Source organism: Thauera humireducens (assembly GCF_001051995.2).
GTDB classification, from domain to species: Bacteria; Pseudomonadota; Gammaproteobacteria; order Burkholderiales; family Rhodocyclaceae; genus Thauera; species Thauera humireducens.
On sequence record NZ_CP014646.1, the window covers coordinates 3,511,048 to 3,566,001 of the forward strand.

Annotated in this window: 56 protein-coding genes (2 of these 56 cut by a window edge); 23 read left to right on the top strand and 33 right to left on the bottom strand. The window is 67.8% G+C overall.

Annotation, left to right across the window (positions count from 1 at the left end):
- Positions 1-163 carry the 5' end (the start) of a CbbQ/NirQ/NorQ/GpvN family protein gene (locus AC731_RS16295; RefSeq protein ID WP_048707679.1) on the bottom strand. 635 nt of this gene lie to the left of the window's left edge, so the window shows 163 of its 798 coding nt (coding positions 1-163); it begins with the start codon at positions 161-163; the stop codon falls past the left edge of the window.
- Positions 164-224: 61 nt separating this feature from the next.
- The gene (locus AC731_RS16300) at positions 225-1,262 is read right to left on the bottom strand and encodes an aliphatic amidase (RefSeq protein WP_048707682.1); all 1,038 of its coding nucleotides are present in this window, start codon (positions 1,260-1,262) and stop codon (positions 225-227) included.
- A gap of 205 nt (positions 1,263-1,467) precedes the next feature.
- On the opposite strand from AC731_RS16300, the gene AC731_RS16305 reads away from it, so the two are divergent.
- Positions 1,468-1,707: a hypothetical protein gene (locus AC731_RS16305; RefSeq protein WP_237266551.1), complete on the top strand. Its 240-nt coding sequence runs from the start codon at positions 1,468-1,470 to the stop codon at positions 1,705-1,707.
- Positions 1,704-2,720: a virulence RhuM family protein gene (locus AC731_RS16310; RefSeq protein ID WP_048707683.1), complete on the top strand. Its 1,017-nt coding sequence runs from the start codon at positions 1,704-1,706 to the stop codon at positions 2,718-2,720. The genes AC731_RS16305 and AC731_RS16310 overlap by 4 nt, the downstream gene beginning before the upstream one ends.
- A 110-nt stretch (positions 2,721-2,830) precedes the next feature.
- On the opposite strand, the gene AC731_RS16315 is transcribed toward AC731_RS16310, so the two are convergent.
- From AC731_RS16315 to urtA, 7 genes are all read right to left on the bottom strand, one after another.
- The gene (locus AC731_RS16315; RefSeq protein ID WP_048707685.1) at positions 2,831-3,175 is read right to left on the bottom strand and encodes an FmdB family zinc ribbon protein; all 345 of its coding nucleotides are present in this window, start codon (positions 3,173-3,175) and stop codon (positions 2,831-2,833) included.
- A 65-nt stretch (positions 3,176-3,240) separates the two neighbouring features.
- Positions 3,241-4,473 (bottom strand): formamidase, encoded by a 1,233-nt coding sequence (gene fmdA / locus AC731_RS16320; protein ID WP_004292547.1) that lies wholly within the window; start codon positions 4,471-4,473, stop codon positions 3,241-3,243.
- Between the two features lie 21 nt (positions 4,474-4,494).
- Positions 4,495-5,184 carry an urea ABC transporter ATP-binding subunit UrtE gene (urtE, locus tag AC731_RS16325; RefSeq protein ID WP_048707688.1) on the bottom strand — a complete coding sequence of 230 codons (690 nt, stop codon included), beginning with the start codon at positions 5,182-5,184 and terminating at the stop codon, positions 4,495-4,497.
- Positions 5,185-5,202: 18 nt separating this feature from the next.
- Positions 5,203-5,946, bottom strand: a complete 744-nt coding sequence (urtD, locus tag AC731_RS16330; RefSeq protein WP_048707690.1) for an urea ABC transporter ATP-binding protein UrtD — start codon at positions 5,944-5,946, stop codon at positions 5,203-5,205.
- Between the two features lie 21 nt (positions 5,947-5,967).
- The gene (gene urtC / locus AC731_RS16335; protein WP_048707692.1) at positions 5,968-7,188 is read right to left on the bottom strand and encodes an urea ABC transporter permease subunit UrtC; all 1,221 of its coding nucleotides are present in this window, start codon (positions 7,186-7,188) and stop codon (positions 5,968-5,970) included.
- 52 nt (positions 7,189-7,240) lie between these two features.
- Positions 7,241-8,155 (bottom strand): urea ABC transporter permease subunit UrtB, encoded by a 915-nt coding sequence (gene urtB / locus AC731_RS16340; RefSeq protein WP_004292555.1) that lies wholly within the window; start codon positions 8,153-8,155, stop codon positions 7,241-7,243.
- A gap of 82 nt (positions 8,156-8,237) precedes the next feature.
- On the bottom strand, positions 8,238-9,488 hold the full coding sequence (urtA, locus tag AC731_RS16345; protein ID WP_048707697.1) for an urea ABC transporter substrate-binding protein: 1,251 nt from the start codon (positions 9,486-9,488) through the stop codon (positions 8,238-8,240).
- A gap of 376 nt (positions 9,489-9,864) precedes the next feature.
- Here urtA and AC731_RS16350 point away from each other — a divergent pair, with 376 nt between their 5' ends.
- The gene (locus AC731_RS16350; RefSeq protein WP_237266552.1) at positions 9,865-13,317 is read left to right on the top strand and encodes an ATP-binding protein; all 3,453 of its coding nucleotides are present in this window, start codon (positions 9,865-9,867) and stop codon (positions 13,315-13,317) included.
- The gene (locus AC731_RS16355; protein WP_048707699.1) at positions 13,289-13,942 is read left to right on the top strand and encodes a response regulator transcription factor; all 654 of its coding nucleotides are present in this window, start codon (positions 13,289-13,291) and stop codon (positions 13,940-13,942) included. Before AC731_RS16350 ends, AC731_RS16355 begins: the two co-directional genes overlap by 29 nt.
- 32 nt (positions 13,943-13,974) lie before the next feature.
- On the opposite strand, the gene dksA is transcribed toward AC731_RS16355, so the two are convergent.
- Together dksA and AC731_RS16365 are read right to left on the bottom strand one after the other, a co-directional pair.
- Complete coding sequence (gene dksA / locus AC731_RS16360; protein ID WP_004292562.1) at positions 13,975-14,409, bottom strand: RNA polymerase-binding protein DksA; 435 nt, start codon at positions 14,407-14,409, stop codon at positions 13,975-13,977.
- Positions 14,410-14,519: 110 nt separating this feature from the next.
- Positions 14,520-16,364 (bottom strand): SLC13 family permease, encoded by a 1,845-nt coding sequence (locus AC731_RS16365; protein ID WP_048707702.1) that lies wholly within the window; start codon positions 16,362-16,364, stop codon positions 14,520-14,522.
- Between the two features lie 199 nt (positions 16,365-16,563).
- On the opposite strand from AC731_RS16365, the gene AC731_RS16370 reads away from it, so the two are divergent.
- From AC731_RS16370 to AC731_RS16410, 9 genes are all read left to right on the top strand, one after another.
- Positions 16,564-17,241: a class I SAM-dependent methyltransferase gene (locus tag AC731_RS16370; RefSeq protein WP_237266553.1), complete on the top strand. Its 678-nt coding sequence runs from the start codon at positions 16,564-16,566 to the stop codon at positions 17,239-17,241.
- Between the two features lie 164 nt (positions 17,242-17,405).
- Positions 17,406-18,275, top strand: a complete 870-nt coding sequence (locus AC731_RS16375) for an urease accessory protein UreD (protein WP_048707705.1) — start codon at positions 17,406-17,408, stop codon at positions 18,273-18,275.
- A 39-nt stretch (positions 18,276-18,314) separates the two neighbouring features.
- Positions 18,315-18,617, top strand: a complete 303-nt coding sequence (ureA, locus tag AC731_RS16380; protein WP_004264416.1) for an urease subunit gamma — start codon at positions 18,315-18,317, stop codon at positions 18,615-18,617.
- Positions 18,618-18,797: 180 nt separating this feature from the next.
- Positions 18,798-19,106: an urease subunit beta gene (locus tag AC731_RS16385; RefSeq protein WP_048707708.1), complete on the top strand. Its 309-nt coding sequence runs from the start codon at positions 18,798-18,800 to the stop codon at positions 19,104-19,106.
- Complete coding sequence (gene ureC / locus AC731_RS16390) at positions 19,103-20,809, top strand: urease subunit alpha (protein WP_048707710.1); 1,707 nt, start codon at positions 19,103-19,105, stop codon at positions 20,807-20,809. The genes AC731_RS16385 and ureC overlap by 4 nt, the downstream gene beginning before the upstream one ends.
- An 18-nt stretch (positions 20,810-20,827) precedes the next feature.
- Entirely contained in the window at positions 20,828-21,376 is a 549-nt protein-coding gene (gene ureE, locus AC731_RS16395; protein WP_048707713.1) for an urease accessory protein UreE, read from the top strand.
- A 2-nt stretch (positions 21,377-21,378) separates the two neighbouring features.
- A complete protein-coding gene (locus AC731_RS16400) occupies positions 21,379-22,098 on the top strand; it encodes an urease accessory protein UreF (protein ID WP_048707715.1) in 720 nt (239 codons plus the stop codon).
- Entirely contained in the window at positions 22,095-22,727 is a 633-nt protein-coding gene (gene ureG / locus AC731_RS16405; RefSeq protein WP_048707718.1) for an urease accessory protein UreG, read from the top strand. Before AC731_RS16400 ends, ureG begins: the two co-directional genes overlap by 4 nt.
- Before the next feature lie 38 nt (positions 22,728-22,765).
- Entirely contained in the window at positions 22,766-23,341 is a 576-nt protein-coding gene (locus AC731_RS16410; RefSeq protein WP_048707719.1) for a HupE/UreJ family protein, read from the top strand.
- 40 nt (positions 23,342-23,381) lie between these two features.
- On the opposite strand, the gene AC731_RS16415 is transcribed toward AC731_RS16410, so the two are convergent.
- Complete coding sequence (locus AC731_RS16415; protein WP_048707721.1) at positions 23,382-25,478, bottom strand: methyl-accepting chemotaxis protein; 2,097 nt, start codon at positions 25,476-25,478, stop codon at positions 23,382-23,384.
- Between the two features lie 70 nt (positions 25,479-25,548).
- The gene (locus AC731_RS16420) at positions 25,549-28,188 is read right to left on the bottom strand and encodes an EAL domain-containing protein (RefSeq protein WP_169800068.1); all 2,640 of its coding nucleotides are present in this window, start codon (positions 28,186-28,188) and stop codon (positions 25,549-25,551) included.
- A 297-nt stretch (positions 28,189-28,485) separates the two neighbouring features.
- Between AC731_RS16420 and AC731_RS16425 the strand changes: the two genes are divergently transcribed.
- The gene (locus AC731_RS16425) at positions 28,486-29,490 is read left to right on the top strand and encodes an adenosine deaminase (protein WP_048707727.1); all 1,005 of its coding nucleotides are present in this window, start codon (positions 28,486-28,488) and stop codon (positions 29,488-29,490) included.
- A 30-nt stretch (positions 29,491-29,520) separates the two neighbouring features.
- Here AC731_RS16425 and AC731_RS16430 read toward each other — a convergent pair whose 3' ends face one another.
- From AC731_RS16430 to trxC, 7 genes are all read right to left on the bottom strand, one after another.
- Positions 29,521-30,447: a helix-turn-helix domain-containing protein gene (locus tag AC731_RS16430; RefSeq protein ID WP_237266554.1), complete on the bottom strand. Its 927-nt coding sequence runs from the start codon at positions 30,445-30,447 to the stop codon at positions 29,521-29,523.
- A 9-nt stretch (positions 30,448-30,456) separates the two neighbouring features.
- Entirely contained in the window at positions 30,457-31,899 is a 1,443-nt protein-coding gene (locus AC731_RS16435; RefSeq protein WP_048707731.1) for an aldehyde dehydrogenase, read from the bottom strand.
- 159 nt (positions 31,900-32,058) lie between these two features.
- Positions 32,059-33,537: an aldehyde dehydrogenase family protein gene (locus AC731_RS16440; RefSeq protein WP_048707732.1), complete on the bottom strand. Its 1,479-nt coding sequence runs from the start codon at positions 33,535-33,537 to the stop codon at positions 32,059-32,061.
- Between the two features lie 17 nt (positions 33,538-33,554).
- Complete coding sequence (locus AC731_RS16445; RefSeq protein ID WP_048707735.1) at positions 33,555-35,102, bottom strand: FAD-binding oxidoreductase; 1,548 nt, start codon at positions 35,100-35,102, stop codon at positions 33,555-33,557.
- An 11-nt stretch (positions 35,103-35,113) separates the two neighbouring features.
- Positions 35,114-35,680, bottom strand: a complete 567-nt coding sequence (locus AC731_RS16450) for a hypothetical protein (protein ID WP_156480738.1) — start codon at positions 35,678-35,680, stop codon at positions 35,114-35,116.
- A 14-nt stretch (positions 35,681-35,694) separates the two neighbouring features.
- Positions 35,695-36,018, bottom strand: coding sequence for a c-type cytochrome (locus tag AC731_RS16455; protein WP_004264312.1), 324 nt, complete (start codon positions 36,016-36,018; stop codon positions 35,695-35,697).
- 335 nt (positions 36,019-36,353) lie between these two features.
- Complete coding sequence (gene trxC / locus AC731_RS16460) at positions 36,354-36,788, bottom strand: thioredoxin TrxC (protein ID WP_048707740.1); 435 nt, start codon at positions 36,786-36,788, stop codon at positions 36,354-36,356.
- Between the two features lie 122 nt (positions 36,789-36,910).
- On the opposite strand from trxC, the gene AC731_RS16465 reads away from it, so the two are divergent.
- Complete coding sequence (locus tag AC731_RS16465) at positions 36,911-37,498, top strand: NADPH-dependent FMN reductase (RefSeq protein WP_048707742.1); 588 nt, start codon at positions 36,911-36,913, stop codon at positions 37,496-37,498.
- Positions 37,499-37,504: 6 nt separating this feature from the next.
- On the opposite strand, the gene AC731_RS16470 is transcribed toward AC731_RS16465, so the two are convergent.
- The 3 genes from AC731_RS16470 to AC731_RS16480 all read right to left on the bottom strand — a co-directional run bounded on the left by AC731_RS16470 (position 37,505) and on the right by AC731_RS16480 (position 38,963).
- A complete protein-coding gene (locus AC731_RS16470; protein ID WP_048707745.1) occupies positions 37,505-37,897 on the bottom strand; it encodes a putative zinc-binding protein in 393 nt (130 codons plus the stop codon).
- Between the two features lie 134 nt (positions 37,898-38,031).
- Positions 38,032-38,379: a DUF1840 domain-containing protein gene (locus AC731_RS16475; protein ID WP_004264302.1), complete on the bottom strand. Its 348-nt coding sequence runs from the start codon at positions 38,377-38,379 to the stop codon at positions 38,032-38,034.
- Between the two features lie 26 nt (positions 38,380-38,405).
- Positions 38,406-38,963, bottom strand: coding sequence for a hypoxanthine-guanine phosphoribosyltransferase (locus tag AC731_RS16480; RefSeq protein WP_048707748.1), 558 nt, complete (start codon positions 38,961-38,963; stop codon positions 38,406-38,408).
- A gap of 149 nt (positions 38,964-39,112) precedes the next feature.
- Between AC731_RS16480 and upp the strand changes: the two genes are divergently transcribed.
- Together upp and AC731_RS16490 are read left to right on the top strand one after the other, a co-directional pair.
- Positions 39,113-39,745, top strand: coding sequence for a uracil phosphoribosyltransferase (gene upp, locus AC731_RS16485; protein ID WP_004264284.1), 633 nt, complete (start codon positions 39,113-39,115; stop codon positions 39,743-39,745).
- Positions 39,746-39,835: 90 nt separating this feature from the next.
- Entirely contained in the window at positions 39,836-41,083 is a 1,248-nt protein-coding gene (locus AC731_RS16490; RefSeq protein ID WP_048707751.1) for a uracil-xanthine permease family protein, read from the top strand.
- On the opposite strand, the gene AC731_RS16495 is transcribed toward AC731_RS16490, so the two are convergent.
- The 3 genes from AC731_RS16495 to AC731_RS16505 are packed head-to-tail and all read right to left on the bottom strand — an operon-like array spanning position 41,046 to position 42,141.
- The gene (locus AC731_RS16495) at positions 41,046-41,417 is read right to left on the bottom strand and encodes a YqjK family protein (RefSeq protein WP_048707754.1); all 372 of its coding nucleotides are present in this window, start codon (positions 41,415-41,417) and stop codon (positions 41,046-41,048) included. The two genes, AC731_RS16490 and AC731_RS16495, sit on opposite strands and share 38 nt — an antisense overlap.
- 20 nt (positions 41,418-41,437) lie before the next feature.
- A complete protein-coding gene (locus AC731_RS16500; protein WP_048707757.1) occupies positions 41,438-41,821 on the bottom strand; it encodes a phage holin family protein in 384 nt (127 codons plus the stop codon).
- Positions 41,822-41,829: 8 nt separating this feature from the next.
- Positions 41,830-42,141, bottom strand: coding sequence for an ElaB/YgaM/YqjD family protein (locus tag AC731_RS16505; RefSeq protein ID WP_004259715.1), 312 nt, complete (start codon positions 42,139-42,141; stop codon positions 41,830-41,832).
- Positions 42,142-42,366: 225 nt separating this feature from the next.
- On the opposite strand from AC731_RS16505, the gene rquA reads away from it, so the two are divergent.
- A complete protein-coding gene (gene rquA, locus AC731_RS16510; RefSeq protein WP_082794360.1) occupies positions 42,367-43,125 on the top strand; it encodes a rhodoquinone biosynthesis methyltransferase RquA in 759 nt (252 codons plus the stop codon).
- 10 nt (positions 43,126-43,135) lie between these two features.
- Here rquA and AC731_RS16515 read toward each other — a convergent pair whose 3' ends face one another.
- Positions 43,136-43,918 (bottom strand): exodeoxyribonuclease III, encoded by a 783-nt coding sequence (locus AC731_RS16515; RefSeq protein WP_048707759.1) that lies wholly within the window; start codon positions 43,916-43,918, stop codon positions 43,136-43,138.
- Between the two features lie 39 nt (positions 43,919-43,957).
- Here AC731_RS16515 and pyrE point away from each other — a divergent pair, with 39 nt between their 5' ends.
- The 3 genes from pyrE to AC731_RS16530 are packed head-to-tail and all read left to right on the top strand — an operon-like array spanning position 43,958 to position 46,058.
- Positions 43,958-44,602 (top strand): orotate phosphoribosyltransferase, encoded by a 645-nt coding sequence (pyrE, locus tag AC731_RS16520; RefSeq protein WP_048707762.1) that lies wholly within the window; start codon positions 43,958-43,960, stop codon positions 44,600-44,602.
- Complete coding sequence (locus AC731_RS16525) at positions 44,583-45,227, top strand: hypothetical protein (protein WP_053085844.1); 645 nt, start codon at positions 44,583-44,585, stop codon at positions 45,225-45,227. Before pyrE ends, AC731_RS16525 begins: the two co-directional genes overlap by 20 nt.
- 48 nt (positions 45,228-45,275) lie before the next feature.
- Positions 45,276-46,058, top strand: a complete 783-nt coding sequence (locus AC731_RS16530; protein ID WP_004259734.1) for an NAD-dependent deacylase — start codon at positions 45,276-45,278, stop codon at positions 46,056-46,058.
- A gap of 81 nt (positions 46,059-46,139) precedes the next feature.
- On the opposite strand, the gene AC731_RS16535 is transcribed toward AC731_RS16530, so the two are convergent.
- The 3 genes from AC731_RS16535 to AC731_RS16545 all read right to left on the bottom strand — a co-directional run bounded on the left by AC731_RS16535 (position 46,140) and on the right by AC731_RS16545 (position 51,001).
- Entirely contained in the window at positions 46,140-50,021 is a 3,882-nt protein-coding gene (locus AC731_RS16535; RefSeq protein ID WP_048707764.1) for a DUF3683 domain-containing protein, read from the bottom strand.
- Between the two features lie 166 nt (positions 50,022-50,187).
- Positions 50,188-50,538 carry a RidA family protein gene (locus AC731_RS16540; protein WP_048707766.1) on the bottom strand — a complete coding sequence of 117 codons (351 nt, stop codon included), beginning with the start codon at positions 50,536-50,538 and terminating at the stop codon, positions 50,188-50,190.
- A gap of 61 nt (positions 50,539-50,599) precedes the next feature.
- Positions 50,600-51,001, bottom strand: coding sequence for a YqaA family protein (locus AC731_RS16545; protein WP_048707768.1), 402 nt, complete (start codon positions 50,999-51,001; stop codon positions 50,600-50,602).
- Positions 51,002-51,118: 117 nt separating this feature from the next.
- Between AC731_RS16545 and AC731_RS16550 the strand changes: the two genes are divergently transcribed.
- A complete protein-coding gene (locus AC731_RS16550; protein ID WP_004259750.1) occupies positions 51,119-51,562 on the top strand; it encodes a PsiF family protein in 444 nt (147 codons plus the stop codon).
- Between the two features lie 54 nt (positions 51,563-51,616).
- Here AC731_RS16550 and AC731_RS16555 read toward each other — a convergent pair whose 3' ends face one another.
- The 3 genes from AC731_RS16555 to AC731_RS16565 form a co-directional block, all read right to left on the bottom strand.
- A complete protein-coding gene (locus AC731_RS16555) occupies positions 51,617-52,483 on the bottom strand; it encodes an FHA domain-containing protein (protein WP_048707770.1) in 867 nt (288 codons plus the stop codon).
- Between the two features lie 87 nt (positions 52,484-52,570).
- Positions 52,571-53,515, bottom strand: a complete 945-nt coding sequence (gene ttcA / locus AC731_RS16560) for a tRNA 2-thiocytidine(32) synthetase TtcA (protein ID WP_048707772.1) — start codon at positions 53,513-53,515, stop codon at positions 52,571-52,573.
- 61 nt (positions 53,516-53,576) lie between these two features.
- Positions 53,577-54,332: a pteridine reductase gene (locus AC731_RS16565; protein WP_004259763.1), complete on the bottom strand. Its 756-nt coding sequence runs from the start codon at positions 54,330-54,332 to the stop codon at positions 53,577-53,579.
- Positions 54,333-54,433: 101 nt separating this feature from the next.
- Here AC731_RS16565 and AC731_RS16570 point away from each other — a divergent pair, with 101 nt between their 5' ends.
- A protein-coding gene (locus AC731_RS16570; protein ID WP_004259768.1) for a class I SAM-dependent methyltransferase crosses the window boundary here: on the top strand, positions 54,434-54,954 show its beginning. 655 nt of this gene lie beyond the right edge of the window; 521 of the gene's 1,176 nt are visible here — the first part of the coding sequence; its start codon is at positions 54,434-54,436; its stop codon lies off the right edge, out of view.

Here is a 54,954-nt window from a genome sequence, read left to right on the forward strand (position 1 = left end):
GGCGCCAGGCCATGTATTCGACGAAGCGCGTCTTGCCGCAGCCGGTCGGGCCCTTGAGCACCAGCGGCAGGCGGTGGGCGTAGGCGTGCTCGTAGAGGGCGATCTCGTGGCCGGTGGGGTGGTAGTAGGGCTCGGCGGTGAGGCGGTAAGGGGTGAGGTCCATGGCGTTCGTCCGGATGGGCGCGCCCGACGCCCCGCGGGGCATCGGGCGGCCGAAGGGGCAATCAGCGATGGGCCGATGGCTGGTTGGGGATGCCCTCGATCGGGCATTCCGGCGTGCCCACGGTGGAACGGGTGATCGCTTCCACCTTCTTGCGCGTGCCTTCCGGGTCGTTGATCCACTCGCCGTAGAAGCTGTAGGGGCAGGCGGCGACGCCGGTGGGTTCCTCGCCGGAGTTGATCTTGCCGGTGTAGCCGCGGTGCAGCAGCTTGAAGAGGTGGTTCTGCGACTGCGCGTTCTTGCGGAAGTCGCGGATCAGGCTGGTGGAGAGTTCGGCGTACTGGATGCCCATCTCCTCCTCGCCGCATTCGCCCAGCGTGCGGCCGTCGAAGCCGACGATGGCCGAGTGGCCGAAGTAGGAATACACGCCGTCGAAGCCGGTGGCGTTGGCGACGGCCACGTAGCAGTTGTTCATCCACGCCATCGCCTTGGCCACCATCACCTGCTGGTCCTTGGCCGGGTACATGTAGCCCTGGCAGCGCACGATCAGCTCGGCGCCCTTCATCGCGCAGTCGCGCCAGATCTCGGGGTAGTTGCCGTCGTCGCAGATGATGAGGCTGATCTTCATGCCCTTCGGGCCGTCGGACACGTAGGTGCAGTCGCCCGGATACCAGCCCTCGATCGGCACCCAGGGCATGATCTTGCGATACTTCTGCACGATCTCGCCCTGGTCGTTCATCAGGATCAGCGTGTTGTAGGGCGCCTTGTTCGGGTGGTCTTCATGGCGCTCGCCGGTCAGCGAGAACACGCCCCACACCTTGGCCTTGCGGCAGGCGGCGGCGAAGATCTCGGTCTCCTCGCCCGGCACCGTGGCGGCGGTGTCGTACATCTCCTTGGGGTCGTACATGATCCCGTGGGTCGAATACTCGGGGAAGATCACCAGGTCCATGCCCGGCAGGCCCTGCTTCATGCCCACCACCATGTCGGCAATCTTGCGCGCGTTGTCCAGCACCTCGGCCTTGGTGTGCAGGCGCGGCATCTTGTAGTTGACCACCGCAACGCCCACGCAATCGGCGCTGCTCGAAATATCTCCGTGTCTCATGGATCGGGTCTCCCGGTGAGGCGGGTTGCAAAGGATGTGGCCTCATTGTCGGGACGGTGGTGCGCTGCACAAATACGTTGTTTGACGTATCGGGGCTGCTTGGATCATTCGATGGAGAATCTGAATTGCATAGATGACTCCACCGTCCCTGATATCGTCTACGCTCGCTGCCGCGCGCAAGGGCTCGAGCGCGAAGAGACGTTGCATGAACGAGGGACACATGACCGGACACGACAAGAAGCTCATCCGTAACAGCACCGCCGAGTTACTGATCTTCACCAGTCAGGCGGGCGACCAGAGCATCGAGGCGCGCTACGAGGACGAAACCGTCTGGCTGACGCAGAAGCTGATAGCCGAGCTGTTTGCTGTGGATGTGCGCACGGTCAGCGAGCACCTCAGGAACATCTTCGCCAGCGGCGAGTTGGACGAGGAGGCGTCAGCATGACGCAAGTGATTCTCTACACCAGCGAAGACGGCAAGAGCCAAATTCAGTTGCGCGCAGATGGGCAAACGGTCTGGCTCACGCAGTTGGAAATGGCGGAACTGTTTAGTGCCACCAAGCAGAACATTTCGCTGCACCTGAAGAACGTCTTTGCCGAGGGAGAGTTGGACCCGGCGGCAACTGTCAAGGAATCCTTGACAGTTCAAACCGAGGGCAGACGTCGGGTTAACCGGTCACTTACGCTGTACAACCTCGACGCCATCCTGGCCGTGGGCTACCGCGTACGCTCGCCGCGCGGGGTGCAGTTTCGTCGCTGGGCGAGTACGGTGCTGAAGGAGTACCTGCTCAAGGGCTTCGTCATGGACGACGAGCGGCTGAAGAATCCGGATGGCCGCCCGGACTATTTCGACGAGATGCTGGCGCGCATCCGCGATATCCGCGCCTCGGAAAAACGGTTCTATCAGAAGGTGCGTGATCTCTTCGCCCTCTCCAGCGATTACGAGAAGACCGACACGGCCACCCAGCAATTTTTCGCCACCGTGCAGAACATGCTGCTGTACGCGGTGACGCAGCAGACCGCTGCTGAACTCATTCTGGCGCGGGCCAACCCCGCCGACCCCCATTTTGGCCTGCTGACTTGGAAGGGCAGGCAGGTGCGCAAGCAGGACATCGTCGTCGCCAAGAATTACCTGACCGAGGACGAGATCGACACGCTCAACCGGCTGGTGGTGATCTTTCTCGAAACCGCCGAACTGCGCGCCAAGCGGCAGACGCTCACCCCCATGGCCTTCTGGCAGGAGAACGTGGGGCAGATCATTACCGCGAATGGCTTTCCCTTGCTGAGTGGCGCGGGTTCGGTCAGTCATGCCCGCATGGAGCAGAAGGTGGGTACGCTGTTTGTCGATTACGACCAACGCCGCAAGAGCCTGGAGGCGCAGGCAGCCGATGCGCAGGACGAGGCGGAATTGAGAGCACTGGAAAGCAGGATCAAGCGCCGCACAGGAAAAGCTTCATGACCGATCTCAGAAGAGGAAAACTGCGCTCGACAAGCACAACGCCCTCCTGAAAGCGTTGGGGCTGCCGAACCTGCCGTGCAGGGTACGGCCGGGCGCGTCACCTTCCCCCCTCAATGACTAATCATCCACGGCCTTTTCGTCGGGAACGCCTTCGACCCATCGGCCGCCCTGACCGTCGACTTCGACGGTTTCCCGCTGCAACACCCACACCCCGGCCCGTGCTTGTGCCGCGCCGCATATTCCGCGCTGGTCATTGGCGCATTGGCCGCGCGTTCGTTGGTAGCGTGGGCGCTGCGGGTGGCGCCGTCCATCGTGGCGAGCGTGGGCGCGCTGAGCATGACGCGGTAGACCTCCGTGCCGCAGTGGGGGCAGGCGCAGGGTTCGTTGCGGGCGCTCATGGGGCGCAGGGCGGAGAAGTCGCCGCAGTCTTCGCAGAAGTATTCGTAGGTCGGCATGGTGGGCTCCCGGTGGCGGTGCCCGCCGCGCGGGCGGCGGCGGGCGGGGCTGCAGTGAAACGGGATCAGGTCTTGTCGTAGGCGATGGGCATGTCGACGCCGCCGCTGATGAACTTCGTCGGCCCTTCGGCGGTGGGGTTGATGTCGAAGTCGAAGATCTCGGTGGGCAGCCACAGCGTGGCGCAGGCGTTGGGGATGTCGACTACGCCGCTGATGTGGCCCTGCACCGGTGCCGTGCCGAGGATGGAGTAGGCCTGGGCGCCGGAGTAGCCGAACTTCTTCAGGTATTCGATGGCGTTGAGGCAGGCCTGGCGGTAGGCGACGTGCACGTCCAGGTAGTGCTGCTTGCCCTGTTCGTCGACCGAGATGCCTTCGAAGATCACGTAGTCCTTGTAGTTGGGCGTGATCGGGCTGGGCTTGAAGATCGGGTTCTTGATGCCGTACTTGGCCATGCCGCCCTTGATGAGGCTGACCTTCATGTGCACCCAGCCGGCCATCTCGATGGCGCCGCAGAAGGTGATTTCGCCGTCGCCCTGCGAGAAGTGCAGGTCGCCCACCGACAGGCCGGCGCCCTTCACATACACAGGGAAGAACACGCGCGAGCCGCGCGACAGATCCTTGATGTCGCAGTTGCCGCCGTGTTCGCGCGGCGGCACGGTGCGGGCGCCTTCGGCGGCGGCCTTGTCGCGGGCCTCGCCCTTCAGCTTGCCCATGTGCGCGGTCTTGGGTGCGGGCGGGTTGGCCAGCGGCGGCACGCGGTCGGGCTGGGTGGCGATGAAGTCGACCTCGCGCTCGTTCCACATGTCGAGCATCTTCTGGTCGGGCAGGCAACCGATGAGGCCCGGGTGGATGAGGCCGGCGAAGCGCACGCCGGGGATGTGGCGGCTCTTGGTGAACATGCCCTCGAAGTCCCAGATGGACTTCTGTGCGTGCGGGAAGTGCTCGGTGAGGAAGCCGCCGCCGTTGTTCTTGGAGAAGAAGCCGTTGAAGCCCCACAGGCTTTCGTCCTTGGCGCCGATGTCGAGCAGGTCGACCACCAGCAGGTCGCCGGGCTCGGCGCCTTCGACGCCCACCGGGCCGGACAGGAAGTGCACGGTGGACAGATCCACGTCGCGCACGTCCGAGGCGTCGTCGTCGTTCTTGATGGCGCCGCCGGTCCAGTCGTAGGTCTCGAGGACGAAGTCGTCGCCGGGCTTCACCCAGCACGCCATCGGGATGTCCGGGTGCCAGCGGTTGTGCACCATCTCGTTTTCATACGGGGACTGCTTCAGATCGACCTTGATCAGCGTTTCAGGCATGGCACACCTCTTTTTGGTGGGTTACACGGAGAGGAACTGCTTGATGTGGGCTTCGTCGGTGTCGGCGCGCGCGCTTTCATGGACGAGGCGTCCGCCTTCGATGACGAACAGGCGGTCGGCCACGTCCATCGCGAAGGAAAGGACCTGTTCGGACACGACGATGGTGATCTGGCGGATCTTGCGGATCTCGTTGAGCGCCTTCGCGATGTCCTTGATGATCGAGGGCTGGATGCCCTCGGTGGGTTCGTCGAGCAGCAGCACCTTGGGGTCGGTGACGAGCGCGCGGGCAATCGCGAGCTGCTGCTGCTGGCCGCCGGAGAGGTTGCCGCCCTTGCGCCGGCGCATGTCCCACAGCACCGGGAACAGGGCATAGATCTCGTCGGGCACCTTCTTGACCTTGGCGTTCTCGAGGCCGGTGTGGATGTTTTCCTCGACGGTGAGGGTGGGGAAGATCATCCGCCCCTGCGGCACGTAGGCGATGCCCTTGGCCACGCGGCGGAAGCTCTCGTCCTTGCCGACTTCCAGGCCGTCGACCTCGACGCTGCCGGACTTGAGCGGCAGCACACCCATGAGCGACTTGAACAGCGTGGTCTTGCCCATGCCGTTGCGGCCCATGATGGCGACGGCTTCATTGCGTTCGGCCGCGAACGAGATGCCGTGCAGCGCCTCGCTCTGGCCGTAGTTCACGACGAGGTTGGATACCTTGAGCATGGTGTTCTCCGAGGAGGCTTAGTGGCCTAGATAGACGTCGATGACCTTGGGGTCGGACTGGACCTTGTCCATCGAGCCTTCGGCGAGGATCTTTCCCTGGTGCATCACCGTGACCTTGTGGGCGATGCGGGCGACGAAATCCATGTCGTGCTCGATGACGATCACCGACCGGTTCTGGCAGATGCGGTTGAGCAGGTCGGCGGTCAGTTCGCGCTCGCGCGCGCTCATGCCGGCGATGGGCTCGTCCAGCATCAGCAGCTCGGGGTCCTGCATCAGCAGCATGCCGATCTCCAGCCACTGCTTCTGGCCGTGCGACAGCAGGCCGGCCTCGAGGTCGAGGCGGTCGGCGAGACCGATCATCCCGGCGACCTCGTCGACCTTGGCCTTGACCGCGTCGTCGCACTTGAAGCCGAGCGCGCCGAACACGCCGCGGCCACGCGGGAAGGACACCTCCAGGTTCTTGAACACGCTGAGGTTTTCGTAGATGGACGGGGTCTGGAACTTCCGCCCGATGCCGGCGCGCACGATCATGTGCTCGGGCAGCCGGGTCATCTCCTGGTTCTTGAACTTGATGCTGCCGGCCGAGGCCTTGGTCTTGCCGCAGATGAGGTCGAGCAGGGTGGTCTTGCCGGCGCCGTTGGGGCCGATGACCACGCGCAGCTCGCCGCGATCGACGTAGAGGTTGAGGCTGTCGATGGCCTTGAAGCCGTCGAAGGAGACCGTGAGGTCTTCCACGGCGAGGACGAAGTCGGTGTTGCTCATGATGTGGGTCTCCCTGTTCCGTCAGGCTGACTGGCTGCTGACCTTGGCGCCGAGGTGGATGTCGGCGGTCGGGGCAGCGGCGCTGCTGGTGGTGGTGTGCGGGACCGTCGGCGCCGTGGTCGCGCTGGGCGGCTCGCCCCCGCTGCCGGCCGGCGCCGGCGCCTGCTTGCGGCGCGCCAGCCAGGGCTTGACGTGGCTCTCGTACAGGCCGGCCAGACCGTTGGGGAAGGCCATGACCACGCCGATGAAGAGCGCCGCCATCAGGAACAGCCACAGGTCGGGGAAGGTCTCGGAGAAGTAGGTCTTGCCGAAATTCACCAGCAGCGCGCCATACACCGCGCCCACCAGGCTCATGCGCCCGCCCACCGCGGCGAAGATCACCATCTCGATCGAGGGCACGATGCCGACGAAGGACGGCGACATGAAGCCGACCTGGAGCGTGAACATCGCGCCGCCGATGGCCGACAGCGCGGCCGCCAGGCAGAAGGCGAAGACCTTGAACATCGACACGTCGTAGCCCGAGAAGCGCACGCGGTCTTCCTTGTCGCGCATCGCCAGCAGCAGGGTGCCGAGCTTGCTGAGCTGGATCCAGCGGCACAGCAGGATGGCGCCGAGCAGCAGGGCGGCGGTGAGGAAGTACAGCAGCGTCTTGGCTTCGTCGGTGCGGATGTCCCAGCCCATCAGCGTCTTGAGGTCGGTCATGCCGTTGACGCCGCCGGTGTAGCCCTGCTGGCCGATGATGAGCACGGTCAGGATCAGCGCCACCGCCTGGGTGATGATGGCGAAGTACACCCCGCCCACGCGGCGCTTGAACATGGCGTAGCTGATGATGAAGGCCAGCAGCACCGGCACCGCGACCACCGCGAACAGCGTGAAGCCGAAGGAGTTGAAGGGCTCCCACCACAGCGGCAGCTCGGTGAGCTGGTTCCAGTCCATGAAGTCGGGGATGCCCGGCGTGGATTGGATTTTGGTGCTCTCCGGGTCGGAGGCCTCGAGCTTCAGGAACATGGCCATGGCGTAGCCGCCGAGGCCGAAGAACACCCCCTGGCCCAGGCTCAGCACGCCGCCGTAGCCCCACAGCATGACGAGGCCGATGGCGACGAAGCCGTAGGTGAGGTACTTGCCCACCAGGTTCAGGCGGAAGGTGTCCATCGCCAGCGGGAACACCACCAGCAGCAGGACGGCGAGGATCGCGATGCTGGCAAGGCCGCTGCGTCCCAGCCAGGTTTTGATTGCATCCATGTTGGCTCTCCGGTCTTGGATTCGGGATTCGGTCGTGTCGGTGCCGGCGGTCTCAGCGGCGCACCTTGGAGGCGAACAGGCCTTGCGGGCGCAGCATCAGGATGGTCACGATCAGCAGCAGGGTGAGCACCTTGGCCATCGAGCCGGACAGGAAGAACTCGGAGATCGACTGCGTCTGTGCGATGCCGAAGGCCGAGACCACCGTGCCCCACAGGCTGGCTGCGCCGCCGAAGGTCACCACCAGGAAGGCATCGACGATGTAAAGCGAGCCGCTGGTCGGGCCGGTCGAGCCGATGGTGGTGAAGGCCGCCCCCGCCACGCCGGCGATGCCGCAGCCGATGGCGAAGGTGACGCGGTCGGTGCGCGTGGTGTTGATGCCGATGGCGTTGGCCATGCTGCGGTTGGCGACCGTGGCGCGCACCCGCAGGCCCCAGCGCGACTTGTAGAGCGCGAGCAGCACGCCGCCGGTGACGACGATGGTGAGGCCGAGCACGAACATGCCGTTGATCGGGATGTCGAGCCCTTCGGCCGGCGACCACGAGCCCATCAGCCAGTCGGGCAGGGTGGGGCTGACTTCCTTCGGCCCGATGATGGTGCGGAACGCCTGCTGCATGCCCAGCGACAGACCCCAGGTGGCGAGCAGGGTGTCGAGCGGGCGCTTGTACAGGTGCCGGATCAGCGCCCATTCCGCGAGCCAGCCGAAGGCGAAGGCGACGAGGAAGGCGCACACGATGGCGAACGGGAAGTAGGCCTGGATCAGCCCCGGCGCGTAGGTTTCGGTGAGGCTGGAAAGCAGGAAGATGGTGTAGGCGCCGATGGTCATGAACTCGCCATGCGCCATGTTGATGACGCCCATCTGGCCGAAGATGATCGCCAGGCCGAGTCCCATCAGCAGCAGCACCGCGAACAGGCTCAGGCCGGCAAAACCCTGCATCAGGGCGATGTTGTAGATTTCGTCGAACGACATGACGGACCTCCGGAGGGGTGGGCGGGAGACGGCTGTTAACAGCCGGAAACCGCCGCGGCCTGCGCCGCGGCGGCCGCGTGGCTTACTGGTAGCCCTTGGGGAAGGGGTCCGGAACGATCAGCTCGGGCGATTCCGCCACCACCTTGAAGGTGCCGTCGGCCTGGCCCTGCGCGATGCGGGCCTTGCTGTACAGGTGGTGGTTCTCGTGGATCTTCACGTAGCCCTCGGGCGCGGTCGGCAGCTCGATGCCCGGCGAGGCGGCGACCACCTTGTCCACATCGAAGCTGCCCGCCTTCTCGACCGCCGCCTTCCACAGCCAGGGGCCGAGGTAGGCCGCCTGGGTGACGTCGCCGATGACCGCCTTGGGTCCGTAGGCTTTCTTGAAGGCCTCGACGAAGGCCTTGTTGTTGGCGTTGTCGAGGGTCTGGAAGTACTTCATCGAGGAGTAGAAGCCCTCGAAGTTCTCGCCGCCGATGCCCAGCATCTCGTCCTCGGTCACCGACAGCGTGAGCAGGAACTGCTTGGCGCCGGTGATGCCGGCGGCCTTCAGCTGCTTGTAGAAGGCGACGTTCGATCCGCCCACCACGGCCGCGAAGATGCAGTCGGGCTTGGCGATCTTGATCTTGTTGATCAGCGAGTTGAAGTTGGTGTTGCCGAGCGGGTAGTACTCCTCGCCGACGACCTTGCCGCCCTGGAAGTTCTCGATGTGCTTGCGCGCGATCTTCATCGAGGTGCGCGGCCAGATGTAGTCCGAGCCCACCAGGAAGACCTTCTGTGCGCCCTTTTCCTTCTTCGCCCAGTCGAGGCCGTAGAGGATCTGCTGGGTGGCTTCCTGGCCGGTGTAGATGACGTTCTTCGACTGCTCCAGGCCTTCGTAGAAGGTGGGGTAGTAGAGCAGGCCGTTTTCCTTCTCGAAGATCGGCAGCACGGCCTTGCGCGAGGCCGAGGTCCAGCAACCGAACACGGTGGCGACCTTGTCGTTCACCAGCAGCTTGCGCGACTTCTCGGCGAAGGTCGGCCAGTCGGAGGCGCCGTCTTCCTTGATCACCTTGATCTTGCGGCCGAGGATGCCGCCCATGGCGTTGATCTGGTCGATGGCGAGCTGTTCGGCCTGGATGGAGCCGGTCTCGGAGATGGCCATGGTGCCGGTGGCCGAGTGCAGCTGGCCGACGATGACTTCGGTGTCGGTCACGGCCAGGCCGCTGGTGTTGACCTGGGCGGTAGGCAGCGCGGCGGCGTGGCCCATGCGGGACATGGCCAGTGCGAGCGGGAGAGCGGCGGCGCCGAGCATGAACGTGCGGCGCGAGGAGGAAGGCAGGTGCTTGTCTGACATGGATCGCTCCTTGATGAGTGGGCTGCAACACGGATCTGGCGAGGCGGCGGGCCGGTCGGGCTGGCTCGATTTGTCGTCTCGTTGCGGTGCACAAGCTATCCATCGGGGGCGAAACAGCGAATACGTCAAACGACGTATGGGGATACGCAGGGGGTGTCGCTATCGTCTTGTGCGGCGCACAAGAGGCGGCGGGGCCGCGTCATGCCCGTTGCCGGGCGTGGTGCATGCACCGGCCGGGGCGCCCCGATGTGGTGCGCGCGCGCTGCCGGCGGGCTGCGGATGGGGCGGCTGCGGGCCCTGCATGCACCGCGATGGGTGGGAATGCTTCTTGCTGAAGCACCGGATCGATCCTGACCACCCTTCATCGCCCACTGCCGTGACCGCCCCTGCCAGCCAGCGCATCATCCACATCCGTCGCGAGTACAACAGCTGGGTCGCCGACGAGACGCTGGAGGACTACGCCTTGCGCTATGCGCCGCGCAGTTTCCGCAAGTGGTCGTTCTCGCGCATCGCCCACACCGCGCTCGGCGCCGTGTCCTTCCTGGCGATGGAGGCCATCGGCGGCACCATCGCGCTGAACTGGGGCTTCACCAACGCGGTGTGGGCGATTGGCCTGGTGGCGCTGGTGATCTTCCTCACCGGCCTGCCGATCAGCTACTACGCCGCGCGCGAAGCGGTGGACATGGACCTGCTGACCCGCGGCGCCGGCTTCGGCTACATCGGCTCGACCATCACCTCGCTGATCTACGCCTCCTTCACCTTCATCTTCTTCGCCATCGAGGCGGCGATCATGGCGCTGGCGCTGGAGCTGTGGTTCGGCCTGCCGCTGCAGTGGGGCTACCTGCTGAGTTCGCTGGCGGTGATCCCGCTGGTGACGCATGGCATCACCTGGATCAGCCGGCTGCAGGCGTGGACCCAGCCGGTGTTCGTGGTGCTGCTGCTGACACCTTTTCTCGTCGTGTTGCTGCGCGAGCCCGAGCTGTACGCCGCCTTCACCGAGTTCGGCGGCCGCCACGGCAACGACTTCGACTGGCTGGCGGTGGGGGCGGGCTGCACCGTGGCTTTCGCACTGATCGCGCAGATCGGCGAGCAGGTGGACTTCCTGCGCTTCCTGCCGCCGGCGGGCAGGCGCAACCGCGGGCGCTGGTGGGCCTCGGTGGTGGCGGCGGGGCCGGGCTGGATCATCCCCGGCGCACTCAAGATGGTCGGCGGCGCCTTCCTCGCCTTCCTCGCGCTGCAGGCGATGGTGCCGCCGGAGAAGGCGCTGCAGCCCACGCAGATGTACCTGGCCGGCTTCCAGCACGTGGTCGACGATCCGCGCGCGGCGATCGCGCTGGCCTGCATCTTCGTCATCATCTGCCAGGTCAAGATCAACGTGACCAACGCCTATGCGGGGTCGCTGGCGTGGTCCAACTTCTTCTCGCGCCTCACCCACAGCCACCCGGGGCGGGTGGTGTGGCTGATCTTCAATGTGCTGATCGCGCTCATGCTGATGCTGCTGGGCGTGTTCGAGGCGCTGGAGCACGTGCTGGGCGTGTATGCCAACGTGGCGGTGGCGTGGATCGGCGCGGTGGTGGCCGACCTGGTGGTGAACAAGCCGCTCGGCCTGTCGCCGCGCCACATCGAGTTCAAGCGCGCCTACCTCTACGACGTGAATCCGGTGGGGGTGGGTGCGATGCTGGCGGGTTCGGTGCTGGGCATCATCGCCTTCGGCGGCCACCTGGGGCCGGTGGCGCAGGCCTTCGCGCCCTTCATCTCGCTGCTGACAGCCTTTGCGCTGGCGCCGCTGATCGCCTGGGGCACGCGCGGCCGCTTCTACCTGGCGCGACCGCGTGAGACGCAATGGCGCGTGGCCGAGCCGCTGCGCTGCGTGGTGTGCGAGAACCACTTCGAGGCCGAGGACATGGCGCAGTGCCCGGCCTACGGCGGCGCCATCTGCTCGCTGTGCTGCACGCTGGAGGCGCGCTGCCGCGACCGCTGCAAACCCGACGCCGGCCTGCTCTCGCGCTTCGCCCCGCTGCTGGCGGGCTGGATGCCGTCGTCGATGTCGGCGCGGGTGGCCCGCCGCGTGAGCCAGTTCGTGATGGTGTTCTTCGTCAGCAGCCTGGTGATCGCCTCGGTCGTGGGCCTGGTGTACCAGCAGGAGCTGCTGGCGGAGCAGGCGGGGGCGACCGACCTCGGGCTGGCTTTCCTGCGCATCTTCGCCGTGCTCGTGCTGCTGGCGGCGGTGGGGGTGTGGTGGCTGGTGCTGGCCAACGAGAGCCGGCGGGTGGCGCAGGAAGAGTCCGAGCGCCAGAACCAGCTGCTGCTGCGCGAGATCGAGGCCCACCGCGACACCGACGCCAAGCTGCAGCAGGCCAAGGAGGACGCCGAGGCCGCCAACGCGGCCAAGAGCCGCTACGTGCGCGGCATCAGCCACGAGCTGCGCACGCCGCTCAACACCATCCTCGGTTACTCGCAGATCATGTTGCGCGACACCGACCTGCCGCGGCGCCGGCGCGAGGCGATCTCCACCATCCAGCGCAGCGGCGAACACCTGCTGGCGCTGATCGACGGCCTGCTCGACATCGCCAGCATCGAGGCCGGGCGCCTGCAGTTCAACCGCCAGGAGTTCCGCTTCGGCGAATTCCTCGCCCACGTCGAGAAGATGATCGCGCTCGAAGCCGGGCGGAAAGGGCTGGCCTTCCGCACCGAGTTCGCCGGGCGCATGCCCGAGGTGGTGCAGGGCGACACCAGCCGCCTGCGCCAGATCCTGATCAACCTGCTCGCCAACGCCGTGCGCTACACCGAGCGCGGCGAGGTGGTGCTGAAGATCACCTACCAGAGCGAGATCGCGGTGTTCGAGATCCGCGACACCGGCTGCGGCATTCCCGCGGCCGACCTGGAGCGCATCTTCGAGCCCTTCGAGCGCGGCACCGGCAACCAGCCGCCGAGCGCACCGGGTACGGGCCTCGGGCTCACCATCACGCGTCTGCTGATCGAGCTCGCCGGCGGCCAGCTCACGGTCAGCAGCACGCCGGGGCGCGGCAGCGTGTTCCGCGTCAAGCTGCATCTGCCGCGGGTGGCGCATCCGCGGGTGGCGACGCGGCCGGAACGCGAGATCCGTGGCTACTTCGGCTCGCGGCGCAAGCTGCTGGTGGTCGACGACCAGCCGGCGCAGAGCCACCTGATCGCCGACATGCTGCGTCCGCGCGGTTTCCTGGTCGAGGAGTGCGAGCGCCCGGACGAGGCGCTGCGCCAGGTGGAGGCGTTTGCGCCGGACATCCTGTTCCTCGACGTGTCGATGCCGGTGACCGACGGCTGGACGCTGAGCCGCCAGCTGCGCGATGCGGGCTACAGCGGGCCGATCGTCATGGTGTCGGCCAACGCCTACGAGAACCTGCCGGACCGGCGCACGGCCGCGGGCTGCGACGACTTCATCGTCAAGCCGGTGCTGGAGACGGAACTGTTCGCGCGCCTGAGCACCTGGCTGGGACTGGCGTGGATCTACGCCGAGAACGGCGAGGCGACGGCGGTGTCTGCGAGCGCGCTTGCGGCGCTGCCGCCGGCCCTGCCCGCCGACCACACCCCTCCGGCCCGTCCCGCGTCACACGCGCCGGCGGGGCTGTCCGCCCTGTCCGGACACCTCCGCGCCGAGCTGCGCGAGTTCGCCGACCTCGGCCACCTGCAGGGCCTGGTGCGTCGCCTCGACGAACTCGAAGCCCTGCACCCCGAACTCCGCGCCCCGCTGGAAAGCCTGCGCGCGCTGACCCTGGAGCTGCGCTTTGACACCCTCATCCACATGCTCGATGGAGTCGCCGATGACTGCCCCGATGCCGTCGCTCCGTGAGCGCGAAGTCGTCCTGCTGATCGACGACGCACCGGACACGGTGCGCATGATCGCCGAGGCACTCGACGAGGCCGGCTACACCGTGCTGGTCGCCACCGACGGCGCCACCGCGCTGAAGCGGCTCGAGCGCATCACCCCCGACGCGGTGCTGCTCGACGCCTGCATGCCGGGCATGGACGGTTTCGAAACCTGCCGCCGGCTCAAGCAGGCGCCGGGCATGCGTACCGTGCCGGTGATCTTCATGACCGGGCTGGCGGAGACCGAGCGCCTGGTCGAGGGCTTGTCCGCCGGGGGCATCGACTATCTGGTGAAGCCGGTCGTGCCGGACGAACTGGTGGCGCGGCTGCAGGCGCACCTGCGCGTGGCGCGCGACATGAATGCGGCGATGCGCGCGCGCAGCGAGGACGCCGAGCCTTCGGCGGCGCTGCTGCCCAATCCGCTGACGCAGCGCGAGATGGACGTGCTGGAATGGGTCGCGCGCGGCAAGACCAACCGCGACGTGGCGGAGATCCTCGGCATGAGTCCGCGCACGGTGAACAAGCACCTCGAGCACATCTACGAGAAGCTCGGGGTGGAGACCCGCACCGCGGCCGTGGCCCAGTTCGCGCGGCTCGCGCGCGGCTGAACCGTGGCTGCGGTGCCGGCCGGGTTTGCCGCTCAGCCGCCCTGCATCTTGCGTCGGGCTTCGTGGATTTCCTGCGCCTCGACGCTGAGGGTGGCCGTCGGCCGCGCGAGCAGGCGGGCGATGCCGATCGGCTCGCCGGTATCCTCGCACCAGCCGTAGCTGCCGTTGTCGATGCGCACCAGCGCCTCGTCGATCTTGTGCAGCAGCTTGCGTTCGCGGTCGCGCACGCGCAGTTCGAGGGTGTGGTCTTCCTCGAGCGAGGCGCGGTCCGAGGGGTCGGGCGTGCTCTCGAACTCCTGCAGGTGCAGCGTGGTGCGGTGCGCGGATTCGAGCAACTGGTCGCGCTCCTCGATCAGCTTGGCGCGGAAAAAGGCCAGTTGCCGGGGCGACATGTAGTCATCCAGCGGCGCCTTGCGAATCTCGGCTTCGGTCAGCAGGGTGTCGGGGACGGTGGCCGTTGCGTTCATGGTGCTTCTCCTCCTGACATGCGGCGTGGCGAACGGGGGTTCGAGCGTCGGATGGCGGTCTGATCCCAGCACCATACACGCCCACGCCGCCGCCGGGGTGGTTTCCGCGCCTACGGCTGCGGTGCAAAGGGAAACAGCAGGGGGAGCACGGTGACGCACACCAGCAGCACCAGCACCGTGAAGGGCACGCCGACGCGCACGAAGTCCATGAAGCGATAGTGGCCAGGGCCGGTCACCAGGGTGTTGACCGGCGAGGAGACGGGCGTCATGAAGGCCGCGGAGGCGGACAAGGCCACGGTCATGGCGAAGGGATAGGGGGAGAGGCCCAGCTGCTGGGCCAGGGCGATGCCGATGGGGGCCATCAGCACCGCCGTGGCGGTGTTGGAGATGAACAGGCCGACCACCGCCGTGAGCACGAAGAGCATGGCCATGACCACCCGGGGCGAGGCCTCGCCGCTCAGGCCCAGCAGCGAGGAGACGATGAAGTCGATGCCCCCGGTCTTCTGCAGCGCGATGGCGAAGGGCAGCATGCCGACGATGAGGATCAGGCTCTGCCAGTGCAGGGAGCGGTAGGCGCTGTTCAGGTCGATGCAGCGGAAGGCGCCCATCAGCAGGCAGCCCAGCAGGGCGGCGATCACGCTGGGCACCAGGCCCGAGACCATCAGCCCGACGGTCAGGGCCAGGGTGAGCAGGGCGAAAGGCGCGCGACGCGCGGCGGGAGCGGCCTCGTCCATCTCCGCCGGCACGCTCAGCACGAGAAAGTTCTGCGGCTGCATGTTGAGCAGGCGGATGGCCTTCCAGGTGCCGGCGATCAGCAGCGTGTCGCCCATCCTCAGCCGCTCGTGGAGCAGGGTGTCATCCTGGGCGTGACCGCCGCGGCGCAGGCCGATGACGTTGATGCCGCGCTGGGAGCGCATGCGCAGTTCGAGGATGGAATGGCCGATGAGGGTGGAGCCGGGCGGAATGACGACTTCCGCCAGCCCCAGTTCGCGGGACATGTCGGTGAAGTAGTCCTGCTTGAAGGCACGTTTCTGAAGATGCATCTCGGCGCAGAAGCGCTCGATGTCGAGCTCGGCCCGGACGAAATCCACCAGCAGGATGTCACCGGCCAGGATCTCCCGGTTGGCCGAGGTGGTGAGCATCACCTGACCGAACTGGCGCATGCGCTCGATGGCGATCACGTTGGCGCCATAGCCGGCGCGCAACTGCAGTTCGCCCAGGGTGTGTCCGATCATCGGCGAGCCCGCGGCGACCTGCATGCGGCGCACCCGGTCGAGCAGATGGTAGTCCTTGGCCAGCTCCCGCAGGCGCCGGCGGCCCTGAGCACTGCGGCCGTGCGCCTCGGGTTCGGCGCCCAGCCAGCGGCGCGCGTACATCATGTAGGCGATGCCGAGGACGAGGACGATGAGTCCGGCCGGGGTGAAGTCGAAGAATCCGAAGCCGTTGAGCCCCGCCCGCTGCAACTCGCTGTTGACCACGAGGTTCGGCGGCGTGCCCACCAGTGTCAGCATGCCGCTGATCAGCCCGGCGAAGGCAAGCGGCATCATCAGCCGACCGGCACTGGCGCCCAGCCGGGCGGCCACGCTCAGGGCCACCGGCACGAAGATGGCCACCACGCCGGTGGAACTCATCACCGAACCAAGACCCGCCACCGCGAGCATCAGCAGTACCAGGAGGCGCGTCTCGCTGCTGCGGGTGGTGTGTACCAGCCAGTCGCCCACGCGGTGGGCGATGCCGGTTTGAACCAGGCCCTCGCCGATGACGAAGAATGCGGCGATGAGGATCACGCTGGGCTCGCTGAAACCGGACAGCGCCTCGTCGACCTCCAGGGTGCCGCTGATCACCAGGGCGAGCATGGCAGCCAGGGCCACCACGTCCATCCGGGGCCGGTTGGCGATGAAAGCGGCCACGCAGGCGGCCAGCAGGGCGAAGACCCACAGCATTTCGAGGTTCATGACATCGGGCGGATTCGGAAGGAAGGGAAAGTCTTGGTGACGCTGAAAGGGCCGTATGGTAACGATTTAAGCGAGCGTGCCGGCCGCGGACGGCCTTTGTCCGCGTGGTACCCCTGTCCGTGCTGCGCGGCGGCCGGGGATGCATCGGCGCCCAGGCCTGGGGCGGTGACGCTCATGCGATACCCGTAGAATCGCGCGCATGGGTCTCCGCAAAACCTCTTCCTGCGTCTCCGGCTGCGCCGTCTGTCCGGTGTGCGGGGCGGTCGATGTGCGTCCCTTCATGCAGGTCGACGGCCGGGCCTACCTGCGCTGCCTGGCGTGCGAGGCGACCTTCGTGCCGCCCGCGCAGCGTCCTGCGGCGGCGGTCGAGCGGGCGGAGTACGAACTGCATCGCAACGATCCGTCCGATCCGGGCTACCGCCGCTTTCTCGACCGCCTTGCCGGACCTTTGCTGACGCGGCTGGCACCGGCGAGCGCGGGCCTGGACTACGGCTGCGGGCCCGGTCCGGCGCTGGCCGACATGCTGTGCGCGGCCGGCCACCGGATGACGCTGTATGACCCTTTCTTCGCGCCGGATCGTGCCGCCCTCGCGCGGACCTACGACTTCGTCACCTGCACCGAGGTGGCCGAGCACTTTCACGACCCGGCCGGCGAGTTTGCCCGCCTCGACGGCCTGCTGCGGCCCGGCGGCTGGCTGGCGGTCATGACCTGCTTCCAGACCGACGACGTGCGCTTCGCACACTGGCACTACCGCCGCGACCCGACCCACGTGGTGTTCTACCGCGAGGCCACCTTCCGTGTGCTCGCCCGCCGCTTCGGCTGGCAGTGCGAGGTGCCGTGCAAGGACGTGGTGCTGATGCGCAAGCCGGGCGGCTGACCGCCTCCCCGGTCGGGGGGCATGCGCACCATCCGGGTGCGCCGGAGGATGGTTTCGTCGCACTGCAATGGTGCGCGCGCCGGGCTGCCGCGGCGTGGCGGGCCGCGGCAGCCCGGCAGCCGGGCTTTTCCACGGGCTGGCCCGCTATTTGCTGAGCTTGGTGCATGAATGCCCCACTCGTCTTCCCCGCCGATAACCTCGTCGCGCCGCCGCGGCAGCAGGGCTGGCAAGCGGCCTTGTCACTGGCCTACGCCCGCCGCGGAGAACGGAGCGTGCTGGTCCGCCGCAGCCATGTCGGGCCGTTGGTGGTGCAGCGACCGCTGTATCCGGAAGGGGATACGGTCTGCCACACCGTCCTGGTGCATCCGCCGGCCGGCATTGCCGGTGGCGACCGCCTGCAGGTGACGGTGCAGGTCGATGACGGTGCCCATGCCTTGCTGACCACGCCGGGGGCGGGCAAGTGGTACCGCAGCGCCGGCGCCGCCGGCGCCCTGGTGCAGCGCATCGCGGTGGCCGCGGGCGGCGTGTGCGAGTGGTTGCCGCAGGAGAGCATCGTCTATGACGGTGCGCTCGGCGAGCTGGCGACCGAGGTGCGCCTGCAGGGCGACGCCTGCTTCATCGGCAGCGAGATGGTGTGCTTTGGCCGCACGGCCGCCGGTGAGCGCTTCGGCCGCGGTGAGATGGCGATGCGCATCCGCATCGAGCGCGATGGTCGCCCGCAGTGGCTGGAGCGCGGCGTGCTGCGCGGCGGCGATGCGCTGCTGGGCGCGGCGGTGGGGCTGCAGGGGCAGCCGGTGAGCGGCAGCTTCATCGTCGCTTCGCCGCGCTGCGATGCGGACCTGCTGGCCGCGTGGCGCGACATCGTGCCCGCGGCCGGCGAAGGCGGCGTGACCCTGCTGCCGGGCCTGCTGGTGGCGCGCTGGCTGGGGCCGGCCTGCGAGCCCGGACGCGAATGGTTCGCCCGCCTGTGGGCGAGCGTGCGGCCGGCGGTCGCCGGGCGGGCGGCGCAGACGCCGCGCATCTGGAACACCTGATCAACCCGTTGGCGGCGCGCTGGCGCCGCGGAGGACACGATGGAACTGAGCCCACGCGAGAAGGACAAGCTGCTGATCTTCACCGCCGGCCTGCTGGCGGAGCGTCGCCGTGCGCGCGGCCTGCGTCTCAACTATCCGGAGGCGGTGGCCTTCATCAGCTGCGCGATCCTGGAGGGCGCGCGGGACGGCCGCACGGTGGCCGAGCTGATGAGCCACGGCGCCACCCTGCTGACGCGAGACGAGGTGATGGAGGGGGTGGCGGAGATGATTCCGGACATCCAGGTGGAGGCGACGTTTCCTGACGGGACGAAGCTGGTGACCGTGCATAACCCGATCGTTTGAGTCTGCGATGCGGCTGCAATTTTTCGGTGCTGCCCGCGACCGCCACGCCGGGTATTTGCTCTGCAGGCTGCGGAACTCGCCCTGCGGGCTCGGACAGTCCTCGCCTGCGCCGCAAACACCCGACATGACGATCGCTACCTTGTTGCGATCTGCATTGCCTCGCCATTGGGAGAAGAGTGAATGATTCCCGGAGAATATTTCGTCGCCGACGGCGACATCGAACTCAACGTCGGCCGCGCCACGCTGAGGCTGGTGGTGAGCAACACGGGGGACAGGCCGATCCAGGTCGGTTCGCACTACCACTTCGCCGAGACCAACACGGCGCTGGCCTTCGATCGCGCGGCGGCGCGCGGCTTCCGGCTGAACATTGCCGCCGGCACCGCGGTGCGCTTCGAGCCGGGGCAGTCGCGCACCGTCGAGCTGGTGGCGCTGGATGGGGAGCGCGAAGTCTATGGCTTCAACGGTCTCGTGATGGGAGCGCTGGAATGAGCACGATCTCGCGCCGCGCGTACGCGGAGATGTTCGGCCCCACAGTGGGCGACAAGGTCCGGCTGGCCGACACCGCGCTGGTGATCGAGGTCGAGAAGGACTTCACGATCTACGGCGAGGAGGTGAAGTTCGGCGGCGGCAAGGTGATCCGCGACGGCATGGGGCAGGGGCAGGGCGTCTCGGCCGACGTGGCGGACACCCTCATCACCAACGCGCTGATCGTCGATGCGGTAACCGGCATCGTGAAGGCCGACGTCGGCCTCAAGGACGGCCGCATCTGGAAGGTCGGCAAGGGCGGCAATCCGGACATCCAGCCCGGGGTGACGATTCCCATCGGCGCCGGCACCGAGGTGATCGCCGGCGAGGGCATGATCCTGACCGCGGGCGGCATCGACAGCCACATCCACTGGATCTGCCCGCAGCAGATCGAGGAGGCGCTGATGTCGGGCGTTACCACCATGCTCGGCGGCGGCACCGGGCCGGCGACCGGCACCTATGCCACCACCTGCACGCCGGGGCCGTGGCACATCCACCGCATGCTGGAGGCGGCCGAGGCGTTTCCGATGAACATGGGCTTCTTCGGCAAGGGCAACGCCAGCCTGCCGGCGCCGCTGAAGGAGCAGGTGGCGGCCGGGGTGATCGGCCTGAAGCTGCACGAGGACTGGGGCACGACGCCGGCGGCGATCGACAACTGCCTGACCGTGGCGGACGCGATGGACATCCAGGTCGCCATCCATTCCGACACGCTCAACGAATCCGGCTTCGTCGAGACCACGCTGGCGGCCTTCAAGGGGCGCACCATCCACACCTTCCACACCGAAGGTGCGGGCGGCGGCCATGCGCCGGACATCATCAAGGCGATCAGCCGGCCCAACGTGCTGCCGTCGTCGACCAACCCGACGCGGCCGTACACGGTCAACACCATCGACGAGCATCTCGACATGCTGATGGTGTGCCACCACCTCGATCCGGCCATTGCCGAGGACGTGGCCTTCGCCGAGTCGCGCATCCGCCGCGAGACCATCGCCGCCGAGGACATCCTGCACGACACCGGCGCGTTCTCGATGATGTCGTCGGACTCGCAGGCCATGGGCCGCGTGGGCGAGGTGGTGATCCGCACCTGGCAGACCGCGCACAAGATGAAGCTGCAGCGCGGTCCGCTGCCGCAGGACGCCGGTAGCGGCAACGACAATTTCCGCGTGCGGCGCTACATCGCCAAGTACACGATCAACCCGGCGGTCACGCACGGCATCGCGCACGAGGTGGGCTCGATCGAGCCGGGCAAGCTCGCCGACCTGGTGCTGTGGCGGCCGGCCTTCTTCGGCGTCAAGCCGAGCCTGATCCTGAAGGGCGGCATGATCGCCGCCGCGGCGATGGGCGACCCCAATGCCTCGATCCCGACACCGCAGCCGGTGCATTACCGGCCGATGTTCGGCAGCTTCGGCAAGGCGCTGAAGACCTCGGTGACCTTCGTGTCGCAGGCTGCGCTGGGCAACCCCGCGGTCGCCGCGCTCGGCCTGCAGAAGCGGCTGGTGGCGGTGAAGGGCTGCCGCACGGTGACGAAGGCCGACATGGTGCTCAACGACGCCACGCCGGCGATCGAGGTCGATCCCGAGACCTACGTGGTGCTGGCCGACGGCGAGCACCTCACCTGCGAGCCCGCCCCGGAGTTGCCGATGGCGCAGCGCTATTTCCTGTTCTGACCGAATCCCGGACACATCATGCCGATCAACAAGGAATCGCTCGAAGACTTCGTCATGCCCGACGCCGCGCCGACGGTGCTGCTGATCGAGGCCCTCTACGACGGCGACGCGCCGGCGACCGAGGTGCTCGAGCTGGATTTCAGCACGCGCACCAAGAGCCGCCTGCGCGCACGGCTCGCCTCCGGCGCCGAGGCCGGCCTGTTCCTGCCGCGCGGCACCATCCTGCGCGGCGGTCAGAAGGTGCAGTCGCGCGACGGCCGCATCGTCGAGGTGCGCTCGGCGCCGGAAGACCTGCTCGAAGCGCGCTGCGCGTCCTCGCTGGCGCTGGCGCGCGCCGCCTACCACCTCGGCAACCGCCACGTCGCCGTGCAGGTCGGGCGCGACGCCGGCGGCGACTGGCTGCGCATCCAGGCCGACCATGTGCTCGAAGGCATGCTGGTCGGGCTGGGGGCGCTGGTCAGCAGCCTGCGCGCGCCCTTCGAGCCCGAGGCCGGCGCCTATGCGCATGGCCACCAGCATCCGGGCGATGGCAGCGGCGCGCGCATCCACCTCATGGCGGGCCATTGAACATGCCTGCGGCGGTCGTCCCGCTCACGGCCGGCGCCGGGTTGCTGCCGCTGGTGCGCCTGCTGCAACTGGCCAGCCCGGCGTTGCCGGTAGGCGCCTACACTTATTCGCAGGGCTTGGAGTGGGCGGTGGAGAGCGGCGCGGTGCGCACGGAGGCGGACGCTGCGGCCTGGATCGGCGACCTGCTGCAGTGGAGCCTGGCGCGCTTCGAGGCGCCGCTGCTGGCCAGCCAGTTCGCTGCCTGGACGGCAGGCGATGACGCCGAGGTGGCGCGTCTGAACGACGACTTCCTCGCCAGCCGCGAGACGGCCGAACTGCGCGCCGAGACGGTGCAGATGGGCTGGTCGCTGGTGCGCCTGCTGAGCGAGCTGGACGCCTTTGCCGCGTTGCCCGGCTGGCGTGCGCGCCTGCTGGCGATCGACACGCCGTGCTTTCCCTGCGCCTGGTCGGCGGCGGCCGCCGCCTGGCAGGTGCCGGGCGACCAGGCGCTGGCGGCCTACCTGTGGGCCTGGGCCGAGAACCAGGTGATGGCGGCGGTGAAGGCGGTGCCGCTGGGCCAGAGCGCGGGCCAGCGTCTGCTGGCGGCAATCGGCCAGCGCATCCCGCCACTGGTCGAGGCCGCGTGCAGCCTGCCCGAGGCGCAGTGGAGCAACTACACCCCGGGGCTGGCGATCGCCAGCAGCCGGCACGAAACCCAATACACGAGGTTGTTCAGATCATGAGCACGAGCATTCCCGATCACCGCGGCCCGCTGCGCGTCGGCATCGGCGGGCCGGTCGGTTCCGGCAAGACCGCGCTGACGCTGGCGCTGTGCCTGGCGCTGCGCGACAGGTACAACATCGCCGTCGTCACCAACGACATCTACACCGCCGAGGACGCCCAGTTCCTGGTGCGCAACGAGGCGCTCGCGCCCGAGCGCATCATCGGCGTCGAGACCGGCGGCTGCCCGCACACCGCGATCCGTGAGGATGCCTCGATCAACCTCGAGGCGGTGGACCGGCTCAACGCGCGCTTCCCGGGGCTGGACATCATCTTCGTCGAGTCCGGCGGCGACAACCTGGCGGCGACCTTCTCGCCCGAGCTGTCGGACCTGACGATCTACGTCATCGACGTGTCGGCCGGCGACAAGATCCCGCGCAAGGGCGGCCCCGGCATCACCCGCAGCGACCTGCTGGTGATCAACAAGATCGACCTCGCGCCGCTGGTGGGCGCCTCGCTCGAAGTCATGGACCGCGATGCGCGCAGGATGCGCGGCACGCGTCCCTTCATCTTCTCCAACCAGAAGACAGGGCAGGGGCTGGCCGACATCATCGACTTCATCGAGCGCCAGGGCATGCTGGTTACCGCCTGAGTCGCCGCACGCAACATCCATCTGCAGGAGAACACACCATGAAGACCCGCTCCGCGCTCGCCGCCGTCGCCCTCGCCACCGCATCGGGCGCCGCGTTCGCCCACCCCGGCCACGAATCGGCCAGCTTCTTCACCGGCTTCACTCACCCGCTGGGCGGCCTCGACCACCTGCTGGCGATGCTCGCCGTCGGCTTGTACGCCGCGCATCAGCCCGGCACCACGCGTTGGATGCTGCCCGCCGGCTTCGTGCTGGCGATGCTCGCCGGCGCGGGGCTGGGCGCGCTTGGCGTCGCACTGCCGGCGGTGGAGGCCGGCATCGCGGCTTCGGTGCTGGTGCTCGGCCTGTTGATCGCACTCGCCGCGCGGTTGCCGCTGGCGGCCAGCCTGCCGCTGGTCGCGGCCTTCGCGCTGTTCCACGGTCATGCTCACCACGCCGAGATGGGCGGCGCCAGCCTCGTGACCTACGCGGCGGGTTTCGCGCTCGCCACTGCGCTGCTGCACGGGGCAGGCTACGCGATCGCGCGCTGGATGCCGCAGACGCGTGTCGGCAATGCGATCAGGCGCGTCGCCGGTCTGGTGGTGGCGGGCGTGGGCGGCGCGATGCTCGGCGCCTGAGTGCGCAGCAGACGGGGCGCGCTCGGCCCCGTCTGCGTCATTACGCCGTGCGGAACTTGCCTGACAGTTCCGCCAGTCCCATCGCCAGGCGCTGCAGGCCGAAAGCCGCTTCGTCTGTCTGGCGCGACGTGGCCACCATCTCGTCCGTGCCTTGCGAAACGTGTTCCACGCGGCCGGCGATCTCGCGTGCAGCGGCGGCCTGTTCCTGAAGGGCGAGGGTGATGGCGTCCACCGCCTCGGTGACCTGCGTGCTGCCCTGGCGCATCTCGTGCAGTTCGTCGCCCGCGCGCGAGGCGAGCGCCACGCCGGCCTGAACCCGTGACACGCCATGATCCATGCTGCTGCCGGCGGCGCTGGCCTTGGCCTGGATGGGGCCGATCATCGACGCGATCCGCACGGTGGCCGAGCTGGTGCGCTCGGCGAGCTTGCGCACCTCATCGGCGACGACGGCAAAGCCCCGACCCTGTTCGCCCGCTCGTGCCGCCTCGATCGCGGCGTTGAGCGCCAGCAGGTTGGTCTGGTCGGCAATCTCGCGGATCACCGTCACGATGGCCGAGATCTCGCCCACCTGGCCTTCGAGCTCGCGGATGCTCGACGCAGTCTCGGACACCGAGGCGGCGATGCGGTGCATCTCGTCGATGGTGTCGCGGATGATGCGGGTGCTTTCCTCCGAGCGTCGCGCCGAATCCAGGGTCACGGTGCGGGCTTCGCTGGCGTTCGATTCGACCTGGTCGATCGACACCGACAATTGCTCGACCGCCGCCGCCATGCTGTTGGTGGCGGCCGCCTGCTGCTCGGCCGTGCCCGAGACGTTGGCCGAGGCGGCGCCGAGCTCGCGCGACTGCCGCGACAGTTCCTCCATGTTGTGGCGCAGCTCGCCGATGACCTCCTGCAGGTTGTTGCGCATGATGCTCATCTGCGCCAGCAGCTGGCCGATCTCGTCCTCGCCGTCGACCGCCACCGGTCGGGCGAGGTTGCCGGCGGCGATGGCCTGTGCCGCTTCGCCCGCGGCGGCAAAGCCGCGACTCAGGCGGTGCAGGAGGCTCCAGCCCATCAGGGTGCCGACGCTGATGCCGAGACCGAACAGGATCGCGTAGAGGATGAAGTCGCGCTCGTGCTGGGCCTCCGTCAGTCGCATCTCGGCTGCGGCTTTCGCGGCGTGGTGTTCGCGCAGCGCGGCGAGCCCGGCGTGGGCGGCCGCGCCCTCGGTGCGCCGGGCGTCGAGCAGGGCCTGCAACGCGGCCGGGCCGGTGTCGCCGGCTCGGATGCGTTCGGCGACACCGTCGAGCCGTCGCCACCAGGCCTGCAGGGGCTCTTCGAACGCGCGGGCCAGCGCCTGTTCGTCCGGTGCCGACGCGATCCGGCCGTACTCGGCCCACCCGCGTTCGAGTTCGCTGCGGTTCGCGCGTGCGGCCTCGAGCTGCGGCTGCGCGCTTGCCTGCGCGTTGCCGGGCAGGGCCTGCATCGCCAGCAGCAAGGCGGTGTGGCCGCCGTCCAGATGTTCCGCCAGGGTGCCGAGCTGGAGCGCGGGGATCAGGTTGCCACTGTAGATACGGTCCTGGCTGTCGCGAGCCTGCATCAGGCCGTACACGCCGAGGGCGATCGACAGGTAGAACAGGGCGGTGGCGAAGCCGGCCCAGGCCCAGAACCGGTGCGAGATCCGCACGCGTCGCCACTGCTGGCGCAGGGTCGCCAGCGCTCCCCGGCGGATGACGCTGCCTTCGTGCAGCGCCAGTGAGGCGTCCTGGCGCATGCGCGCATACAGCGCCTCGGCGGCAGCGATCTCCTGTGCGGCCGGCGCGGTGCGCACCGAATGGTAGCCGCCGCCCGGCAGCGGGTTCGCGTTGGCCCGCACCCAGTAGTGGTCGCCGTCCTTGCGCCGGTTCTTGACCAGCCCGCTCCACGGGCGGCCGCGCTTGAGCGTGGCCCAAATGTCGCGAAACGCCTCGGCCGGCATGTCGGGGTGGCGCACCAGGTTGTGCGGCTGGCCCAGCAACTCCTCGCGCGTGAATCCGGAGATGCTGACGAAGGCGTCGTTGGCGTACTCGATGCGCCCCTTGGCGTCGGTGCGCGTGACGATCGTCGTGCCTTCCGGGACCGGATAGTTGCCTTGAGTCACGGGCATGTTGATGCGCATGAGTCGGGTCTCCTTTGCGTGTCTCGACGCGGCCGGTGTTGATGAGGCCCGCGATTGTGCTTGTGGGGGGTTACAACGCGGTGGCAGGGCAGGGTGGCCGGAGCCATGTTTCAGCGAAATCGACTGCGGGGAGGGGGTGTCCGAAATGGAAACCCTGTGCCTCGACGCAGCCCAGTGCGTGCAGGCATTCGGCCTGACGGGCGTCTTCCACGCCCTCGGCCAGCGGGGTGAGTCCGAGGTTCTGCGCCATGGCGATGATCGTGCGCACGATGCCGTGGTCATTGCCGTCTTCCAGCATGTCGCGCACGAAGGAGCGGTCGATCTTCAGCGTATGCACCGGGAAGCGCTTGAGGTAGGACAAGGACGAATAGCCCGTGCCGAAGTCGTCGATGGCGAAGGCGAACCCGGCGTCGACCAGGGCCTGCGTGACCTCCATGGCGCAGTGCGGATCGCGCATCATGCTCGACTCGGTGAGCTCGATCTCGAAGTGCGACGGGGTCAGCCCGGCGGCGTCGATGATTGCCAGCGCGCGTGCGGCGAAATCCTTCTCGTCGATCTGGCGCGCGGAAACGTTGATGGCGACGCGGGGCGGCAGGGGCAAGCCGGCGTCGCGCCAGGCGCACAACTGGCGACAGGCCTCGGCCAGCACCCATTCGCCGAGGCGTACCGTCATGCCGCGCTCCTCGATGATGGGCAGGAAGTCGGCGGGTGACACCCAGCCCCATTCCGGGTCCTGCCAGCGCAGCAGCGCCTCGGCACCGGCGAGCGCGCCGTCGCCGATCAGAACCTTGGGCTGGTAGTGCAGCTGCAGCTGGTTGTTGCCCAGCGCCTGACCGAAGCGCTGCACCAGCTCGAGGTCGCGACGCAGGCGCTCGCCCATGTCCGGATTGTAGAAACAGTGGCCGCCGCCGCCGGCCTTGGCCCGGTACATGGCGATGTCGGCATGCTTGATCAGGTTCTGCGCATTCGTCGCGTCGTCGGGATAGACCGCGATGCCGATGCTCGCGCCGAGCTGGAAGTCGGTGCTGCGCACGCCGACGGGTTTGCGCATCGCCGCCAGCAGGCGCAGGGCGATGGCTTCCGCGCCCTGGCGGTTGGTGTCCTCGGCGACCACGACGAATTCGTCGCCCCCCAGCCGCGCGAGCAACTCGTCCTGGCGCATCGTGTCGCGGAACCGACGCGCGACCTCGGCCAGCACCCGGTCGCCGGCCTGATGGCCTTGCGTGTCGTTGATGTCCTTGAAGCGGTCGAGGTCGATGAACAGCAACGCGAGGGGATGGCCCTGCGCGCGCGCGAGGGCAAGCTTCTTCTTCAGGTTCTCGCCGAAGTAGCTGCGGTTCGGCAGCTCGGTCAGGGTGTCGTAGTACGCGAGCCGCTCGATGCGGCCGTCGGTGTGCTTGCGCTCGGTGATGTCCTGCACCGTGCCGATCGCCCAGTGCAGCTGGCCCTCGGCGTCGCGGCAGAACTCTGCGCGCTCCTCCAGCCAGCGCGTCTCGCCGTCGATCTCGATCCGGTGCTCGACCACATAGGGCCGACCCCCGAGGGCGGCCTCCCAGGCGGCCCCGACACGCTCGCGGTCCTCGGGATGGACGCGCGCGAGGAAGTCGGCGTAAGTGACGCGCGTGCCTGCGGGGATCCCGAACAGGCGGTAGGTTTCCTCCGACCATTCGAGCGCCTCGGGGTCGGGGCCTTCGGGCTCGATGCGCCAGCTGCCGATGCGGGCGACGGCCTGGGCCTGACGCAGCAAGGCCTCGTTGCGGGCCAGCCGCTCCTCGGCCTGCAGGCGCAGCCATTCCTCATGGCTGATCTCCTCGATCACCATCAGTGCCCGGTCGCCCTGGTCGCCGAGGCACACCCGCTTGAGCGTGATGCGGGCGCGGCTCTGGGTCCGGCGGCGCACGAGCTGCAGCGAGAAGATCCGGTCGCGCACCGCCGTCCCGCCGCGGAGGACGGCGCGAATCGCCGCGTCCAGATCGTCGGCCCGCAGCACTTCGGCGAGCGGACGATTGAGCGGCACCGCGGAATCCTCGCCGAGCAGGTCGAGAAAGCGGCGGTTGCACGACTCGATGCGCAGCTCGGGCGAGAGCACCAGGATGCCGTCGTGCATGCTGTCGAACACGAGTTCGGCGTAGTTCTTCAGGCCGAGGATGGTCTTGTCGCGGGCCTGGATGTAGGCGTCGATCGCCAGGCCCATGTCCAGCAGGACCACCTTGATGAAGGCCCGCATCGTCGCGATGAAGCCGTCGCGGTCGTCGCCGAAGTGCTCGGAGATGGTCGGCAGCAGGCCGCTCAGATACTTGGCGTAGGCGCCCAGGTACCACTCGGGTGCGAGGCCGACGCGCTGATGGACAAAGCCCACGCGCAGACGATGCTCGAAGTAGTCGCGACCATAGTCGCCTGCGGTGAGCCCCTGGAAATAGGCCGACTGGGTGCGCTGCAGCTGCAGCAGCCCCTCGGCCTCGGGCAACAGGCGGCGCGTCTCCTCGAAGGCATACAGGTGGGCGTAGAAGCCACGGATGAAGTCTTCGGCGTGCTGGTTCAGCGTGGCGTGGACGCGGCGCAGAAGGAGCGCATCGGATTCGCCGAATTCGAGAAATGCCTTGCGGCGGAGAATCTCGGCGTCTCCGAACTCTAGCTCTCCAGCCTTCGCATCCAGGCCCGCATCGTCGATCTTCACGTCCTTCGGCTCCTCGAAAGGGACGAACAGCATCCGCCGGCGATGTCGGCAGCTGGTGATGCAGGCCTCGCATTGCAAGGCCTGCATCTCTCGTTCGGGGAGTCGGGACCGCCTTTTTGAAGGTTTTTTCTAATTTCGGCGAGGAACTATATGCGAAGTCGGAACTTATAGTAATCGTCTATTCGGACGACTTTCCCACTGATGCTGTCCGGCCAGCCCGGTGGCGGCACGCAGCTTCGTGACGCAGGCGCGCTCGTTGGCGGGTGGGACAGACCTTCCTGGCCGTCGGCGCCGTATCATCTTGCGCATGCCCCCGCCCAGGAGATCGTGATGGACCTCGACGCTTTCGTTCGCGCCTTGCCCAAGGCGGAGCTGCACCTGCACATCGAGGGCTCCCTCGAGCCCGAGATGATGTTCGAGCTGGCGTGCCGCAACGGCGTCGCATTGCCATGGGACAGTGTCGAGGCCACGCGCGCGGCCTATGCCTTCAGCGACCTGCAGAGCTTCCTCGACCTTTATTACGCGGGGGCGGCGGCGCTGATCCAGGAGCGCGACTTCTTCGACCTGGCGATGGCCTACTTCGAGCGCGCGCACGCCGACGGTGTGGTGCATGCCGAGCTGTTCTTCGATCCGCAGACCCACACCGCGCGCGGCATCGCCTTCGAGACCGTGCTCGACGGCCTGGAGCGCGCGTGTGGCGAAGCCCAGGCGCGCTGGGGCATCAGCTCGCGCCTGATCCTGTGCTTCCTGCGCCACCTCAGCGAGGAGGACGGCCTTGCCACGCTGCAGCAGGCGCTGCCGCATCTGGCGCGCATCCACGGCGTCGGGCTGGATTCGTCCGAGAAGGGGCATCCGCCGAGCAAGTTCCTGCGCCTCTTCGCGCGCTGTCGCGAACTGGGCCTGCATATCGTCGCCCACGCCGGCGAGGAGGGGCCGCCGGCCTACATCGTCGAGGCGCTGGATCTGCTCGGCGTCGAGCGCATCGACCACGGCGTGCGTGCGGCCGAGGATGCGGCGCTGATGGCGCGCCTGGCGCGCGAGCAGGTGGCGCTGACGGTGTGTCCGTTGTCCAACGTGAAGCTGTGCGTGTTCCAGCGGCTGGAACAGCACAACCTGAAGCAGCTGCTCGACGCCGGGCTGAAGGTGACGATCAACTCCGACGATCCTGCGTATTTCGGTGGCTACATCGCGCAGAACTACGTCGACACGGCGCGCGCGCTGGGCTTGAGCCGGGTGGAGCTGAAGCGCATCGCGCGCAACAGCCTGGAGGCGAGCTTCGTGCCCGAAGCGCTGCGCCAGCCCTGGTTCGAGCGGCTGGACGCGCTGCCGGTCTGAGTCGTGCCTTACGGCGTGGCGGAATGGCGCTCAGGGCCAGTCCGCAAAGCTGCGGATCGTGTCCTCGCGCCGGTCGCTGTGCTGGCGGGTGATCTGGTTGCGGTAGCGCGCAGGAGTGCTGCCGGTGCGGATGCGAAAGAAGCGCGTGAAGTGCGTGGCGTTGCGGAAGCCGAGGTCGGCGGCAACCTGTTCGATGCTCAGGCCCGAGCGCACGAGCTGCAGGCAGGCCTCGTGGGCGAGACGGTCGTGCACCAGGTCGAGCGGGGAACGCTTGAGGGTGCGCACGCAGATGTCGTGCAGGCGGTCGTGCGACAGCCCGAGCGCTTCGGCATAGCGTCCGATGCGCCAGTGCTCCCGGAAATGCAGCTCGACCATGTGACGAAAGCGCATCAACAGCGCGCCCTGCGTACTCGCCGACTGGCGGCCCGCGGCTTCCAGTCCGGACAGGCGCCAGCACTGGATCAGGATCACGCCGAGCTGGGCCGTCAGGAAGCGCCAGGAGGCGCCGCCCTCACGCCCCAGTTCGCGCTCGATCGCGCCGAACGCGTGGGCCAGATCATCGAACAGTGCGGCGTCGGGCTCGCTGCTGACGATCAGGGACTGTTCGGCCATGTAGCGCAAGGGTACGGATTCCGCGCCCTTGCCGATGGCGTCGACGAGCAGCAGGTCGGAGAAGAACAGCACCTGGGCCGGCGTACCGGCATCCAGGCGCAGGAAGTGCCTGGGCTGGACGGAGACGAGGATGCACGCGGGGCCGTTGATCTCCCGGCTGTCGTCGCCGACGCTCAGCATGGCGTGGCCCGAGGGCAGCAGGATGGCGGCGCGCGCGGGCCCGCCGCGTTCGTTCCACAGCGCATGCCGCCGCGGGCCGAGGGCGCTCGGGAAACGGCGCAGCACGACGTTCGCCTCGATGTGGCGCCGGTAGTGGGCAGTATCGATCGTGGCCGTGGTGTGCACGTCGGCGGGTTACAGCGGATAGTCCTGCGGCTGCGTCTGCACGCTGATCCAGCGCAGCTCGGTGAACTCGTCGATGGCCGGCTTGCCGCCGAAACGCCCCCAGCCGCTGGCCTTCAGTCCGCCGAAAGGGATCTGCGCCTCGTCCTGCACGGTGGGGCCGTTGATATGGCAGATGGCCGATTCGATGCGTTTGGCGACCTGCAGCGCGCGCAGGGTGTCGCGGCCGAAGATCGCCGCTGACAGCCCGTATTCGCTGTCGTTGGCGATCGAGATGGCTTCCTCGATGTCGTCGAAGCGGATGATCGCGGCGATCGGGGCGAAGGTCTCCTCGTGGTAGAGCCGCATCGTCGGCGTCACGTGGTCGACCAGGGTGGGCTGCGCGATGCTGCCGCTCACCTCGCCGCCGACCAGCAGCGAAGCGCCCTTCTGAATCGCGTCCGCGACCAGGTGATGGACGCGCTCCGCGGCTTCGGCGCTGATCATCGAGCCAAGCGGGCAATCCGTGGCGCCGGCGGTCAGCGTGCGCGCGTGGGCGGTGAGGCGTGCGATGAAATCGTCGGCGATGCGCTGGTCGACGAGGATGCGCTCGGTCGACATGCAGATCTGGCCCTGGTTGAAGAACACGCCGAAAGCCGCTGCCTTCACCGCCTCGTCAACGTCGGCGTCGTCGAGCACCAGGAGCGGCGCCTTGCCTCCCAGGCCGAGCAGGCAGGGTTTGAGGTGGCGGGCGCAGCGTTCGGCCACCATCCGGCCGACGCGCGTCGAGCCGGTGAAGCTGACGCGGCGCACGGCGGGGTGGGCGATCAGTGCCTCGACGATCCGACCGGAGTCCTCCGGGGCGTTGAGCACGACGTTGCACACGCCCGGCGGGAAGCCCGCGTCCCGCAGCACTTCGCCGATCAGGCGGTGGGTGAGCGGTGACAGCTCCGAGCCTTTCAGCACGACGGTGTTGCCGCAGGCAAGCGGCATGGCGATGGCGCGCACGCCGAGCAGCACGGGCGCGTTCCAGGGGGCGAAGGCCAGCACGACACCTGCGGGCTGGCGCAGCACCATGGCGATCGAGCCGGGCCGGTTGGAGGGGATGATGTCGCCCTGCACATGGGTGACCATGGCGGCCGCTTCACGCAGGATGTCGGCAGCGAGCTGGCAGTTGAACCGGGCCCACGCCGCGGTGGTGCCGGTCTCGGCCAGGATGGCCGCCTCGAATCGATCCGAACGCGCGAGCAGGAGATCGGCCGCCGCATACAGCAGATGCTGGCGCTGCGCCGGCAGGACTTCGCCCCAGGGACCGAAAGCCGCGGCGGCGGCATCGACCGCTGCGGTGGCGTCGGCGACCGAGGCCGCCGCGGCACGGGTCACGACTTCGCCGCTGACCGGGTTACGACAGTCGAACTGCGCATCGCCGGTGGCGGCAAGGTCGCGGTTGTTGATGAGGAGAGGGGCGAGCTGCATGGGTCTCCCGTTCTGGCAACCGCCCAGCACGGTCAGCACGCCCCGTCCGCTACCGCGGCATGCTCGTTACGGGCCAGAGCGCGTCGTCGTTGATGGGTTTTGGATCATACCCTCAAACATCAACATTGACGCCGCCCGGCCCGGCAGCACGCGTTCCGCTCAGAACGGGTAGGGACGCGGCGCGTGCTGCAGCGTGATCCACTGCGCGCGGGTGAACTCCTCGATCGCCCATTCGCCGTTGAAGCGGCCCAGGCCGGAGTTTTTCTCGCCGCCGAACGGCGCGTTCGGCTGGTCGTCCAGGGTCATGTCGTTGATGTGCGTCATGCCGACCACGATGCCACGGGCAAAGCGCACGCCGCGCTCGAGGTTGGCGGTGAACACCGCGCTCGACAGGCCGTATTCGGACTGGTTCGCCAGTTCCAGCGCGTGCGCTTCGTCGCGCGCCTTGATGATCGGCAGCACCGGGCCGAAGGTCTCGTCGATGGCGATGGACCACGTCGGGTCGACATCGGCGAAAACATGCGGCGGGACGACATTGTCCTGGGCCTCGCCGCCCACCACCAGGCGGGCGCCATCGCGCTTGGCACGCTCGATGCGGGCGAGCACGTCGTCGCGCTGCTTCGCGTTGATCAGCGGGCCGATGACGGTGGCGGGGTCGGCCGGATCGCCGAACTTCAGCCCCTCGACGCGCTGCTTCACCTCGGCCACGAAGGCGTCGTACACCTTGGCGTCGACGATGACGCGGTTGGTGCTCATGCAGATCTGACCCTGGTGCAGGAAGCGGCCGACGACGGCGGCGTTGGCGGCGACGGCGATGTCGGCGTCGTCGAGCACGACCAGCGGCGCATTGCCACCGAGTTCCAGCGCGACGCGCTTGATGTGGCGACCGCCGGTGGCCAGGCGACCGACGCTGCGACCGACTTCGGTCGAGCCGGTGAAGGAGATCAGGCTCGGCACCGCGTGGTCGACGAAGTGGTCGCCGATCTCGCTACCGGCGCCGACGACGACGTTGAACAGCCCGGCGGGCAGGCCGGCCTCCTCGTAGATCTTCGCCAGCAGCAGGCCGCCGCTGACCGGCGTGTCGCTCGCCGGCTTCACCACGACCGCATTGCCCAGCGCCAGCGCAGGCGCCACCGAACGGGCGGTGAGGTGGAAGGGGAAGTTCCACGGGCTAATGACGCCCACCACGCCGAGCGGCGAGCGATAGACGCGGCTTTCCTGGTTCGGCACGCCGGCGGCGAGGATGCGGCCCTCGACGCGGCTGGGGAAGGTCGCCGACTCCATCGTGATGCGGCGTGCGCTGTCCCACTCGATCAGCGCCTTCAGGCGCGTGCTGCCCGATTCGCGCACGATCCATTCCTGCACTTCGGCGGCGCGGGCGACGAGGAGGTCGGCAGCGCGGCGGATGACGTCTGCGCGCTCCTCGGGCAGGCGTGCGGCCCATTCGCGCTGGGCGCGGGCGGCGGCGGCATAGGCGTCATCCACGTCGGCGACGTTGGCCAGGCGGATGTCGGCCAGCTGTTCGCAGTTGAAGGGGTTGGTGTCGACCAGGCGGCGCTCGGAGCGCCCGGCGCGCCATTGGCCGCCGATCGGCTGCAGGTCGAAACCGGTGTAGGCGGGGGGATTCTGGGTCGTCATGAGGTTGCGCTCCGTATTCAGATGTTGATGCCGCACTTGCCCGGGGCGAGGATGCCGTTCGGGTCGAGGGCGCGCTTGAGGGTGCGTTCGAGATCGCGTTTGACCGGGCCGTAGGACTGGGCCACGCGCTCCTGGAAGGCCGTGTTGACGCGGTACACCGCGTAGCCTTCCTTCTCGAACTCGTCGAGCAGTTCGCTGAAGCAGGCGTTGGCGCGCGCGGTCTCTTCGGGGTTGCTGCGGTCGAACAGCACGTCGATGACGTGGTGCATGTCGCGCCAGCCGACGATGAACTCACCCACGTAGTCGAGGCCGTGCTTGTTGAGGATGGTCTTGGCGAGCTTCATCTGCTTCTCGCACTCGCTGCCGCGCGCCTGGCTGACGGGGGCGAACCACATCGAGCCACCGCCTCCGCGCCAGTTGTAGAGGCCGAATTCCTGCAGGTTGGGCACGCCGGACATCAGCTGCGCGCGGTACTTGAAGGGCTGGGTGTCGCCCGCGTCCTCCTGGGTGATGATGCGGCCCTTGCCGGCCTTCTTGATCACGTCGGTGACGATCTTCCAGTTCACCTCGACCTGCTCGGGCGTGCCGTACAGGGCGGCATACACGTTCCAGGCCCCGAGGTGCTTGTCCTTCTGGATCTGCTTGAGCACCGAATCCGGCGTGGCGCCCGGGGTGCTCATGTAGTCGGAGCGGCGGGTATTGCAGGTGGCGGCTTCCCACAGCGTGCCGGCGATCACCACCGAGTTCGGAATGATCTGGGCGATGCGCAGCGGGCGCAGCATCTCGACGATGTCGCTGATGTCGGACTCTTCGTCGAACTGGATCTCGAAGGGCTTGAACACCGGTGGCTTGGGCATCAGCCAGAAGCCCATCTTGGTGCAGATGCCGTAGTTCGACTGCGTGAACATGCCGTCGAGGGTCGGGCCGTAGCCCCACTTGAACACCTGCCAGGCCTTGTCGCCCTTGACCGAACCCATGCCAGTGCGCAGCACTTCGCCGTTGGGCAGCACGACTTCCATGCCGCACTGCATCAGGAAGTGCTCGCCATACGGGGTGTAGCCCACGCCGCGATCCATGGTGTTGCCGAGCGGGCCGGCAATCGCCGACGGTGCCGAGAACGACAGCATCAGCGGCAGCTTGTTCTCCTCGATGTAGTCGTAGAGCTGCTGGTAGGTGACGCCGGGTTCGACCAGCGCAGTGCACAGCTCGGGGTCGACGTGGAGGATCTTGTTCATCAGTCGCAGGTCGAGGATGACCTGGCCGCGCTCGACCGGGGCGGCCGAGCCGTAGCCGAAGTTGCGGCCGGTGGAGATCGTCCAGATCGGCACCTTGTAGGTGTTGCAGACGCGGACGATGGCCTGGATCTGCTCGACGGTGGTGGCCAGCAGCACGGCCGACGCGGCGTGCTCGGCGGTATCGACCGCCATCATGATCTTGCCGTAGGGCAGCAGCTTGTCGGCGGTGGTCAGCACCTTGTCGGCACCGAGGATGGCGGTGAATTCCTGGATGGCCGCATCGAAATCACGCTCGGAGACGTTTTGCGGCAGGACGCTGTACTTGCTCATGAGGGCTCCGTTCAGATGATGCAGGTGAAGGACATGTAGGAGATGCCGTCCGGCGCGTAGGCGGCGCCGGCTGCGCCGTCGTCTGCGGCGCCAGCAAGCAGCGCGGGCTGGCTGTGTGCCTGCGCGACCGCCAGTTCGCCAATCCGTGCGGCCCAGCCGGCGGCGCCGGCTTCGGCACTGAGGCGGTGATGGCTCATCGCGAGGACGCTGCCTCCCGCGTCGCGAATGCGGTCGAGCACCAGCATTGCGGTGGCCGAGTCGGTCAGGCCGACGATGGCCGTTACCTCGCCGGCCGCGGAAGCGCGCAGGGCGGTGAGTGCGGCCGGGTTGCGGTCGCCGATCGCGTGGGGCGGCAGCAGGGTCGCCGTCGTTCCGGCGGTTGCGCGCTCGACGCCACGCACGAAGGCGGCATCAAGAGGATGTCCGGCGGTGACCGGCAGCACGCGCTGCCTGTGCGGGGAAGCCGCGCCGGAGGAGCCCGACCGGGCACCGTCGCTGGCGTGGGCCGCCGCTGCGATGGGGGCAGCGACACCTGCCGCTGCGATCGATTTCAGTACTTCGCGTCGCTTGGCATTCATGGCTTTGATCTCCATCAATTCCTGGCGGCGCTCTTCGACAGATACTCCGCGACCGCCTGCAGCGTGTCGTCGTCGACGTCGGTCACGCGAAAGGCTGGCATCGCGTTCAGGCCCGAACGCGCGATGGTCGTGAAGATGGCCGGGGGCAGGCCACGGCCGAGCAGCACGGGACCGATGCCGGCCTCGTGGCAACGGGCACAGACCTTTTCGTAGAAGCGGCGTCCCTTGTCCTGGTCGGCTGCCGTGCCGGCGGCCTGTGCCGAGGCGGCGAAGCCGAGCGCGAGCAGGATGGCGCCACCTGCCGCGCGCAGGGCAGAGTGCGGTTTGAAAGCGTTCAAGTTTTTGTCCTCTGTTCAGGGGCAATGGCTGGCGGCCGCCGGACATGGGGTCGCGACAAGCCGAACCGGCCAGGCGGTCGTAATGGGATTTTTTTGTTATGGGATGACTTCGTCGGAAGTGCAACGAAGACAGGGCCGAGCGAGACTGCGCGACGCTTCGCTCGCGTCACGGCGTCCTGATACTGCAGATGCTGCAGTGGAACGTCCCTGAGGGCAGGGGATGCTTTTGACGAGGCCTGCCGGGATAAGACTCTAACGGCGGCCTTTCAGCCAAACAATATCGTTTTTTGGGTTAATTTGACCGTTTATTGGGTGAATGGGCGGCGTCTCTGCCCTCAGCCCCGGGTGCGCACCCAGCGCACGATGTCGGTGGTGCCCATCGCACCGGCCTGGCGCGCGATCTCGCGTCCGCCGCGGAACAGCAACAGTGTCGGGATGCTGCGGATACCGAAGCGTGCGGCGATGGCCTGTTCGGCTTCGGTGTCGAGCTTTGCGACCCGGACCTGCGGCTCGAGCTGGCGGGCAGCCTCGGCGAAGGCGGGCGCCATCATCCGGCAAGGGCCGCACCACGGCGCCCAGAAGTCCACCAGCACCGGAATGTCGTTGCGACCGATATGGCGGTCGAAGCTGGCGGCAGTCAGTTCCAGCGGTTCGGCGCGGAACACCGGCTGCTTGCATTTGCCACAGGCCGGCGCGTCCGTCAGGCGGTCCGCGGGGATACGATTGACGGCATCGCAGTGCGGGCAGACGAGGTGAAGAGCGTCGCTCATGCCGGGGCTCCTTTGATCAGGTTCTGCTCATGTATGGCCGCCGGCCGCGGATTCAAGAGGCCGTGCGAACCTTGGGGCCGATCCATGTCCAATCGTCAGTCACCCTTCAGGAGCCCGTGCCCATGAATTCTCCCCGCATTGTCGTGATGGCCGGCAGCAGCCGGCGCGAGGCGCTGTCGCGCAAGGTGGCCGCTGCGTGTATCGCGCCGCTGGCGGCAGCTGGCGCCGACGTCGACCTGGTGGAACTGGCCGATCATCCTGCGCCGCTCTACAACGGCGATCTCGAGGTGGAGTCAGGGTTGCCCGAGGGCATCGTCAGCCTGCAGCAGCGCCTCGCGGCCGCTGACGGGCTGCTGGTGGTGAATCCGGAATACAACGGCTCGATCACCCCGCTGCTCAAGAATGCGCTCGACTGGTGTTCGCGGCCGAACCCGGCGGACCGTGCGCGCTCGGGCGGTGCGGTGTATGCAGGGCGCGCCGCGGCGGTGGTCGGCACCTCGCCGGGGGCGCTCGGCGGCATGCGCGTGCTGTTCCACGTGCGCGACATCCTCGGCTATCTGGGCATGCAGGTGATCCCGCAGCAGCTGGCGATCGGCAAGGCGGGCGAGGCGGTCGGCGACGATGGGTGCCTGCGCGATCCGGCGCAGCGCGAAGCGCTCGACAAGCTGGCGCAGGCGCTGGTGGATACCGCGCGACGGCTGCGTCGTTGAGGCGCCTCAGTCGGCCTTGCCCGGTCCGTCCCGCATGGCGCGCACCAGCGCGCGTGCCTGGTCGAACACCTGTTCCGCCTGGGTGGGCTCGAAGTCGCTCGCATAGCGCTTCCTGACGCCCTGCTCGTTGAGCAGCACGTGTCGCGTGGGGCTGACGCCGCGCTGCGCCAGGCTGCTGCGGGTGCATTCGAGCACGCAGCCGTCGAGGGCGAGGATCGGCCGGCCCGATTGCGCGATCTTCACCAGGTGCGGCACGTTGCCGCCGACGCCGGCAATGCAGGACATTTCGGCCTCACCTTCGCGGTCGAGCCGCAACGCCACGTGGTTGGCCAGCTGCGCGGCGCTGGAGCAACCGGAGCAGGCATAGACGAGCGGCAGGTCGGGGTGGCGGCCGGACATGGCGGGCGTTCCTGGCGAAGACTGAAAGCCGATTGTCCTTCGCCCCGCCATGCGCCGCCTTGGCGCGGATCAAGTGGCGCGGATCAAGTGGCGCGACGCTCGCCCGCCGACGCGCATCCGCGACGCGCTTGCGTTCAGGTGCTCCAGATGACCGGCGTTTCTTCCTTCAGCGAAGCTTCCATCATGTCCAGCAGCGGCCAGGCACGTTGGGCGAGCCCGACCGGGGCCGCCATGCCGCTGCGGCCGGCCTCGCGGTCGGCGGCCTCATCGTCGGCCGAGCGTTGGCGCTCCAGCTCGGCCTGACGCGCGCGGTCTTCCTCGATGGCCGCGCGCAGGCGGGCGATGGCGCCAGGCAGCTGGTCGACGGTGACGATGCCCTGGGTGTCGGCCGGATCCTTGCCGATCGTCCCGATGAGCTTCTTCGCCGGTTCGCCCAGCATCAGCACGTCGGCGCTGGCCGCGGACTTGAACGTGTACAGCATGCAGGTCTCCTTGTCGGGCGGCGGGCTTACAGGCCCTTGACCGCGTAGATGCCCGGCGCGTTGCGCCAGTAGCCCTTGTAGTCCATGCCGCAGCCGAACAGGAAGCGGTCGGCGATGTCGAGGCCGCTGAAGTCAGCCCGCATTCCCGGGGAGGCCTTGCGGTCGTGCAGCTTGTGGACCAGCACGGCCGATAGCACTTCGGCGGCGCCTTCGTCCTTCAGGTGCTCGATGATGGCCTTCAGCGTGTGACCCTCGTCGAGGATGTCGTCCAGCACCAGCACGGTGCGGCCGCGCAGGTCCTGCGTGGGGCGCACGCGCCAGTCGAGCAGGGTGCCCTGCAGCGCATGGCCGTAGCGGGTGGCGTGCAGGTAGGCGACTTCGAGCGGGAAGGGCAGGCGCGGCAGGATGCGGCCGGCGAGGATCAGGCCGCCGTTCATGACCGCGTAGACCAGCGGGTTGCGGTCGGCCAGGCGGGCGGTGATGGCTTCGGCCATGCGGTCGAGCGCCGCCTCCACGGTGGCATCGTCGGCGAGGCAGTCGGCCTCGGCCATGGCGCGTTTGATCTGTTCGAGGTCTTGGGACATGTCGATGGCCGCGGGCCGGGCGCCCTGCGCGTGTTCGGGCCCGCCATTTTAGCGCCTAACGCGGCGCGGAATTTGCGGCTTGTGCGCTTGTGCGCGGGACATCGGCGCGGTAAAAGAGGCGCTCATCGTCCCCTCGCCCGGAATCCGCCATGCCCATCCACGAAATCCGCCATCCGCTCGTGCGCCACAAGATCGGCCTGATGCGCGAGGCCGACATCAGCACCAAGAAATTCCGCGAACTGACTGCCGAGATCGCGCGCCTGCTGGCCTACGAGGCATGCAAGGATTTTCCGATGGAGACGGTCGAGATCCAGGGCTGGGCCGGGCCGGTGCAGATCGAGCAGATCAAGGGCAAGAAGGTCACCGTGGTGCCGATCCTGCGCGCGGGGCTGGGCATGCTCGACGGCGTCCTCGACATGATGCCGAGCGCCAAGGTCAGCGTGGTGGGCATCGCCCGTGACGAGGAGACCCTGCAGCCCGAGCCGTATTTCGAGAAGTTCGTCGGCCAGCTGGGCGAACGCATGGCCCTGATCATCGACCCGATGCTGGCCACCGGCGGTTCGATGGTGGCCACGGTCGACATGCTCAAGCGCAAGGGCTGCACCCAGGTGCGTGCGCTGGTGCTGGTGGCGGCGCCCGAAGGCATCGCGCTGATGAACGAGAAGCACCCCGACGTCGAGATCTTCACCGCGAGCATCGACAGCCACCTCAACGAGCACGGCTACATCATTCCCGGGCTGGGCGACGCGGGCGACAAGATCTTCGGTACCCGCCACAACTGACTTGCGGCACGCGGCGGCGTGCCACCCCCTTTCCCTCAAAACGATAATGCCCCGCCGGCCGGCGCCGGTGCCAAGGGGCGGAGAACGACCATGCGTGAAGTCCCGATCGAGTCGCCCGAGCCGTTGTGGCGGCAGGCCATTTCCGGCGCCCAGATCCTGTTCGTCGCCTTCGGCGCGCTGGTGCTGGTGCCCCTGCTCACCGGCCTCAATCCGAGCCTGGCCCTGCTCGGCGCCGGCGTCGGCACCCTGTTGTTCCAGCTCGTCACCGGTCGCCAGGTACCGATCTTCCTCGGCTCCAGCTTCGCCTTCATCGCGCCGATCATCTTCAGCATCCAGACCTGGGGCGTGCCGGCCACGATGGGCGCGCTGGCCTGTGTCTCGCTGATGTATTTCCTGTTCGCCGGCCTGGTGTGGAAGCACGGCGCGGAGATCGTCCATCGCTACATGCCGCCGGTCGTGGTGGGGCCGATCATCATGATCATCGGCCTGTCGCTGGCTGCGGTCGGCGTCAACATGGCGATGGGCCGTAGCGGCGACGGCAAGCTCGAGCTGGTGCCCTACGCGACCGCGCTGACGGTGGCGGGGATCGCCTTCGGCACCACGGTGCTGGTGGCGGTATTCGCGCGCGGCTTCTTCAGGCTGGTGCCGATCCTGGCCGGCGTGGGCGCGGGCTACATCGCCGCGATCCTGTTCGGGCTGGTCGATTTCGGCAAGGTAGCTGAGGCGCCCTGGTTCTCGATGCCCACTTTCGTGGCGCCGAGCTTCGAGCTGGCCGCGATCCTGTTCATGCTGCCGGCGGCCTTGGCGCCGGCGATCGAACACGTGGGCGACGTGCTGGCCATCGGCGGCGTCACCGGCAAGGACTACACCGAGAAGCCCGGCCTGCACCGCACGCTGGCGGGCGACGGCCTGGGCGTGCTGTTCGCCGGCATGGTCGGCGGGCCGCCGATCACCACCTACTCGGAAGTGACCGGCGCGGTGACCCTGACCCGGAATTTCAACCCGGCGATCATGACCTGGGCGGCGGTGCTCGCGATCATCATGGCCTTCTTTGGCAAGTTCAACGCGCTGCTGGCGACGATTCCCGCGCCGGTGATGGGCGGCATCATGATGCTGATGTTCGGCTCGGTGGCCAGCGTGGGCCTGAATACCCTGATCAAGGCGCGAGTCGATCTGGACGAGCCACGCAACCTCGTGATCGTGTCCGCAGTGCTGGTGATGGGGATCGGCGGCCTGGCGCTGAACTTCGACGGCATGACCCTGCAGGGGGTGAGCCTGTGCGGCGTGGTCGCCGTACTGCTCAACCTCGTGCTGCCCGCTGCGAAATCGCGCGGCTGAGCGCGCCGAGCAGCCGTCCCAGCACCGGGGCGGCCACGGGCAGCAGCGCCGCCAGTGGGCGGCCCCGCGCCTGGCGCAGCAGCAGCCAGCCGACCCAGGCGCGCCTGGCCAGGCGCAGGGTGAGGCGGGGTTTGAGCGCGAGCACGGTCAGCACGCCGATCGACAGCAGCGGCGCCTTTTCCTTTGCCCAGGCGAGGTGTTCGCGCGCGGCGTCGAGGCGATCGAGGGTCGCATCGATGCCCCTCAGGCGATGGACCATGTCGTCGCGCTGCGCTTCGGCGCGAAGCTGAAGGCGCTGCTTGCGCAGGGCGATCTCGACGAGGCGCGGGTTCATGACGGGCCGGTCAGTGGCGCTCAGTCACGCGGTTTCAGTGCGTCGCGGTCGCGCGCGAGTTCGGCGAGACTGGCGGCGAACAGGCGACTGCCGCGCTTGAACTCGCGCGCCGCATTGCTGCCCGCGAGCAGGCCGCCGACCAGACACACCGCGGTCGAGATGCCGAGCGCAAGCAGGCGATGTTCCTCCCAGAACAGCACGGTGAGGAACACCATCAGGAAGACCAGGCCGAAGCCCAGCAGCAGCCCGCACAGCACGATGTTGATCGCGAGTCCGGACAGGCGCAGCTTCTCTTCCTGAAGCTCGAGCGCCAGCAACTCCAGCCGCGTCTGCACCGTCTGCAGGCCGGCATCGACGATGCCGTGCAGACTGTCGGCCAGACGCGGCTTCGGTTCGGCAGCCATCTACGGGATCAGCGACGGCCGGCGAGCAGGCCGAGCAGGAAGGCGACGCCGGCGGCGACGCCCAGCGACTGCCACGGATGTTCATGCACGTAGTCGTCGGTGGCGCGCGCGGCCTTCTTGCCCGAGTCGATAATCGCAGCTTCCGCTTCCGAGATGCGTTCCTTGGCCGCTGCGAGGCGTTCGCCCATCCGGCCGCGGACATCGCCCAGTTTCTCGCCCGTCTGGCCGGCAGTCAGTTTCAGCAGTTCCTCGGCGTCGGCGATGATGGCCTTGAGGTCGCCAACGAGCTTGTCCTTGGGAGGGGTGGTGGTCGTGCTCATGATGAGTCTCCTTCTTCCGTCATGACAAATGGACAACTGCTCTACTGACACAAGGCTAACCCCCTGTGTTCCCGAAGGCAATCGACGATCGGTAACAAAGCGCGGCCTAGAGCGGGCTTCGCGGGGCGCAAGGCCGCACTGTGCGAGTGCAGTGAACAGGATCGAGGGGCGCGTGATTTTCCGTCAGGCAATCCCGGTATAGTCGGTAAAACCCGGAGGTCATCAATGCCGTCCGCAGGCAAGCGGCTGCGGCAAGGTGTGCCGGGCCGACGAACGCACGCCCTGATCTCGATGACGACACCCAACGAAACGACCGCTCCGTCTGCCGCCTTCCTGCCCGACTACCTGTCCCGCACCTACGCCTGGGCGTACCTGAATCCGCGGACGATGCCCTGGCTCGACCGCATGCCCGTCGTCTCGGCGATCCTGTGGGGCAACGCGGGACGGTTGATGCGCTGGGCGGCCGACCGGTTTGCGCCGGGCGAGAGTGTGCTGCAGGCGGCGTGCGTGTATGGCGCGCTGTCGCCGATGCTGGCCTGCCGTGTCGGCGTCGGTGGGCGGCTCGACGTCCGGGATGTGGCGCCTATCCAGATTGCGAACGTGCGCCGCAAGCTGGCGGGGATGCCTCAGGCGCGGGCCGAGGTCTTCGATCTGGAGACGCCCCTGGACGGGCGCTATGACGGGGTGTGCTGCTTCTTTCTGCTGCATGAAGTGCCCGAGCCGGAGCGCCGCCGCATCGTCGCCAATCTGCTCGCCGCAGTGAAACCGGGCGGCCGGGCCGTCTTCGTCGATTACCACCGCCCGCGTCGCGGCCATCTGCTGGCGCCGGTCATGGCGGTGGTGTTCCGCTGGCTCGAGCCCTTCGCCGAATCGCTGCTGGACGTGCCGCTCGAGAGCCTCGCGACCGAAGCGCGTGATTTCGACTGGCACAAGGAAACCCGCTTCGGCGGCCTGTACCAGCTTGTCGTCGCCACCCGGCGCTGAGGCGGCCGCCCTACACCTTCCAGTCGTAGTCGATCGTCAGCGGCGCGTGATCGGAGAAGCGCTGCGCCTTGTAGACGGCCGCGGCGGTCGCCGTGCTGGCGATCTCGGGCGTGGCGATCTGATAGTCGAGACGCCAGCCGACGTTCTTGGCCCAGGCCTGGCCGCGGTTCGACCACCACGTGTAGCATTCATCGGTCGCGTCCGGGTACAGGCGGCGATACACGTCGATCCAGCCCTGTTCGTCGAACAGCCGGCTGAGCCAGGCGCGCTCCTCGGGGAGGAAGCCGGAGTTCTTCTGGTTCGATTTCCAGTTCTTCAGGTCGATCTCGCGGTGCGCGATGTTCCAGTCGCCGCATACGACGACCTCCTGGCCGCTCTCGAACAGCGCGGCCATGTGGGGCAGGAAACGCGCCATGAACCCGAACTTGATCTGCAGGCGCTCCTCGGAGCTGGAGCCGGACGGCAGGTACAGCGACACCACCGACAGTCGTCCGAAGTCGAGCTGCAGGAAGCGGCCTTCGGCGTCGATGTCGGCGATGCCGAGACCCTCGATCACGCGGTCCGGCGTGTGCCGGCTGTAGATGCCGACGCCGCTGTAGCCCTTCTTCTCGGCGTGGTGGAACCAGCCCTTCATGCCGGCGGGCTCGCGCATGTCGGCACTCAGGTCGCCGGCCTGCGCCTTCAGTTCCTGCAGGCAGACGATGTCGGCCTGCTGTTCGGGCAGCCAGTCCAGCAGCCCCTTGCTGACGGCCGAGCGGATGCCGTTGAGGTTGAGGGAGATGATGCGTAACATGGGCGTTTTCCAGGAATGCTGCGCTGCAGCCGGAGAGCCGTGGATTTTAGCCGGGATTTCATCGCCCTCGCCTGCCGCAAGGGTGTGCTGCGCTTCGGCGCATTCGTCACCAAGGCGGGGCGCAATTCGCCCTACTTTTTCAATGCGGGGCTGTTCGATGACGGCGCTTCCTTCCGCGAGCTGTGCGGCTACTACGCGCGTGCGATCCAGGCTTCGGGCGTGGCCTGCGACATGCTGTTCGGGCCGGCCTACAAGGGTATCCCGCTGGTCGCCGGCACGGCGATCCGCATGGCCGAAGAGGGCGTCGACTTGCCGTTCGCCTTCAACCGCAAGGAAGCGAAGGACCACGGCGAGGGCGGTACGCTGATCGGTGCGCCGCTTCGCGGCCGGGTGCTGATCCTCGACGACGTGATCTCGGCGGGCACTTCGGTGCGCGAGTCGGTCGAGATCATCCGTGCGGCGGGCGCGACCCCGGCCGGCGTCGTGATTGCGCTCGATCGCATGGAGCGCGGCAAGGGCGAGTTGTCCGCGGTCCAGGAGGTGCGTGAGAATTACGGCATTCCGGTGATCGCGGTCGCCACCCTGGAAGACCTGATCGCCTACCTCGCAGACAGTCCGGACCTCGCAGCCAACCTCGACGCGGTGCGGGCCTATCGGGAGCGTTATGGGATTGCGTCGCGCTGAGCTCTGGTCGTTGTCGGGTGTCCTGCTGCTGGCGCTGTGGGCGCCCGAGGCAGCGTTCGCCCAGGCGCCGCGCGCGCGTACGATCTATTGCTGCGATGTCGGCGCCCAGCCGGTGTGCGGAGACATCCTGCCCGAGGCCTGCTATGGCCGTGCCTACCGCGAGGTGAGCCCTTCGGGGCTGGTGCGGCGCGTCGTTCCTGCACCGCTGTCGGCCGACGAGATCGCCCGCCGTAATGCCGAGGATCGCCAGCGCCGCCTCGACGAGGTGGCGCGCATGAAGCAGCAGCGCCTGGACGAGGCGCTGCTCGAAACCTACCGCAGCGTCGAGGATCTCGACCGCCGCCGCGACCGCGAAGTCGCGGATCTCGACCGGACCATCCATACGCTGCGCGAACGCGAGACTGCGCTGCTGGTGCAGCAGAAAGAGCTCATCGAGAAGGGGGCGGGCTACCCCGAGGGCAGCATGCCGGCCGATCTTGAAGACGACATCCGCAGCCTTGACGGTGAGATCATTGCCCAGCGCAGCATCATCGACGCCAAGTTGCGAGAGCGCAGCGCGGTGCTCGATCGCTTCGAGGAAGACCGCAAGCGCTATCTGATCCTCAGCGTACCTGTAGGTCGCTGAGGGCGGCATGGGCCTGTCCTTGCATCACCCGCGCCAGAGGCGCTGCCGATGATCAGCGATCCGGTGCTCGATCGCGTGGCGTCGCTGCTGGAGCGTTCGCGACGCATCTTGTTCATCACCGGTGCGGGCATCTCCGCGGATTCGGGCCTGCCGACCTATCGTGGCATCGGCGGCCTCTACCACGACCGGCTCACGGCAGAGGGGCTGACGATCGAGGAGGCACTGTCGGGCGAGATGATGGCGCTGCGCCCCGACATCGCCTGGCGTTACATCGCCGAAATCGAGGCCAACTGCCGCGGCGCCCGACCCAACGCCGCGCATCGCCTGATCGCCGCGCTCGAGCAGGAAAAACCGATGGTCTGCGTGCTGACGCAGAACGTCGATGGCCTGCACGCCGACGCGGGCTCGCGCAACCTGATCGAGATCCACGGCACGGTGCACCGGCTGCGCTGCAACGAGTGCACGCATGGGCGAAAGGTGCCGGACTACGCCGGTCTGCAGATTCCGCCCGAATGTCCGCGCTGCGGGGGCTTCATGCGTCCCGACGTCGTGCTGTTTGGCGAGGCGCTGCCGCCGCGGGCCATCGAGCGTCTGGAGCACGTGCTGCAGGGGGGTATCGACCTGGTCGTGTCGATCGGTACGACCAGCGTGTTTCCCTACATCGCGGGGCCGGTCGTGTGGGCCGCGCGCGCGGGCGTGCCGAGCGTCGAGATCAATCCCGGCGACACCGAGGTCAGTCACCTCGTCGATCATCGCCTGCGCATGGGCGCCGCCGAGGCCATGGCGGAGCTGTGGCAGCGCATCCATCCGCACGAGCCGGCCGAGGACTGAGCGCCGCTCGCAGCGGGCGCCGGATGTGACGCGGGCCGGAGGGCTTGCGCCGCTCCGGCCCGCATCGTGCCTACCTTCCGCTTACAGCAGCACGCGTTCGATGCCGCCGCTGTTCGCCTTGCTGACGTAGTCCGGCAGCCAGTTCTCGCCCAGCAGGTGCTTCGCCAGCTCCACCACGATGTAGTCCGGCTCGATGCCGCCGGCGTCGTTGGCGTAGCGATGCATGCCTTGCAGGCAGCTCGGGCAGGACGTGAGCATCTTGACCTTGGCGTTCGGGTCGCCCTCGCGCAGCTTGGCCGCGCCTTTCTCGATCTCCTCCTGCTTGCGGAAACGCACCTGGGTGGAGATGTCCGGGCGGGCCACCGCCAGCGTGCCCGACTCGCCGCAGCAGCGATCGGACAGGTCCACGCGCGTGCCCATCAGCTCGTTGGCGACCTTGATGCCCGAATGCACCTTCATCGGCGTGTGGCAGGGCTCGTGGTACATGTACTTCACGCCATTCACGCCCTCGAGTCTGACGCCTTTCTCCATCAGGTACTCGTGGATGTCGAGCAGGCGGCAGCCGGGGAAGATCTTCTCGAATTCGTACTTCTGCAGCTGGTCCATGCAGGTGCCGCAGGACACGATCACGGTCTTGATGTCGAGGTAGTTCAGCGTGTTGGCGACGCGGTGGAAGAGCACGCGGTTGTCGGTGGTGATCTTCTGGCCCTTTTCGTCCTCGCCGGCGGCGGTCTGCGGATAGCCGCAGCACAGGTAGCCCGGCGGCAGCACGGTCTGCGCGCCGACGTGGTAGAGCATGGCCTGGGTGGCCAGCCCGACCTGGCTGAACAGGCGTTCCGAGCCGCAGCCCGGGAAGTAGAACACCGCCTCCGAGTCGCCGTTGGCCTTGCGCGGGTCGCGGATCACCGGGATGACCTTGTCGTCCTCGATGTCGAGCAGCGCGCGGCTGGTCTTCTTCGGCAGGTTGCCGGGCATCGGCTTGTTGATGAAGTGGATCACCTGCGCCTTGATCGGCGCCTTGCCGAGCGTGGCCGGCGGCGCCTTCACCTGCGGCTGCACGAGGCCGAACTTCTTCGCCATCTCGTGTGCCCAGCGCTGCGCCTTGTAGCCCCAGTCCATCATGCCGACGCGCATCGCCTTGATCGTCGCCGGGTCCTTGATGGTGAGGAAGGCCATCGCCGCGGCCTTACCCGGGTTGAATGACTTCTTGCCCTGCTTGCGCAGCAGGTTGCGCATCTTGATCGACACGTCGCCGAAGTCGATGTCCACCGGACAGGGCTTCTCGCACTTGTGGCAGATGGTGCAGTGGTCGGCCACGTCCTCGAACTCGGCCCAGTGCGCCAGCGACACGCCGCGCCGGGTCTGTTCCTCGTACAGGAAGGCCTCGATCAGCAGCGAGGTGGACAGGATCTTGTTGCGCGGGCTGTAGAGCAGGTTGGCGCGCGGCACGTGCGTCGAGCACACCGGCTTGCACTTGCCGCAGCGCAGGCAGTCCTTGATGTCGTGGGCGATGTCGCCGACGTCGGTCTGCTCCATGATGATGGACTCGTGGCCCATCAGGTTGAAGCTGGGGGTGTAGGCGTTGTCGAGGTTGCCCTTGATCGGGCCCTTGCGCATCAGCTTGCCGCGGTTGAAGCGGCCCTCCGGGTCGACCCTGGCCTTGTAGTCCCAGAACGCTGCCATCTCCTCGTCGGTGAGGTAGTCGAGCTTGGTGATGCCGATGCCGTGCTCGCCGGAGATGACGCCGTTCAGGCTGCGTGCCAGCGCCATGATGCGATCAACCGCGCGGTTGGCGGTCTGCAGCATCTCGTAATGGTCGGAGTTGACCGGCAAGTTGGTGTGCACGTTGCCGTCGCCCGCGTGCATGTGCAGGGCGACGAAGACCCGGCCGCGCAGGATTTCGCGATGGATCTCGGTGATCCGCGCCATGATGCGGGCGAACAGCGCGCCGTCGAAAGTCAGCTCCAGCAGCGGGCGCAGTTCTTCCTTCCATGAAACCCGGATCGAGTAATCCTGAAGGCGATGGAACAGCGTCGGGTTGGCGGTGCGGTTGGAGAGCTCGCCGGCCTCGATGCCGTACTCGGCGAAATGCTGCTCGGCGTCGGTCAGCGGCGTGTCGAGGTTGTCGAGCAGCCACTGCCAGCGGCGGCGCACCTTGGCGACCTGCTCCAGCGCCTGGGTGCGGTGATCGGCGATCAGCGTGTCGCGGTCGACGACGGCATCCTTGACGTCCAGCGGCAGCTCGCCTTGCAGGAACGTCGTCAGCGCGTCGCACAGCGCGATCTTGTTCTGCGTCGACAGCTCGATGTTGATGCGCTCGATGCCGTCGCAGTACTCGCCCATGCGCGGCAGCGGGATGACCACGTCCTCGTTGATCTTGAACGCGTTGGTGTGGCGCGAGATGGCCGCGGTGCGGCTGCGCTCGAGCCAGAAGCGCTTGCGCTGCTCGGGGCTGACCGCGATGAAGCCCTCGGCGCCGCGGCTGTTGGTCATGCGCACGACCTCGGACGCGGCGCTCATCACCGCGTTCTCGTCGAAGCCGACGATGTCGCCGATCAGCACCATCTTCGGCCGGCCATGGCGCTTGGCCTTGGTGGCGTAGCCCACCGCCTTGACGTAGCGCTCGTCGAGGTGCTCGAGGCCGGCCAGCAGCACGCCGGCGCTGTTGCCGGCGCCGCCCGGCTTGAAGTAGTCGGTGATCTCGACGATGGCCGGTACCGCCTCGCGCACCTGGCCGAAGAACTCCAGGCACACCGTGCGGGTGACCGGCGGCATCTTGTGCAGCACCCAGCGCGCGGCGACGATGAGGCCGTCCGTGCCTTCCTTCTGCACGCCGGGAATGCCGCCGAGGAACTTGTCGGTGACGTCCTTGCCCAGCCCGTCCTTGCGGCAATGCGCGCCGGGCATGGACAGGACTTCCTCGCCCAGCGGCTTGTAGGTGAGGCCGTCGAAGCGGCGCAGGCGGAAGCGTGCGGTGTGCTGCTCGTGGATCTTGCCGAAGTTGTGGTCGAGACGGTCGACTTCCAGCCAGTTGCCGTCAGGGGTGACCATCTTCCACCACGCCAGGTTGTCGAGCGCGGTGCCCCACAGCACGGCCTTCTTGCCGCCGGCATTCATGGCGATGTTGCCGCCGACACAGGAGGCGCTGGCCGAGGTCGGGTCGACCGCGAACACGCGGCCGGCCAGCCCTGCGGCTTCGGACACGCGTTCGGTGACGACGCCGGCGCCGGTGCGGATGGTGGCGTAGGGCGTGGCCATCGGCTGGCCGTCGGCGTCCGGCAGGGTCAGCTCCTCGACCACGCCGATGTCGATCAGCTTCTCGGTGTTGATCACCACCGAGTTGGCGTCCAGCGGCACGGCGCCGCCGGTATAGCCGGTGCCGCCGCCGCGCGGGATGATGGTCAGCCCGAGGGTGATGCATTCGCGCACCAGCGGCGCCATCTCGTCCTCGGTGTCGGGGTAGAGCACGACGAAGGGGTACTCGACGCGCCAGTCGGTGGCGTCGGTGACGTGCGACACGCGGGCGTGGCCGTCGAAGCAGATGTTGTCGCGGCGGGTATGGCGCGACAGTGCCTTCAGCACCGACTTGCGCCGACGGGCCGTGGCGTCGAACCAGCCCTCGAAGCTCGATACGGCCTCGCGTGCCCGCGCGATCAGCAGCGCGACGCGGTCATTGCCCTGACGGCGCTTCTCGATCTCGTTCAGGCGGTGATTGAGCGCGCCAATCAGCGCTTCGCGCCGCTCGCGGCTGTCGAGCAGGTCGTCCTCGAGATAAGGGTTGCGGCGTACGACCCAGATGTCGCCGAGCACCTCGTAAAGCATGCGGGCCGAGCGGCCGGTGACGCGCTCCTCGCGCAGTTCGTCCAGCACCGCCCAGGCTTCGTCGCCGAGCAGGCGCATGACGATCTCGCGGTCCGAGAACGAGGTGTAGTTGTACGGAATTTCGCGCAGACGTTGGGTCATCGGGATACCGGTTTAACAGCTGCAGGGGAACATGCCATTTTAGCGGACCGCAGTGCACCATGCACCAAAAACAAGACCTTATGCCTCATGGGGCTTAGGTTTCCAGGTTGCGGGCCGCCGTCGGGACGGCGTGTCGCGGAAACTGAAAGGTGCCCTTTCGGGCCCGTCAGCAGGCGGCCGTCAGCGCAATCTCGATGCGCCAGCCGGGGTCGACCAAGCCGGCGACCTTCACGCAGGCCCGGGCCGGCGCACACCCGGGCGGCAACCAGGCCTCCCACGCCGCATTCATGCCGGCACTGTCGGCCAAGTCGGTGAGGTAGATCGTCGCCATCAGGATGCGGGAGCGGTCACTGCCGTGCGCTTCGAGCTGGCGCGCGATGCTGTCGAGCACCTCCTGCGTCTGACGGGTGATATCGCCGTCGGCGCTGGCCGGGACCTCGACGAGATGGATCACGCCGTTGTGGATGACGGTGTCGGCGTAGCGGGCGCTGACGCCATGGCGTTCGATTGCGGGCATGAGCGTTCCTCGATGATCAAGTCCGGAGTATAGGCCAGCCCTGCCGGACACGCGTTACGGCTCAGGTCAGCGCCCAGGCGAGGACCAGATAGCGCGCGCCCTTGCCGATCGCCATCCACACCAGGCAAGCGAACCCGTTCAGGCGCAGCAGTCCGGCGGCTGCGCACAGGCCGTCGCCGAGCAGGGGTAGCCACGACAGCACGAGCGACACGCTGCCATAGCGCCGCACCAGCTCGAGGCGGGGCGGCAGTTCCTTGCGTGGCAGCAGGCGACCCAGCGCGTAGGTGCTCATCCCGCCCGCCGTGTTGCCCAGCGTGGCGAGCAGAATTGCAGGGAGTGTCAGCTCGGGGCGCAGCAGCAGCAGCCCGGCGAGTGCGGCTTCCGAGCCGCCGGGGAGCAGGGTCGCAGCGAGGAAGGCGGAAACCAGCAGCGAGCCGAGGAGGATGAAGTCCGCTTCAGGCATCGGTCGGCAGGCCGGAGCAGGTCATCTAGAGAATTCCGAAAGCATAAATATTTGACTTCAAAAAATGCGAAAAGAATAATTGCGGCGCGCGCATGCGCACCTCAAAGGAGATTTTCCATGAAGAAGCTCGTTCCAGCCCTCGCCGCAGGCCTCGCCCTGCTGGTCATGAACCCGGTCGACGCCCTCGCCAATCCCCAGCACGAGCGCATGAAGCGCTGTAATGCCGATGCGAAGGAGCAGGCGCTGAAGGGCGATGAACGCAAGGCGTTCATGAGCACCTGTCTCAAGGGCAAGCACGACCCGGCCCCGGCCGCCGGCCAGCAGGCGGCTGCGCCTGCTGGCGCGGGACAGCCGGTCAAGGCGGCAACAGCGCCGGTGCCGGCGGCCGGTGGCGAGGCTGGCGTGAAGGAGGCCAAGGCAGGCAAGGGCAGCCCGGTCGTGCAGGCAGGGGCGACGGTCGACAAGTCGGACAAGACGAAGGCCTGCAATCAGGCCGCGGTCGAGCAGTCGTTGAGCGGCGCGAAGCGCAAGGCCTTCGTGGCTGATTGTGTGAAGGGCTGATCCAGATGTCCGCCGATGGCGCCCGCGCCGCATGCGCCGGGCCATCGGCGGATGTCAGACGAGATCGAAGAACACCAGGTCGCGTTCGATCTCGTCGGCGGAGAAGCCGCATCCCAGACGGCCCGGGCCGCTCAGCACCATGCGCTCCTGCCGGACCAGGCGCTCGCCGCCGCCTTCGATCGAGACAAAGGTGCCATTGGTGCTCTCGTCGATGAGCGTGAAGCCTTCGCGACGGCGTTCGATGCGGGCATGCTGGCGCGACGCGCGCGGGTCCATGATCACGACGTCGTTGCCGAGTTCGCGCCCAAGCAGCAGCACAGGGCGCTGCTCCTCGACGAAGAGGATGTCCTGCTGATGGCGCAGGCGCAGACGTTGAGACAGGCGCGAGGTGGGCGGAATGGACGTCACCACGCCGGCGCGCTGACCAATCGCGAACACCGGCCACGCCAGTGCTTCGACGCCCGGGCCCTTGAGCGGCTGGGTGCCGGCGACATGGCGCGCAGCCGGCGTCAGCAGCATCACGACGGTGCCGGTTGCCAGCGCCTGTTCGGATTCGGCCACGCCGGCCAGGCGGCGCGCGATGTCGATGCCTTCGCCCGCCGCCGCTGCCGTATCGACGATGCCGTAATGCAGGCCGACGCGCACCGGTTGCCGCATGCCGCTGAGCGCAGGCAGGCTGCGGATGCGGTCGAGCATCTCGCTGGCCGCGAGCGCGCCGGCATCGCAGCGCTCGAAGCACGCCAGGAGGCTACCGTCCTGCATGGCCAGGACTTCGCCGCTGTGCGCCGCAACCGCGCGCTCGATGCGGTTCAGGCAGCGTTCGGTCGCGTGCTTGGCCTCGGTGGCCCCCAGGCGTGTGACGAAACCGTCGTCACCCACAGCGGAGGCGAAGAGGACGCAGATGTTCTTACGGTCGGCCATTGGGCATGTACGGGTCGAGAGCGGGTAGGACTAGCGTCGCATGATGTTCAAATGCAGGGTGCCGCGCAAGCCCTTCCGTGCCGCATCCTACTGGCGGTCGATGCTGAGCGACGACAGGAACTGGACGGCCTGGGCTGCGGGCTTGGGGAGCTCGACCGGGTCGAATGCCGTATCGCCTTCTTCCACCTGGGTCTGCTGTGTCAGTCCGACGAAGTCGAACAGGCGGGCGTCGGCCAGGTGGGACGGTACGACGTTCTTCAACGACGTTGCCAGGGACTCGATGCGCCCGGGGAATTCGCGCGACCAGCTCTGCAGCATCGCCTTGATCTGCTTGCGCTGTGCGTTCTCCTGCGAGCCGCACAGGTTGCACGGGATGATGGGGAAGTCCATGGCGCGGGCGAAGCGAGCGATGTCGGCTTCGGTGCAGTAGGCCAGCGGACGGATGACGACGTGGTTGCCGTCGTCGCTGACCAGCTTGGGCGGCATGGCCTTGATCTTGCCGCCGAAGAACATGTTCAGGAACAGGGTCTCGAGGATGTCGTCGCGATGGTGGCCGAGCGCGATGCGGGTGGCGCCGATCTCCTTCGCGGTGCGGTAGATGATGCCGCGACGCAGGCGCGAGCACAGCGAGCAGGTGGTCTTGCCCTCGGGAATCTTGTCCTTGACGATCGAGTAGGTGTCCTCGGTGACGATGCGGTACTCGACGCCGATCGACTCGAAGTAGGCCGGCAGGATGTGGTCGGGGAAGCCGGGCTGCTTCTGGTCGAGGTTCATCGCCACGATGCGGAAGTTCACCGGTGCGCGCTCGCGCAACGCGAGCAGGCAGGACAGCAGGGTGTAGGAGTCCTTGCCGCCGGAGATGCACACCATCACGGTGTCGCCGTCGCCGATCATGTTGTAGTCGCCGATGGCCTCGCCGACGCTGCGCTCGAGCTTCTTCTTCAGGCGCAGGAAGGTGTTGGAGTGACGGACTTCGGCCTCGGCATCCGCGGCGGAGGCGAGGGGGTCAAGCGGGGCGGTGGCTGCACTCACGGGATCGGCTCGGTCGGCGAAAAAAGCGCCGAATTATACACTTAGCGCCGTCCCGCCGGGCTCAGAGATGGGCGCTGCGGCCGCCGTCCACGGCGATGATCTGGCCAGTGATGTAGGGCGCATCGAACATCAGGAAGCGCACGGTGCGTGCGATGTCGGCCGCCGAGCCGACGCGCTTGAGCAGGGTGTGATCGATGATCTGCTGGCGCTCCTCGGCCGAGAACTGCTCGTCCTCCGGCCAGTCGATGGGGCCGGGCGACACGCCATTGACGCGCGCCTCGGGCGCGAGCTCGATCGCCAGGGCGCGGGTGAGTCCGGCCAGGCCGGCCTTGGCCGCGCTGTACAGCGGATAGCGCTGCAGCGGGCGCTCGGCGTGGATGTCGACGATGTTCACGATCGCGCCGCGCTGCCGTCGGATCGCGGGGGCGAGCGCCTGCGACAGGAAGAGCGGGCCCATCAGGTTCGAGCCCATCAGGTCGTCCCACGCGGCGCGATCGATGCGGCCGAGCGGCGTGGGGAAGAAGCTCGAGGCGTTGTTGACCAGGCCGTCGATGCGGCCGAAATGCCGCAGCGCGGCTGCGGCCACTTCCTCGGCGACGCCGGCATGGCCGAGGTCGCCACCGACGGTGAAGGCCGAGTCGACGCGGAGCGCATTGAGCGCTGCCGCCAGTGATTCGGCTTCGCCCGCGCTGTTGCGGTAGTGCAGCGCGAGCTGTGCGCCGCTGGCGTGGAGCTGGCGCGCAATCTCGGCGCCGACGCGCCGTGCGGCGCCGGTTACGAGAATGACGGGGGCGTCGTTCGGGTCGGGAGTCATCATCGTCGCTGCAGGTGTCATTGATCGTCGTGGTTGCGGCGCGAGCATCGCGGATTCGGCTTGCCGTTACAATCGCGGGCTTCTTCCTGCCGCGAGCCTGCGCCATGACTTCGCTACCCCAGCCCTCCACCGATGCGCTCGCCCAGAGCGCGCGTCTGCGTGCGCTCGTCGAGGCCGACATCGATGCCGCTGGCGGCTGGATCTCGTTCGCCCGCTACATGGAGCGCGTGCTCTATGCGCCGGGCCTCGGGTATTACAGCGGTGGCGCGCGAAAGTTCGGCCCCGGCGGTGATTTCATCACCGCACCCGAGCTTACGCCACTGTTCGGCCAGGCGCTCGCCGTCCAGGTCGAGCAGGTGATGCGGGCGAGCGCACCGCAGTTGATCGAGGTCGGCGCCGGCACCGGCCTGCTCGCGACCGACCTGCTGCTCGAACTCGAGCGCCGTGGCTGCCTCCCCGACGCGTACGGCATTCTCGAGCTGTCGGGCGAATTGCGTGCGCGCCAGCTGGAGACGCTGGCGCAGAAGGCGCCCCACCTCGCCGCCCGCGTGCGCTGGCTCGATGCACTGCCTGCGCAGTTCAGCGGTGCGGTGGTGGCCAACGAGGTGCTGGACGTGATGCCGGT

Coding starts and splice junctions, on each gene's coding strand:
- AC731_RS16300 (WP_048707682.1), bottom strand. CDS start 1,262: ATGAGACACGGAGATATTTCGAGCAGCGCCGATTGCGTGGGCGTTGCG.
- AC731_RS16305 (WP_237266551.1), top strand. CDS start 1,468: ATGAACGAGGGACACATGACCGGACACGACAAGAAGCTCATCCGTAAC.
- AC731_RS16310 (WP_048707683.1), top strand. CDS start 1,704: ATGACGCAAGTGATTCTCTACACCAGCGAAGACGGCAAGAGCCAAATT.
- AC731_RS16315 (WP_048707685.1), bottom strand. CDS start 3,175: ATGCCGACCTACGAATACTTCTGCGAAGACTGCGGCGACTTCTCCGCC.
- fmdA (WP_004292547.1), bottom strand. CDS start 4,473: ATGCCTGAAACGCTGATCAAGGTCGATCTGAAGCAGTCCCCGTATGAA.
- urtE (WP_048707688.1), bottom strand. CDS start 5,184: ATGCTCAAGGTATCCAACCTCGTCGTGAACTACGGCCAGAGCGAGGCG.
- urtD (WP_048707690.1), bottom strand. CDS start 5,946: ATGAGCAACACCGACTTCGTCCTCGCCGTGGAAGACCTCACGGTCTCC.
- urtC (WP_048707692.1), bottom strand. CDS start 7,188: ATGGATGCAATCAAAACCTGGCTGGGACGCAGCGGCCTTGCCAGCATC.
- urtB (WP_004292555.1), bottom strand. CDS start 8,155: ATGTCGTTCGACGAAATCTACAACATCGCCCTGATGCAGGGTTTTGCC.
- urtA (WP_048707697.1), bottom strand. CDS start 9,488: ATGTCAGACAAGCACCTGCCTTCCTCCTCGCGCCGCACGTTCATGCTC.
- AC731_RS16355 (WP_048707699.1), top strand. CDS start 13,289: ATGACTGCCCCGATGCCGTCGCTCCGTGAGCGCGAAGTCGTCCTGCTG.
- dksA (WP_004292562.1), bottom strand. CDS start 14,409: ATGAACGCAACGGCCACCGTCCCCGACACCCTGCTGACCGAAGCCGAG.
- AC731_RS16365 (WP_048707702.1), bottom strand. CDS start 16,364: ATGAACCTCGAAATGCTGTGGGTCTTCGCCCTGCTGGCCGCCTGCGTG.
- AC731_RS16370 (WP_237266553.1), top strand. CDS start 16,564: ATGGGTCTCCGCAAAACCTCTTCCTGCGTCTCCGGCTGCGCCGTCTGT.
- AC731_RS16375 (WP_048707705.1), top strand. CDS start 17,406: ATGAATGCCCCACTCGTCTTCCCCGCCGATAACCTCGTCGCGCCGCCG.
- ureA (WP_004264416.1), top strand. CDS start 18,315: ATGGAACTGAGCCCACGCGAGAAGGACAAGCTGCTGATCTTCACCGCC.
- AC731_RS16385 (WP_048707708.1), top strand. CDS start 18,798: ATGATTCCCGGAGAATATTTCGTCGCCGACGGCGACATCGAACTCAAC.
- ureC (WP_048707710.1), top strand. CDS start 19,103: ATGAGCACGATCTCGCGCCGCGCGTACGCGGAGATGTTCGGCCCCACA.
- ureE (WP_048707713.1), top strand. CDS start 20,828: ATGCCGATCAACAAGGAATCGCTCGAAGACTTCGTCATGCCCGACGCC.
- AC731_RS16400 (WP_048707715.1), top strand. CDS start 21,379: ATGCCTGCGGCGGTCGTCCCGCTCACGGCCGGCGCCGGGTTGCTGCCG.
- ureG (WP_048707718.1), top strand. CDS start 22,095: ATGAGCACGAGCATTCCCGATCACCGCGGCCCGCTGCGCGTCGGCATC.
- AC731_RS16410 (WP_048707719.1), top strand. CDS start 22,766: ATGAAGACCCGCTCCGCGCTCGCCGCCGTCGCCCTCGCCACCGCATCG.
- AC731_RS16415 (WP_048707721.1), bottom strand. CDS start 25,478: ATGCGCATCAACATGCCCGTGACTCAAGGCAACTATCCGGTCCCGGAA.
- AC731_RS16420 (WP_169800068.1), bottom strand. CDS start 28,188: ATGCTGTTCGTCCCTTTCGAGGAGCCGAAGGACGTGAAGATCGACGAT.
- AC731_RS16425 (WP_048707727.1), top strand. CDS start 28,486: ATGGACCTCGACGCTTTCGTTCGCGCCTTGCCCAAGGCGGAGCTGCAC.
- AC731_RS16435 (WP_048707731.1), bottom strand. CDS start 31,899: ATGCAGCTCGCCCCTCTCCTCATCAACAACCGCGACCTTGCCGCCACC.
- AC731_RS16440 (WP_048707732.1), bottom strand. CDS start 33,537: ATGACGACCCAGAATCCCCCCGCCTACACCGGTTTCGACCTGCAGCCG.
- AC731_RS16445 (WP_048707735.1), bottom strand. CDS start 35,102: ATGAGCAAGTACAGCGTCCTGCCGCAAAACGTCTCCGAGCGTGATTTC.
- AC731_RS16450 (WP_156480738.1), bottom strand. CDS start 35,680: ATGAATGCCAAGCGACGCGAAGTACTGAAATCGATCGCAGCGGCAGGT.
- trxC (WP_048707740.1), bottom strand. CDS start 36,788: ATGAGCGACGCTCTTCACCTCGTCTGCCCGCACTGCGATGCCGTCAAT.
- AC731_RS16465 (WP_048707742.1), top strand. CDS start 36,911: ATGAATTCTCCCCGCATTGTCGTGATGGCCGGCAGCAGCCGGCGCGAG.
- AC731_RS16470 (WP_048707745.1), bottom strand. CDS start 37,897: ATGTCCGGCCGCCACCCCGACCTGCCGCTCGTCTATGCCTGCTCCGGT.
- AC731_RS16475 (WP_004264302.1), bottom strand. CDS start 38,379: ATGCTGTACACGTTCAAGTCCGCGGCCAGCGCCGACGTGCTGATGCTG.
- AC731_RS16480 (WP_048707748.1), bottom strand. CDS start 38,963: ATGTCCCAAGACCTCGAACAGATCAAACGCGCCATGGCCGAGGCCGAC.
- upp (WP_004264284.1), top strand. CDS start 39,113: ATGCCCATCCACGAAATCCGCCATCCGCTCGTGCGCCACAAGATCGGC.
- AC731_RS16490 (WP_048707751.1), top strand. CDS start 39,836: ATGCGTGAAGTCCCGATCGAGTCGCCCGAGCCGTTGTGGCGGCAGGCC.
- AC731_RS16495 (WP_048707754.1), bottom strand. CDS start 41,417: ATGAACCCGCGCCTCGTCGAGATCGCCCTGCGCAAGCAGCGCCTTCAG.
- AC731_RS16500 (WP_048707757.1), bottom strand. CDS start 41,821: ATGGCTGCCGAACCGAAGCCGCGTCTGGCCGACAGTCTGCACGGCATC.
- AC731_RS16505 (WP_004259715.1), bottom strand. CDS start 42,141: ATGAGCACGACCACCACCCCTCCCAAGGACAAGCTCGTTGGCGACCTC.
- rquA (WP_082794360.1), top strand. CDS start 42,367: ATGCCGTCCGCAGGCAAGCGGCTGCGGCAAGGTGTGCCGGGCCGACGA.
- AC731_RS16515 (WP_048707759.1), bottom strand. CDS start 43,918: ATGTTACGCATCATCTCCCTCAACCTCAACGGCATCCGCTCGGCCGTC.
- AC731_RS16525 (WP_053085844.1), top strand. CDS start 44,583: ATGGGATTGCGTCGCGCTGAGCTCTGGTCGTTGTCGGGTGTCCTGCTG.
- AC731_RS16530 (WP_004259734.1), top strand. CDS start 45,276: ATGATCAGCGATCCGGTGCTCGATCGCGTGGCGTCGCTGCTGGAGCGT.
- AC731_RS16535 (WP_048707764.1), bottom strand. CDS start 50,021: ATGACCCAACGTCTGCGCGAAATTCCGTACAACTACACCTCGTTCTCG.
- AC731_RS16540 (WP_048707766.1), bottom strand. CDS start 50,538: ATGCCCGCAATCGAACGCCATGGCGTCAGCGCCCGCTACGCCGACACC.
- AC731_RS16545 (WP_048707768.1), bottom strand. CDS start 51,001: ATGCCTGAAGCGGACTTCATCCTCCTCGGCTCGCTGCTGGTTTCCGCC.
- AC731_RS16550 (WP_004259750.1), top strand. CDS start 51,119: ATGAAGAAGCTCGTTCCAGCCCTCGCCGCAGGCCTCGCCCTGCTGGTC.
- AC731_RS16555 (WP_048707770.1), bottom strand. CDS start 52,483: ATGGCCGACCGTAAGAACATCTGCGTCCTCTTCGCCTCCGCTGTGGGT.
- AC731_RS16565 (WP_004259763.1), bottom strand. CDS start 54,332: ATGATGACTCCCGACCCGAACGACGCCCCCGTCATTCTCGTAACCGGC.